The organism is Arthrobacter sp. 05T45 (genome assembly GCF_056395875.1).
In genome coordinates, this window is the sequence record NZ_JBFTKI010000013.1 from 1 (window position 1) to 57,671 (window position 57,671).

The 57,671-nt window shown below is 67.0% G+C and carries 51 protein-coding genes (1 of these 51 running past the window's edge); 41 read left to right on the forward strand and 10 right to left on the reverse strand.

All coding sequences use genetic code 11. The features are described 5' to 3' along the window. Nucleotides 1-163: 163 nt before the first annotated feature. Nucleotides 164-814: a hypothetical protein gene (locus AC1DGD_RS13330; RefSeq protein ID WP_476857095.1), complete on the reverse strand. Its 651-nt coding sequence runs from the start codon at nt 812-814 to the stop codon at nt 164-166. Nucleotides 815-915: 101 nt separating this feature from the next. On the opposite strand from AC1DGD_RS13330, the gene AC1DGD_RS13335 reads away from it, so the two are divergent. The 4 genes from AC1DGD_RS13335 to sucD all read left to right on the forward strand — a co-directional run bounded on the left by AC1DGD_RS13335 (nt 916) and on the right by sucD (nt 7,267). Further along, complete coding sequence (locus AC1DGD_RS13335; RefSeq protein WP_476857096.1) at nt 916-1,773, forward strand: inositol monophosphatase family protein; 858 nt, start codon at nt 916-918, stop codon at nt 1,771-1,773. A gap of 441 nt (nt 1,774-2,214) precedes the next feature. Beyond that, entirely contained in the window at nt 2,215-4,788 is a 2,574-nt protein-coding gene (pcrA, locus tag AC1DGD_RS13340) for a DNA helicase PcrA (protein WP_476857097.1), read from the forward strand. A gap of 394 nt (nt 4,789-5,182) precedes the next feature. Then, nucleotides 5,183-6,352, forward strand: a complete 1,170-nt coding sequence (sucC, locus tag AC1DGD_RS13345) for an ADP-forming succinate--CoA ligase subunit beta (RefSeq protein WP_018776032.1) — start codon at nt 5,183-5,185, stop codon at nt 6,350-6,352. Nucleotides 6,353-6,364: 12 nt separating this feature from the next. After that, a complete protein-coding gene (gene sucD / locus AC1DGD_RS13350) occupies nt 6,365-7,267 on the forward strand; it encodes a succinate--CoA ligase subunit alpha (RefSeq protein WP_028275595.1) in 903 nt (300 codons plus the stop codon). A gap of 183 nt (nt 7,268-7,450) precedes the next feature. Here sucD and AC1DGD_RS13355 read toward each other — a convergent pair whose 3' ends face one another. Together AC1DGD_RS13355 and AC1DGD_RS13360 are read right to left on the reverse strand one after the other, a co-directional pair. Continuing rightward, nucleotides 7,451-7,933, reverse strand: a complete 483-nt coding sequence (locus AC1DGD_RS13355) for an SRPBCC family protein (protein WP_476857098.1) — start codon at nt 7,931-7,933, stop codon at nt 7,451-7,453. After that, entirely contained in the window at nt 7,930-8,292 is a 363-nt protein-coding gene (locus AC1DGD_RS13360; RefSeq protein ID WP_476857099.1) for an ArsR/SmtB family transcription factor, read from the reverse strand. Before AC1DGD_RS13360 ends, AC1DGD_RS13355 begins: the two co-directional genes overlap by 4 nt. Nucleotides 8,293-8,538: 246 nt before the next feature. Here AC1DGD_RS13360 and AC1DGD_RS13365 point away from each other — a divergent pair, with 246 nt between their 5' ends. The 9 genes from AC1DGD_RS13365 (at nt 8,539) to AC1DGD_RS13405 (ending at nt 19,064) form a co-directional block, all read left to right on the forward strand. Beyond that, complete coding sequence (locus AC1DGD_RS13365; RefSeq protein WP_476857100.1) at nt 8,539-8,943, forward strand: tautomerase family protein; 405 nt, start codon at nt 8,539-8,541, stop codon at nt 8,941-8,943. Nucleotides 8,944-9,187: 244 nt separating this feature from the next. Then, entirely contained in the window at nt 9,188-10,189 is a 1,002-nt protein-coding gene (gene iolC / locus AC1DGD_RS13370; RefSeq protein WP_223914263.1) for a 5-dehydro-2-deoxygluconokinase, read from the forward strand. Then, nucleotides 10,186-11,136: a Cgl0159 family (beta/alpha)8-fold protein gene (locus tag AC1DGD_RS13375; protein WP_223914262.1), complete on the forward strand. Its 951-nt coding sequence runs from the start codon at nt 10,186-10,188 to the stop codon at nt 11,134-11,136. The genes iolC and AC1DGD_RS13375 overlap by 4 nt, the downstream gene beginning before the upstream one ends. Nucleotides 11,137-11,175: 39 nt before the next feature. Further along, entirely contained in the window at nt 11,176-13,104 is a 1,929-nt protein-coding gene (iolD, locus tag AC1DGD_RS13380; protein WP_476857101.1) for a 3D-(3,5/4)-trihydroxycyclohexane-1,2-dione acylhydrolase (decyclizing), read from the forward strand. 48 nt (nt 13,105-13,152) lie between these two features. Beyond that, nucleotides 13,153-14,661, forward strand: a complete 1,509-nt coding sequence (locus tag AC1DGD_RS13385; protein ID WP_476857102.1) for a CoA-acylating methylmalonate-semialdehyde dehydrogenase — start codon at nt 13,153-13,155, stop codon at nt 14,659-14,661. A 91-nt stretch (nt 14,662-14,752) separates the two neighbouring features. Then, the gene (locus AC1DGD_RS13390) at nt 14,753-15,664 is read left to right on the forward strand and encodes a sugar phosphate isomerase/epimerase family protein (protein WP_230010006.1); all 912 of its coding nucleotides are present in this window, start codon (nt 14,753-14,755) and stop codon (nt 15,662-15,664) included. A 16-nt stretch (nt 15,665-15,680) separates the two neighbouring features. Next, nucleotides 15,681-16,694 (forward strand): Gfo/Idh/MocA family protein, encoded by a 1,014-nt coding sequence (locus AC1DGD_RS13395; protein WP_476857103.1) that lies wholly within the window; start codon nt 15,681-15,683, stop codon nt 16,692-16,694. Nucleotides 16,695-16,776: 82 nt separating this feature from the next. Beyond that, entirely contained in the window at nt 16,777-17,652 is an 876-nt protein-coding gene (locus tag AC1DGD_RS13400) for a sugar phosphate isomerase/epimerase family protein (protein ID WP_476851295.1), read from the forward strand. Continuing rightward, nucleotides 17,649-19,064, forward strand: coding sequence for a sugar porter family MFS transporter (locus tag AC1DGD_RS13405; RefSeq protein WP_476857104.1), 1,416 nt, complete (start codon nt 17,649-17,651; stop codon nt 19,062-19,064). Before AC1DGD_RS13400 ends, AC1DGD_RS13405 begins: the two co-directional genes overlap by 4 nt. Before the next feature lie 102 nt (nt 19,065-19,166). Here the strand turns inward: AC1DGD_RS13405 and AC1DGD_RS13410 are convergent, their stop codons facing one another. Further along, on the reverse strand, nt 19,167-19,616 hold the full coding sequence (locus AC1DGD_RS13410; RefSeq protein WP_223915289.1) for a MarR family winged helix-turn-helix transcriptional regulator: 450 nt from the start codon (nt 19,614-19,616) through the stop codon (nt 19,167-19,169). A gap of 164 nt (nt 19,617-19,780) precedes the next feature. Between AC1DGD_RS13410 and AC1DGD_RS13415 the strand changes: the two genes are divergently transcribed. Both AC1DGD_RS13415 and AC1DGD_RS13420 read left to right on the forward strand, forming a co-directional pair. After that, the gene (locus AC1DGD_RS13415) at nt 19,781-21,058 is read left to right on the forward strand and encodes an MFS transporter (protein ID WP_476857105.1); all 1,278 of its coding nucleotides are present in this window, start codon (nt 19,781-19,783) and stop codon (nt 21,056-21,058) included. A 46-nt stretch (nt 21,059-21,104) separates the two neighbouring features. After that, a complete protein-coding gene (locus AC1DGD_RS13420; RefSeq protein ID WP_476857106.1) occupies nt 21,105-21,932 on the forward strand; it encodes an aldo/keto reductase in 828 nt (275 codons plus the stop codon). A 27-nt stretch (nt 21,933-21,959) separates the two neighbouring features. On the opposite strand, the gene iolB is transcribed toward AC1DGD_RS13420, so the two are convergent. Further along, entirely contained in the window at nt 21,960-22,856 is an 897-nt protein-coding gene (iolB, locus tag AC1DGD_RS13425; protein WP_476857107.1) for a 5-deoxy-glucuronate isomerase, read from the reverse strand. Between the two features lie 94 nt (nt 22,857-22,950). Continuing rightward, nucleotides 22,951-23,691, reverse strand: coding sequence for a GntR family transcriptional regulator (locus AC1DGD_RS13430; protein WP_223914252.1), 741 nt, complete (start codon nt 23,689-23,691; stop codon nt 22,951-22,953). A gap of 348 nt (nt 23,692-24,039) precedes the next feature. On the opposite strand from AC1DGD_RS13430, the gene AC1DGD_RS13435 reads away from it, so the two are divergent. From AC1DGD_RS13435 to AC1DGD_RS13460, 6 genes are read left to right on the forward strand one after another with little or no spacing between them, the layout of a single operon-like run. Further along, nucleotides 24,040-25,035 carry a substrate-binding domain-containing protein gene (locus AC1DGD_RS13435; protein WP_028275612.1) on the forward strand — a complete coding sequence of 332 codons (996 nt, stop codon included), beginning with the start codon at nt 24,040-24,042 and terminating at the stop codon, nt 25,033-25,035. Between the two features lie 52 nt (nt 25,036-25,087). Then, nucleotides 25,088-26,137, forward strand: a complete 1,050-nt coding sequence (locus AC1DGD_RS13440) for an ABC transporter permease (protein ID WP_028275613.1) — start codon at nt 25,088-25,090, stop codon at nt 26,135-26,137. A gap of 15 nt (nt 26,138-26,152) precedes the next feature. Beyond that, nucleotides 26,153-27,070, forward strand: a complete 918-nt coding sequence (locus AC1DGD_RS13445) for an ATP-binding cassette domain-containing protein (RefSeq protein WP_476851300.1) — start codon at nt 26,153-26,155, stop codon at nt 27,068-27,070. Between the two features lie 31 nt (nt 27,071-27,101). After that, nucleotides 27,102-28,205, forward strand: a complete 1,104-nt coding sequence (locus AC1DGD_RS13450; RefSeq protein ID WP_476857108.1) for a Gfo/Idh/MocA family oxidoreductase — start codon at nt 27,102-27,104, stop codon at nt 28,203-28,205. Next, on the forward strand, nt 28,205-28,999 hold the full coding sequence (locus AC1DGD_RS13455; protein WP_230008253.1) for a TIM barrel protein: 795 nt from the start codon (nt 28,205-28,207) through the stop codon (nt 28,997-28,999). The genes AC1DGD_RS13450 and AC1DGD_RS13455 overlap by 1 nt, the downstream gene beginning before the upstream one ends. Further along, nucleotides 28,996-30,030, forward strand: coding sequence for a Gfo/Idh/MocA family oxidoreductase (locus AC1DGD_RS13460; protein ID WP_476851303.1), 1,035 nt, complete (start codon nt 28,996-28,998; stop codon nt 30,028-30,030). Before AC1DGD_RS13455 ends, AC1DGD_RS13460 begins: the two co-directional genes overlap by 4 nt. Before the next feature lie 21 nt (nt 30,031-30,051). Here AC1DGD_RS13460 and AC1DGD_RS13465 read toward each other — a convergent pair whose 3' ends face one another. Then, the gene (locus tag AC1DGD_RS13465) at nt 30,052-30,825 is read right to left on the reverse strand and encodes a gamma-glutamyl-gamma-aminobutyrate hydrolase family protein (protein ID WP_476857109.1); all 774 of its coding nucleotides are present in this window, start codon (nt 30,823-30,825) and stop codon (nt 30,052-30,054) included. A gap of 39 nt (nt 30,826-30,864) precedes the next feature. Here AC1DGD_RS13465 and AC1DGD_RS13470 point away from each other — a divergent pair, with 39 nt between their 5' ends. The 5 genes from AC1DGD_RS13470 (at nt 30,865) to AC1DGD_RS13490 (ending at nt 35,693) form a co-directional block, all read left to right on the forward strand. Next, nucleotides 30,865-31,359 carry an SRPBCC family protein gene (locus AC1DGD_RS13470; protein WP_223914246.1) on the forward strand — a complete coding sequence of 165 codons (495 nt, stop codon included), beginning with the start codon at nt 30,865-30,867 and terminating at the stop codon, nt 31,357-31,359. A gap of 14 nt (nt 31,360-31,373) precedes the next feature. Next, the gene (locus AC1DGD_RS13475; protein ID WP_079550394.1) at nt 31,374-32,081 is read left to right on the forward strand and encodes a FadR/GntR family transcriptional regulator; all 708 of its coding nucleotides are present in this window, start codon (nt 31,374-31,376) and stop codon (nt 32,079-32,081) included. 192 nt (nt 32,082-32,273) lie between these two features. Continuing rightward, nucleotides 32,274-33,647: an MFS transporter gene (locus tag AC1DGD_RS13480; RefSeq protein WP_476851305.1), complete on the forward strand. Its 1,374-nt coding sequence runs from the start codon at nt 32,274-32,276 to the stop codon at nt 33,645-33,647. Between the two features lie 27 nt (nt 33,648-33,674). Then, a complete protein-coding gene (locus AC1DGD_RS13485) occupies nt 33,675-34,451 on the forward strand; it encodes an SDR family NAD(P)-dependent oxidoreductase (RefSeq protein ID WP_018775918.1) in 777 nt (258 codons plus the stop codon). A 108-nt stretch (nt 34,452-34,559) separates the two neighbouring features. Further along, entirely contained in the window at nt 34,560-35,693 is a 1,134-nt protein-coding gene (locus AC1DGD_RS13490) for an LOG family protein (RefSeq protein WP_476857110.1), read from the forward strand. Nucleotides 35,694-35,697: 4 nt separating this feature from the next. On the opposite strand, the gene AC1DGD_RS13495 is transcribed toward AC1DGD_RS13490, so the two are convergent. Continuing rightward, nucleotides 35,698-36,657, reverse strand: a complete 960-nt coding sequence (locus AC1DGD_RS13495; RefSeq protein ID WP_476857111.1) for a matrixin family metalloprotease — start codon at nt 36,655-36,657, stop codon at nt 35,698-35,700. After that, complete coding sequence (locus tag AC1DGD_RS13500; RefSeq protein WP_476857112.1) at nt 36,657-37,949, reverse strand: VIT1/CCC1 transporter family protein; 1,293 nt, start codon at nt 37,947-37,949, stop codon at nt 36,657-36,659. The genes AC1DGD_RS13495 and AC1DGD_RS13500 overlap by 1 nt, the downstream gene beginning before the upstream one ends. Nucleotides 37,950-38,183: 234 nt before the next feature. Between AC1DGD_RS13500 and AC1DGD_RS13505 the strand changes: the two genes are divergently transcribed. After that, nucleotides 38,184-38,420, forward strand: a complete 237-nt coding sequence (locus AC1DGD_RS13505; RefSeq protein ID WP_079550403.1) for a hypothetical protein — start codon at nt 38,184-38,186, stop codon at nt 38,418-38,420. Between the two features lie 108 nt (nt 38,421-38,528). Here AC1DGD_RS13505 and AC1DGD_RS13510 read toward each other — a convergent pair whose 3' ends face one another. After that, a complete protein-coding gene (locus AC1DGD_RS13510; protein ID WP_476857113.1) occupies nt 38,529-40,052 on the reverse strand; it encodes a sodium:solute symporter family protein in 1,524 nt (507 codons plus the stop codon). Between the two features lie 282 nt (nt 40,053-40,334). Between AC1DGD_RS13510 and AC1DGD_RS13515 the strand changes: the two genes are divergently transcribed. From AC1DGD_RS13515 to AC1DGD_RS13580, 14 genes are all read left to right on the forward strand, one after another. Then, nucleotides 40,335-40,910 carry a helix-turn-helix domain-containing protein gene (locus tag AC1DGD_RS13515; RefSeq protein WP_116768469.1) on the forward strand — a complete coding sequence of 192 codons (576 nt, stop codon included), beginning with the start codon at nt 40,335-40,337 and terminating at the stop codon, nt 40,908-40,910. A 102-nt stretch (nt 40,911-41,012) separates the two neighbouring features. After that, nucleotides 41,013-41,789, forward strand: coding sequence for a hypothetical protein (locus AC1DGD_RS13520; RefSeq protein WP_476857114.1), 777 nt, complete (start codon nt 41,013-41,015; stop codon nt 41,787-41,789). Between the two features lie 240 nt (nt 41,790-42,029). Then, on the forward strand, nt 42,030-43,475 hold the full coding sequence (locus tag AC1DGD_RS13525) for an ammonium transporter (protein WP_476857115.1): 1,446 nt from the start codon (nt 42,030-42,032) through the stop codon (nt 43,473-43,475). Next, nucleotides 43,472-43,813, forward strand: coding sequence for a P-II family nitrogen regulator (locus AC1DGD_RS13530; RefSeq protein ID WP_230007931.1), 342 nt, complete (start codon nt 43,472-43,474; stop codon nt 43,811-43,813). Before AC1DGD_RS13525 ends, AC1DGD_RS13530 begins: the two co-directional genes overlap by 4 nt. Before the next feature lie 89 nt (nt 43,814-43,902). Further along, nucleotides 43,903-44,982, forward strand: a complete 1,080-nt coding sequence (gene speB, locus AC1DGD_RS13535) for an agmatinase (RefSeq protein WP_476851378.1) — start codon at nt 43,903-43,905, stop codon at nt 44,980-44,982. After that, nucleotides 44,979-46,655 carry a thiamine pyrophosphate-binding protein gene (locus tag AC1DGD_RS13540; protein WP_476851379.1) on the forward strand — a complete coding sequence of 559 codons (1,677 nt, stop codon included), beginning with the start codon at nt 44,979-44,981 and terminating at the stop codon, nt 46,653-46,655. Before speB ends, AC1DGD_RS13540 begins: the two co-directional genes overlap by 4 nt. A gap of 204 nt (nt 46,656-46,859) precedes the next feature. Then, nucleotides 46,860-47,345 (forward strand): MarR family winged helix-turn-helix transcriptional regulator, encoded by a 486-nt coding sequence (locus AC1DGD_RS13545; RefSeq protein ID WP_079550568.1) that lies wholly within the window; start codon nt 46,860-46,862, stop codon nt 47,343-47,345. A 103-nt stretch (nt 47,346-47,448) separates the two neighbouring features. Further along, nucleotides 47,449-49,446, forward strand: coding sequence for an MDR family MFS transporter (locus tag AC1DGD_RS13550; RefSeq protein ID WP_476857146.1), 1,998 nt, complete (start codon nt 47,449-47,451; stop codon nt 49,444-49,446). Between the two features lie 308 nt (nt 49,447-49,754). Beyond that, nucleotides 49,755-51,488: an ABC transporter ATP-binding protein gene (locus AC1DGD_RS13555; protein WP_476857116.1), complete on the forward strand. Its 1,734-nt coding sequence runs from the start codon at nt 49,755-49,757 to the stop codon at nt 51,486-51,488. Further along, nucleotides 51,485-53,560, forward strand: coding sequence for an ABC transporter ATP-binding protein (locus AC1DGD_RS13560; RefSeq protein WP_476857117.1), 2,076 nt, complete (start codon nt 51,485-51,487; stop codon nt 53,558-53,560). Before AC1DGD_RS13555 ends, AC1DGD_RS13560 begins: the two co-directional genes overlap by 4 nt. Before the next feature lie 149 nt (nt 53,561-53,709). Continuing rightward, nucleotides 53,710-54,141 (forward strand): acyl-CoA thioesterase, encoded by a 432-nt coding sequence (locus tag AC1DGD_RS13565; RefSeq protein ID WP_476857118.1) that lies wholly within the window; start codon nt 53,710-53,712, stop codon nt 54,139-54,141. Between the two features lie 59 nt (nt 54,142-54,200). Then, nucleotides 54,201-54,545, forward strand: coding sequence for a hypothetical protein (locus AC1DGD_RS13570; protein ID WP_476857119.1), 345 nt, complete (start codon nt 54,201-54,203; stop codon nt 54,543-54,545). A gap of 68 nt (nt 54,546-54,613) precedes the next feature. Next, a complete protein-coding gene (locus tag AC1DGD_RS13575; protein ID WP_476857120.1) occupies nt 54,614-56,845 on the forward strand; it encodes an McrB family protein in 2,232 nt (743 codons plus the stop codon). After that, nucleotides 56,838-57,671: the 5' portion of a 5-methylcytosine restriction system specificity protein McrC gene (locus AC1DGD_RS13580; RefSeq protein ID WP_476857121.1), read on the forward strand. The gene runs 561 nt beyond the window's last position; 834 of the gene's 1,395 nt are visible here — the first part of the coding sequence; its start codon is at nt 56,838-56,840; the stop codon falls past the right edge of the window. Before AC1DGD_RS13575 ends, AC1DGD_RS13580 begins: the two co-directional genes overlap by 8 nt.

Here is a 57,671-nt window from a genome sequence, read left to right on the forward strand (position 1 = left end):
GCATTAGCGTGAGACATTGAGGACCTCCTGGTCGCTGCAGCGGTTGTCTAAGCAACTCCACTGTGCAACCGGAGGTCCTCACCTTTAGGTCAACGACTCCAGCGAGTCATTACATTCACCGAACCAACGTCCCTGGGCAGTACAACTAGCCCTGCCGCGCGAATCAGGACTGGACATGTCCCGGGGTGGCCGAAGCCGCGGCAGCCTTGCGTCCGAGTAACACGGCGGCGACGCCGGCCACGACGCTCAGCGCCAGAAGGACCCAGCCGGCCACGGTGAGCCCGGAGGCCAGGGCGACCTGAGCGCCGTCGAGAGTGTCGGCGGACATCATTTCATCGATCACCGTGTTGCCCCACAGCCGGACCGCAGCAAAGAGCAGCGGCAGCGACCACAGCGCCCAGCGCAGGGATTTCCGGGCCACGTTGGTTCCGATCAGCAGCAGCCAGGTGAAGCCAAAGATCAGCGGGAAGAGCATCCCGGCCGTCTTGTGGACATAGTTCAGCTGGCCCCGGGCATCGGCGTCCATGGCCGCGCGCAAATGCTCCACGAACCCCAGGTCAAAGCCGCCCACCAACGAGTCGGGCATTGCCTGGCCGCCCGACAACTGGGTGAGTTGGTTGAGGGTGAGCAGGTGCAGATACCAGAACAGGAACAGGCTGGCCACGACCCCGGCGATGACAATCAAGTTGCTGTTGCTCTGTGCCTTCTGCGGTGTCCGGCTGGTGGTCGGATTGATCACGGGAGGGAGATGGTGCTGGGGGACCGCCGCGTTGGCGCCGTGCTTTTTGATCCGCTGCGCGGGTGTCTTGGCCATGGCTCCATTATCGCCCGTCCTGCACACCCCTCCGCGCCGCCGTCTGCCCGGGTGCCCGCGCCGGCTGTTCACTGCCAGCGGGCGCCGATAGTCTGGGACGCGTGACCGAACTAGGAAAACACCGGCTCGGCCGGCACAGCACCGCAGATCTCGACCCCTCACTGGATGACTACCAACTGGCCGAGGCCCTGGTCCGCGAGGCCGGTACCCTGGCGCTGTTGATGCGGCAGGCCGGGCTTGAAGGCAGGCAGAAGACGTCGGTCTCGGACGTGGTCACGGCCGCCGACCACGCCGCCGAGTCCTACGTGCTGGAACAGCTTCGGCGCTGCCGCCCCGATGACGCCGTCCTGGGCGAGGAGGGCGCCTCTGTGGCGGGCAGCAGCGGCCGGACCTGGGTCATTGACCCCGTCGACGGGACCTTCAACTTCCTGCATGGATCCACGTACTGGTGCTCGGCCATTGCCCTGAAGGATTCCTCCGGTGCAGGGCTCGGCGCCATCTTCCAGCCGGAGGAGGACAAACTCTGGCTGGGCGGGACGTCCCGTGCGGCGACGCTCAATGGCGAAAAACTGGTCACCTTCCTGCCCGGCGCGTCCGGTGGCACCGGACGCTCCGACACGCCGCTGGCTGATCTCGGCGCGGCAACCTACATCCACCCGACGTGGCTTGCCGATCCGATGTGTGCCATGCCCTGGCACGCGGCAGCGACGTCGGCGGCCGCGCTGCGCATGTTCGGGTCCGGCTCCTGCGACCTCGGCCGGGTCGCGGACGGAGAGCTCGGCTGCTGGTTCCAGCACAGCTGCCCCGAGTGGGACTGGCTGCCCGGGAAGGCGATCGTGGAGGCGGCCGGCGGCGCGACCGACGTCGTGCGCGTCAACGGACTCGACTGGTTCATCGCGGGAGGCACGACGGCGGTCCAGCAGTTGCGCGCCGCGCTCAGCTCCGGGGGCGTCGGCTAGCTTCCCGCCTGCCGGACCTCCCCGCGGGACATGCTCATTGTTCGCTGTTAGGAGTGGGCACACGGGGAGTATGTCCAGTGGTCACGGGTGGCGGAGGACATGTCCGTTCGTCCGTGCCATGTCCGTGGGACATGCCCAGTCTTCCCGACAACCTCCGCGGGGCATGCTCATTTTTCGCTGTCAGGAGCGGGCACAAAGGGAGTATGTCCAGTGGTCACGGGTGGCGGAGGACATGTCCGTTGGGCAGAGCTGTGTCCGTAGCGCATGATCATTCTTCAGAACAACCCGGGTCTTCCCCGGGACAGCCTCCGCGGGGCATGCTCATTCTTCGAGGTCAGGACTGGGCGCAGGGGGATTATGTCCACTGGGCGCGGGCAGGGGAGGGCATGTCCCGACGGGCGGACACGGCTGTCAGCGCCACCGCCTAGACTTAGATACACCATGGATATGTTGTTTGACCCTTACGCCGACGGACCCTTCCAAGCTGCCTCCAAGGCGGCGGCAGGCACTAAATCGCGCTCCGGGTCCGGCCTGGCGGGCCTGGATTCCGGACCGGATTCCGCCCCGCACGGCGGAAGCCCGCACGGCGGTAGCCCGCACGGCGCCGCCCCGCACGGCGGCAGCGCACACGGCGACGGCCCTGACGGCGGCTGGGACCGCCCGCAGCTTCCGAACGCCGGCGAACTCCTCGAGGGGCTGAACCCCCAGCAGGAAGAAGCGGTCAAGCACGCCGGCAGTGCCCTGCTGATTGTCGCCGGCGCCGGGTCGGGCAAGACCCGCGTGCTCAGCAACCGGATCGCCTACCTGATCGCCACGAGGCGGGCGCACCACGGCGAGATCCTGGCCATCACCTTCACCAACAAGGCCGCGGCCGAAATGCGGGAACGGATCGAGGCGCTGGTCGGCGGCCGGGCCAAGACCATGTGGATCTCCACCTTCCACTCCTCCTGCGTCCGGATCCTGCGCCGCGAGGCCAAGAACGTCGGGCTCAACTCCAACTTCTCGATCTACGACTCCGCCGACTCGCTGCGCCTGATCACCCTGGTCGCCAAGAACCTGGACCTTGACCCCAAGCGCTTCGCGCCCAAGGCCATCCAGCACAAGATCTCCGCGCTCAAGAACGAGCTGATCGACGCAGACAGCTATTCCTCCAGCGCCAACTACAACGATCCCTTCGAGCAGGCCGTCGCCGAGGTCTTCAAGGGCTACACCCAGCGCCTGCGCCAGGCCAACGCCATGGACTTCGATGACCTGATCGCCGAGACCGTCTACATGTTCCGGGCCTTCCCGGCGCTCGCCGACTCCTACCGGCGCCGCTTCCGGCACGTCCTCGTGGACGAATACCAGGACACCAACCACGCCCAGTACGCCCTGGTGCGCGAGATCGTCGGCGAGGGCCCCGACGCGGCCGAGCTCACCGTCGTCGGCGATTCAGACCAGTCCATCTACGCCTTCCGCGGCGCGGACATCCGCAACATCGTGGAGTTCGAGAAGGACTACCCGGACGCCCGCACCATCAAGCTCGAGCAGAACTACCGCTCCACCCAGACCATCCTCAGCGCCGCCAACTCGGTGATCTCCCGCAACCCCAACCGGCCGGAGAAACGGCTCTGGACGGCCGAGGGCGACGGCGAGAAGATCGTGGGCTACGTCGGCGAGAACGAACACGACGAGGCCCAGTTCATCGCCAAGGAAATTGACCGGCTCCAGGATGAGGGCAACCTGCGCCCCGGCGACGTGGCCATTTTCTACCGCACCAACGCCCAGTCCCGCTCGATCGAGGACGTCCTGGTCCGCGTGGGCCTGCCCTACAAGGTGGTCGGCGGCACCCGCTTCTACGAGCGCAAGGAGATCAAGGACGCCCTCGCCTACCTGCGCGTCCTGGTCAACCCGGACGACGACGTCAACCTCCGCCGCATCCTCAACGAACCCAAGCGCGGGATCGGTGACCGAGCCGAGGGTGCCGTCGCCGCCCTGGCGGAGCGTGAGCGCACCTCCTTCATGGCCGCCGCGCGGCGCGCCGATGAAGCCCCGGGCATGGCGACGCGTTCGGTCAACGCCGTGCTGGGCTTCGTGAAACTCCTCGACGACCTCGCCGAGGTCGCTTCCGGCTCCGGCGCGGCCGCGGCCCTCGAAGCCGTGCTCGAACAAACCGGCTACCTTGCCGGGCTGCGCTCCAGCACCGACCCGCAGGACGAGTCCAGGGTGGAGAACCTCGCCGAACTGGTCGCCGTCGTCCGGGAATACGAACGCGACAATCCCGAAGGCTCGCTCGGAGCCTTCCTGGAGCAGGTCTCCCTCGTGGCCGACGCCGACCAGATCCCGGACGCCCCCGGCGGTGACGCCGAAAACCTGGCGGCCGCCGTCGCCGAAGCCAAGCGGCTCGGCGTCGTGACCCTGATGACGCTGCACACCGCGAAGGGCCTGGAATTCCCGGTCGTGTTCCTGACCGGCATGGAACACGGGCTGTTCCCGCACCAGCGCTCCGCCACCGATCCCAAGGAACTGGCCGAGGAACGCCGGCTGGCCTACGTGGGGCTGACCCGTGCCCGTAAGCGTCTCTACCTGACCAGGTCCGAGGTCCGCAGCATGTGGGGCCAGAGCCAGTACAACCCCGCGAGCCAGTTCATCGAGGAGATCCCGGCCGAGCTCGTCGAGTGGAAGCGCGAAGGCGCCAGCCGCCAGAGCGGAGGCTGGGGGAGCGGTGCCGGGATCGGGTCCAGCCGCTACGGCGGATCGTTCTGGGGTGCCGGGACAGCCCGCGGCGCCGCGGCCAGCCCGTCCGCCGGCTTCAACGCCGACGTTCCCGCCGCGGTGGCCAAGAACAGGGTCCAGCCGCAGAAGGAAGTTGTCGCCGTCAGCGTGGGGGACAAGGTCAACCACACCAGCTTCGGCAACGGCACCGTCCTGGCGGTGGAGGGCGCCGGGGACAAGACGGTCGCCAAGGTCAAGTTCGACATCGGCGAGAAGCGGCTGCTGCTGCGCTACGCGCCGCTGACCAAGCTGGACGCCTAACTGACCGCGTAGCTGGACGTTTGGCTGAAGACCCGGCGGGAGTCCGGAGACCGGTCCGCCAGCACCCCGTGCAGCCGGATGCACGGGCGTTCGCCGTACTTTACGAACGCGGGTCTGGCACGGCCGCGCCGGCCTTCGGAGCGCCGTCGGACACCCCAAAAACCCCGTAATCTAGCGGTTTTTCTACGCTCCATAGAATAGTGTCCTTACTCACATAACCGGTACTCTGGAACGGGCTGGTCCGATCGAAGGACTAGAGTTCCCAAAGGAGCATTGCGCCGTGTGGCTCGTTTCCAAGCTTGTCGCAGGGTGCGTTTATTCCGCAGCCCGGTAACCGCGAGTACGTGGGGTCCGGCTGTACAGAAACTACTTCGACGTAGAAGGACACTAAACCGTGGACCTGTTTGAATATCAGGCGCGCGATATGTTCGAGGCGCACGGTGTACCCGTGCTTGCTGGCATCGTGGCGCACACCCCTGAAGAAGCAAAGGCAGCTGCCGAGAAAATCGGCGGCGTAACTGTCGTAAAGGCGCAGGTCAAGGCCGGAGGCCGCGGCAAGGCCGGCGGCGTCAAGGTCGCGAAGACCGCTGACGAAGCGTTTGAACACTCCACCAACATCCTCGGGATGGACATCAAGGGCCACACCGTGCACCGGGTGATGATCGCCCAGGGTGCAGACATCGCCGAGGAATACTACTTCTCCGTCCTTCTGGACCGGGCCAACCGCAACTACCTGGCCATGTGCTCGGTTGAAGGCGGCATGGAAATCGAGCAGCTCGCCGTTGAGCGCCCCGAGGCCCTGGCCAAGATCTCGATCGACCCGGCCGTGGGCATCGACCAGGCCAAGGCCGACGAAATCGTCGCCGCGGCAGGCTTCGCCGAGGAACTGCGTGGCAAGGTCGCCAGCGTAATCCTGAAGCTCTGGGACGTTTTCAAGAAGGAAGACGCCACTCTTGTGGAGGTCAACCCGCTGGTCCTGACCGGCGCCGGCGACATCGTTGCCCTTGACGGCAAGGTCTCCCTCGACGAGAACGCCGACTTCCGCCACCCCAAGCACGCCCACCTTGAAGACAAGGACGCTGCTGACCCGCTCGAGGCCAAGGCCAAGGCGCAGGACCTCAACTACGTCAAGCTGGACGGCGAAGTCGGCATCATCGGTAACGGTGCCGGCCTGGTCATGTCCACCCTCGACGTCGTTGCTTACGCCGGCGAGAACCACGGCAACGTCAAGCCCGCGAACTTCCTGGACATCGGCGGTGGAGCTTCCGCCGAGGTCATGGCAGCAGGCCTCGACGTCATCCTGGGCGACCCGCAGGTCAAGTCCGTCTTCGTCAACGTCTTCGGCGGCATCACCGCCTGTGACGCCGTCGCCAAGGGCATCGTCGGTGCACTGGCCGAGCTGGGCCACTCCGCGAACAAGCCGCTGGTAGTCCGCCTCGACGGCAACAACGTTGAGGAAGGCCGCCGCATCCTGGCCGAGGCCAACCACCCGCTGGTTACCCTGGCCGCCACCATGGACGAGGGCGCCGACAAGGCTGCCGAGCTCGCCAACGCAGCGAAGTAGAGGGACTCGACTATGTCTATTTATTTGAACAAGGACTCCAAGGTCATCGTCCAGGGCATCACCGGCGGCGAAGGCACCAAGCACACCGCCCTGATGCTCAAAGCCGGCACCAACGTTGTGGGCGGCGTCAACGCCCGCAAGGCCGGCACCACGGTCCTGCACGGCGACGCCGAGATCACCGTCTTCGGCACCGTCAAGGAAGCCATGGCCGAGACCGGCGCTGACGTTTCCATCGTCTTCGTGCCGCCGGCCTTCACCAAGGACGCCGTCGTTGAAGCCATCGAGGCCGGCATCGGCCTCGTCGTTGTCATCACCGAAGGCGTGCCGGTCCAGGACTCCGCCGAATTCTGGGCACTGGCCCAGTCCAAGGTGGACGCCAACGGCAAGCAGGTCACCCGCATCATCGGACCGAACTGCCCCGGCATCATCACCCCGGGTGAGGCCCTCGTTGGCATCACCCCGGCCAACATCACGGGCAAGGGCCCCATCGGCCTTGTCTCCAAGTCGGGCACCCTGACTTACCAGATGATGTACGAGCTGCGCGACCTCGGCTTCTCCACCGCCATCGGCATCGGCGGCGACCCGGTCATCGGCACCACCCACATCGATGCCCTCGAAGCCTTCGAGGCTGACCCGGAGACCAAGGCGATCGTCATGATCGGCGAAATCGGTGGCGACGCCGAAGAGCGTGCCGCCGACTACATCAAGGCCCACGTCACGAAGCCGGTTGTTGGCTACGTGGCCGGCTTCACCGCTCCGGAAGGCAAAACCATGGGCCACGCCGGCGCCATCGTCTCGGGCTCCGCGGGCACCGCCCAGGCCAAGAAGGAAGCCCTCGAGGCTGCCGGTGTCAAGGTCGGCAAGACGCCGTCCGAGACCGCCAAGCTCCTGCGCGAGGTCTTCGCGACCCTCTAGGTCCGAAGCGCCACGGCAAATAAGCACCACTGCAATACAGCAACGCGGGGTCACTCACGGCCCATTCCACTCGGTGGGATGGGCGCGGAGTGACCCCGCGTTGTTTCTTTAGGTACGACGGCGGCAGGCCATCTTCCCCGGGAGGTGACCTGCCGCCGTCGTACTCTTTAAGACCCCGAGGTCCTAGACCTTGGCCCCGCTGAGGACTTCCTCGAGCTGTTCGTAGGCTTCGGTCATGCCGCCCTCCATTCCGGACTGCGCCATGCCGTCGCGGGCCTCCATGCTGGGGTAGACCGCGTGGCCGCTGAGCCGCGAACGGCCGCCGCCCAGGTCCTCGAAGGTCAGGGACTCAATGCTCACCACGTCCGGGTAGCCATCGAATTCGAAGGTCTGGATGGCGAAATGATTCTCGCGGACAGTGTGGAAGACACCGGTGAAACCATAGGCGCTGCCGTCCGGCGCGGTGTGGGTGTAGCGGTAGCTGCCGCCGGTCCTGAAGTCGTAGTGGTCAACAGCCATGGTCAGCCGCCGCGGGCCAAGCCACTGTGCGACGAGCTCGGGATCCTTGTGCGCCCGGAACACCTCGGACACCGGAAAATCGAATTCACGCTCGAAATCGATGAACGGCAGACCCTCGGGGACGGTCAATTTCAGTGCGTTGCTCATGATGCATCCTTTGCCTGTGTGCCGCTCTGGGCGGCGCGGATTTCAAGCACGGCGTCAAGGCTGCGGAACTGCCCCTCGCGGACCAGCCGGTACTGGTCGATCCAGGCGGTGAGCGCTTCCAGCCGTGCAGGGTTCAGGTGCACGGGCCGGCGCTGGGCGTCACGGGTGCGCGTGACAAGTTGCGCCTGCTCGAGGACCTGGATGTGTTTCGAGATCGCCTGCTTGGTGATCGCGAAGGGCTCCGCCAGTTCATTGACGGTGGCCGGGCCCCGGCTGAGCCGGGCAATGATGCGGCGGCGGACCGGATCGGCGAGGGCCAGGAAGGCCGCGTCGAGCTCGCTGTCGTCGCTGGAATCCACTTGGTGTCCCCACCTCCCGTCCCGACCATGGATAATCAACCGCCTTGTTGATCAATCTCTAGGTTGTTAACGCTATCCCTGGGCTCCGGCCTGCGCAATACCCCAACGCGGGGTCACTTAGCGCCCATTCCGCACCCGAGGATGGGCGCTAAGTGACCCCGCGTTGCTGTGTGCTGTCACGGAATCCTTGCGCAGCTCCAAATTACTTCGTTAGTATGTCAGGACAAACTAACGAAGGAGATGCGAGTGCCTCTCGTACGAATTGACGTCAACCAGGGCCGCTGCGCGGAGCAGCTCCGCGGGCTCAGCCAGGGCATCCACAACGCGATCGTGGCCGAATTTGGCATTCCAGAGCGGGACTACTTCCACGTGCTGACCGAGCATCCCGAGGGGCAAATTGTCGCCCAGGATGCCGGGCTCGGCTTCGAGCGGACGCCGGACGTGGTGATGATCCAGATCTTCACCCAGGCCGGGCGAAGCCAGTCCGCCAAGCAGTCCCTGTTTGCCGCCATTGCGGACAGGCTGGCCGCCGCGGGGGTCGCCGGCGAGGACGTTTTTATCGGATATGTCGAGAACACCGCGGGGGACTGGTCGTTCGGTTTCGGGCAGGCCCAGTACGTCACCGGCGAACTCGGCGTTCCCGCCAGGTAAACACCCGGGTATTTCCGGCGCCTGCCCCGCCGCCGCGGCGCCGCGCGGGGCATCATTTGAAGTCCCCGTGTCATGTTGTAAATATGTCAGTACAAACCTTTGACAGTACATGGATTCTAAGGCAAAGTAGTGGTTGTGGCCCGGCTCACGCCAGGCCCCAAAGCACTGAATAAGCACCGCAGAAACGCCGAAGCTCAAGCTGCGCAAAGGTATCGAGTCCACACCAGAAAGGTCCACGATCACCGTGACCCACGAACTGCTCACGATCGGGCGCATCAGTGTTGATATCTACCCGAACGACATCGGGGTGGATCTGGAGGATGTCACGTCCTTCGGAAAGTACCTTGGCGGATCCCCATCCAACGTAGCGGTCGCCGCTGCCCGCCATGGCCGCCGCACCGCCGTCATCACCCGCACCGGCGACGACGCCTTCGGCAAGTACCTGCACCGCGAACTGCGCAAATTCAACGTGGACGACTCCTTCGTCACGGCGGTCAAGGAATGGCCCACCGCCGTCACGTTCTGCGCCATCAAGCCGCCGGAGGACTTCCCGCTCTACTTCTATGGACGCTTCCCCACGGCACCAGACCTGCAGATCAAGGCCGAGGAACTGGACCTGGACGCCATCAGGGACGCCGGGATCTTCTGGTCCACCGTCACCGGACTCTGCCAGGAGCCCAGCCGCACCGCCCAGCTCACGGCCCACGAGGCACGGCCCCGCACCGGGCTCAAGGAAGGCCAGTTCACCATCCTGGACCTCGACTACCGGCCGATGTTCTGGGCCTCCGAGGAGGAAGCCCGGGAACAGGTCGCCAGGATCCTGCCGCACGTCACCGTCGCGATCGGCAACGACAAGGAATGCGCCGTCGCCGTCGGGGAGGGCACCCCGGACGAACAGGCGGACCGGCTGCTCGCGGCCGGCGTCGAAATCGCCGTAGTGAAGCTGGGCCCTGAAGGGGTCATGGCCAAGACCCGCACCGAGCGTGTGGTCTCTGCCCCGGTGCCCGTGGAAACTGTCAACGGCCTCGGTGCCGGCGACTCCTTCGGCGGGGCCTTCTGCCACGGCCTGCTCTCCGGCTGGCCCCTGGCCCAGGTCCTCGATTTCGCCAACGCCGCCGGCGCCCTCGTCGCCTCCCGCCTGTCCTGCGCCGACGCGATGCCGACGCCGGACGAAGTCACTGGCCTGCTCGCCGAACGCGGCCGGCTGCTGCCGGGTACCTACGCCACCGAAGGAGCAGCACTGTGAGTGCAAACCCAGCCGTCGCCACCCGTGGGGTGAACGATGATCCCCGCCGCTACGAGCACCTGAGCATTATCCGGCTCGAAGACCCGGAAGCGATTGCCCGCGCCGCCAAGGCCCGGCGCCGCCACCCCGGCGTCAGGGCCCACCGGCAGAACTTCATCGTCGCCGCCGACCACCCGGCCCGCGGCGCGCTCGCCGTCGGAAACGATCCGGTGGCCATGGCCGACCGCCGCCAGCTCCTGGACCGCCTGCAGATCGCCCTGGCCAACCCGGACGTGGACGGTGTCCTCGCCTCGCCGGACATCATGGACGATCTGCTCCTGCTCGGCGCGCTCGAGGGCAAGCTGCTCTTCGGCTCGATGAACCGTGGCGGACTCTCCGGCCTGGTGAACGAATTCGATGACCGCTTTACCGGCCACACCGCGGCCGCGCTCGAGGCCCTGGGCGCCGACGGCGGCAAGATGCTGACCCGCATCTGCCTCGGCGACCCGGACACCGTCGCCACCCTCGAAGCGACCGCGAGGGCCATCGACTCCCTCGCCGAACGCAGGCTGATCGCCATGGTGGAACCGTTCCTCTCCGTCCGCGAAAACGGGAAGGTCCGCAACGACCTCTCGACCAATGCCGTCATCAAGTCAGTCGCCATCGCCGAAGGCCTTGGCGCGAGCAGCGCCTACACCTGGATGAAGCTCCCCGTGGTGGCCGAGATGGAACGCGTCATGGCCTCCACCACGATGCCCACCGTGCTCCTTGGCGGAGACCCGGACGCTGGCCAGGACGAGGTGTTCGCCAGCTGGCAGACTGCCCTCGCATTGCCCGGCGTTCAGGGCCTCACCGTCGGCCGGACCCTGCTCTACCCGCAGGACGGCGACGTCGCCGGCGCCGTGGCAACCGCGGCCTCGCTGCTGCACCACACCGAATCCACCCGCACCAAAGAAGTATCGGAGTAGCTTCCCATGGGAATGAGCACGGCATCAGGAACACGCAGAATGACGGTCGCGCAGGCCGTCGTTGAATACCTGTCCAAGCAGTACACCGTCGATTCGGTCGGCGGCCAGGACTTCCGGGAACGCCTGATTCCGGGCACGTTCGGCATCTTCGGCCACGGCAACGTCGCCGGCGTCGGCCAGGCCCTCAAGCAGTACCAGCAGCTCGATCCGGCGATCATGCCGTACTACCAGGGCCGCAACGAACAGGCCCAGTCCCACCAGGCGGTCGGCTTCGCCCGCCACACCCGCCGCCGCCAGACCTTCGCGATCAGCACCTCGATCGGTCCGGGCTCCTCGAACCTGCTCACCGGCGCGGCGCTGGCCACCACCAACCGGCTGCCGGTCCTGCTGCTGCCGAGTGACACGTTCGCGACCCGCGCCGCCGACCCCGTGCTGCAACAGCTCGAACAGCCCTACGCCTACGACATCACCGTCAATGACGCATTCCGGCCGCTGTCGAAGTTCTTTGACCGCGTCTCCCGGCCCGAGCAGCTGTTTTCCGCGTTCCACCACGGACTCCGTGTCCTCACCGACCCGGCCGAGACCGGCGCAGTCACCATCTCGCTGCCCCAGGACGTCCAGGCCGAGGCCTTCGACGTGCCCGAGGAATTCCTCGCCGAACGCGAATGGCGGATCCGCCGCCCGGACGCCGACGACGAGGACATCCGCCGCGCCGCGGAGGCGATCCGCGCCGCCAAGCGCCCGCTGATCATCGCCGGCGGCGGCGTGCTCTACGCCTACGCCAACGAGGAACTCGCGAAGTTCGCCGAGCTGACCGGCATCCCGGTCGGCAACACCCAGGCCGGCGTCGGCGTGCTGCCCTGGGACCACAAGTTCTCCCTCGGGGCCATCGGCTCCACCGGCACGACGGCGGCCAACGCCATCGCCGCCGAGGCCGACCTCATCATTGGGATCGGTACCCGCTACGAGGACTTCACCACCGCCTCCCGGACCGCGTTCCAGAACCCGGACGTGAAATTCCTCAACATCAACGTCGCCGCCCTCGACGCCTACAAGCACGGCACCTCACTGCCGATCGTGGCCGATGCCCGCAAGGCCCTGGTCAAGCTGAACCAGGCCCTCGGCGGCTACCGCATCGGCGCGGACCTCGAGCAGCGGATCGCGGCCGAGAAGAAACGCTGGGACGCCACCGTGGACGAGGCATTCGACACGCGGTTCACGCCGCTGCCGGCGCAGAACGAGATCATCGGCGCCACGAACCGCGCCATGGACGCCCAGGACGTCGTCATCTGCGCCGCCGGCTCACTCCCCGGTGACCTGCACAAGATGTGGCGCGTCCGGGACCCGTTCGGCTACCACGTCGAATACGCCTACTCCTGCATGGGCTACGAGATCCCGGGCGGCCTCGGGGTCAAGCGCGCCGCCCTGGCCGAAGCCGCCAAGGGCGGCACGCAGCGCGACGTCGTCGTCATGGTGGGGGACGGCTCCTATCTGATGATGCACACCGAACTCGTCACCGCCGTCGCCGAGCGGATCAAGCTGATCGTGGTCCTGATCCAGAACCACGGCTACGCCTCGATCGGTTCGCTTTCCGAGTCCCTCGGTTCCCAGCGCTTCGGCACCCAGTACCGGGCGCTGGATGAGGAACACCACAGCTTCGACGACGGCGACCGGCTCCCGGTCGACCTGGCCCTGAACGCCGAAAGCCTCGGCGTGAAGGTGATCCGGATCGAACCGGGGGAGAAGTTCATCGCCGAGCTCGAGCAGGCCATCCGGGACGCCAAAGCAGCCCCCGAACGCGGCGGCCCGATCGTCATCCACGTTGAATCCGACCCGCTGCTCGATGCCCCCAGCTCCGAGTCATGGTGGGACGTTCCGGTCTCCCAGGTCTCCGAGCTCGACTCCACGAAGCAGGCCTTCCAGACCTACACCGACCACAAGGCCCGCCAGCGCAAGCTGCTCGGCTGACCCCCCCTCATCACCACGAACAGCCACAGACCAAGGAAGTCCACCACTATGTCAACGACGACCGTCACCACCATCAGCCACTTCATCAACGGCGCCGAAACCGCCGGTGAGGGCACCCGCACCCAGCCCGTCTACAACCCGGCCACCGGCGCCGTCTCCGCGGAGCTGCGGCTGGCCAACCGGGAAGACCTGGACACCACCGTCGCCGCCGCCCGCGCTGCCGCCGATTCCTGGGGCGACATCTCCCTGGCCAAGCGCACCGCGGTGCTGTTCAAGTTCCGCGAACTCGTCGCCTCCCACGTGGACGAGCTCGCCGAACTGATCACCGCCGAACACGGCAAGGTCCTCTCCGACGCCAAGGGCGAGATCGGCCGCGGACTCGAGGTCATCGAGTTCGCCTGCGGCATCCCGCAGCTGCTCAAGGGCGACTACTCGGACCAGGTCTCCACCGGCATCGACGTCTTCTCCTTCCGCGAACCGCTCGGCGTCGTCGCCGGCATCACCCCGTTCAACTTCCCGGTCATGGTCCCGCTGTGGATGGCCCCGATGGCGATCGCCACCGGCAACGCCTTCATCCTCAAGCCCTCCGAGCGCGACCCCTCCGCCTCGATGCTGCTCGCCAAGCTGTGGAAGCAGGCCGGGCTGCCCGACGGCGTCTTCCAGGTCCTGCACGGCGACAAGGCAACGGTCGACGGCCTCCTGACCCACCCGGACGTGGACGGCATCTCCTTCGTCGGTTCCACCCCGATCGCGAAGTACGTCCACGAGACCGCCACCGCCCACGGCAAGCGCGTCCAGGCCCTGGGCGGGGCGAAGAACCACGCGATCATCCTGCCCGACGCCGACCTCGACAACGCTGCCGACCACCTGGCCGCCGCCGCCTTCGGCTCCGCCGGGGAACGCTGCATGGCCATCTCGGTCGCCGTCGCCGTCGGCGAAGCCGCCGACCTGCTGGTCAAGAAGGTCGAGGAGCGCGCCCTGGCCGTCAAGGTCAACAACGGCACCGTGCCCGACGCCGAAATGGGCCCGGTCATCACGCCGGCGTCCAAGGAACGCATCGTGAAGATCGTCACCGAAGCCGAAACCGCCGGCGCCGCGATGGTGGTGGACGGCCGCGACCTCGTGGTCCCAGGCCACGAAGACGGGTTCTGGGTCGGCCCGACCGTCCTGGACCACGTCACGGCCGGGATGACCGCCTACACCGAGGAAATCTTCGGCCCCGTCCTGGTCGTGGTCCGGGTGGAGGACCTCGACGCCGGCATCGCCCTGATCAACTCCAACCCCTACGGCAACGGCACCGCGATCTTCACCTCTTCCGGCGCCGCGGCCCGGAAGTTCCAGCGCTCCGTCACCGTGGGCATGATCGGCATCAACGTGCCGCTGCCCGTGCCGGTGGCGTACCACTCCTTCGGCGGCTGGAAGGCCTCGCTGTTCGGCGACAAGCACATCTACGGCCCCGAAGGCGTCTCCTTCTACACCCGTGGCAAGGTGGTCACCTCGCGCTGGCCCGAACCCACGCACGCCTCCGGAGCCTCCTACAACTTCCCGTCCAACTGACGCCTCGACTAACCACGATCGACTGCTCCGTAACCGCCGTTTTGAGCGTCCAAAACGGCACCTGCGGAGCACTCGACGAGAAGGAATGGAAATGACAGAGAACAAGCTGATCATCGGCACCGCGCCGGACTCCTGGGGCGTCTGGTTCCCGGATGACCCCCAGCAGACCCCGTGGGAACGCTTCCTCGACGAGGTCGCCGAATCCGGCTACAAGTGGATCGAACTTGGCCCCTATGGCTACCTCCCCACCGATCCGGCCCGTCTCGCCGAAGAGCTCAAGCAGCGCGACCTCAAGATCTCAGCCGGCACCGTGTTCACCGCATTCCACCGCGGGGCCCACCAGTACGACGAAGCCTGGGAGCCGGCCCGCAAGGTCGCCGAACTCACGGCAGCCATGGGAGGCGAACACATCGTGGTCATTCCCGCCATGTGGCGCGACGACGTCACCGGCGAGGCCGTCGAGAGCGGCACGCTCACCGAGAAGGCGTGGAGCGACCTGTTCTCCGGCCACAACCGCATGGGCAAGACCCTCTTGGAGGATTTCGGCCTGAAGCAGCAGTTCCACTCGCACGCCGACTCCCACGTCGGCGCGCAGGAGGACATCGAAACCCTGCTCGCGGCCACGGACCCAAAGTACCTCAACCTCTGCCTGGATACCGGCCACGCCGAATACTGCGGGGCCTCCAGCCTCGACCTGATCAAGAACTATCCGGACCGGATCGGCTACCTGCACCTCAAGCAGATCAACCCCGACATCCTCAAAAAGGTCAACGAGGAAAACATGACGTGGGCCGCCGCCAACCTGGCCGGCGTGATGACCGAGCCGCCGAACGGGCTGCCGGACCTGCGCGCCGTCATCGAAGCCGTGGAGGCGCTCAACCGGCCGATCTTTGGCATTGTGGAACAGGACATGTATCCCGTGGCCTTCGACGTCCCGATGCCGATCGCCAAGCGCACCCGGAACTACCTGCTCTCCTGCGGCTCCCGCACCGCCGTCAACTAGAACTGAGGACAAGATCATGACCAAGACCCTCCGCGTAGCTGTCATCGGCGCCGGCCGTATGGGCGCAGACCACATCCAGCGGCTCAACACCCGCATCCACGGCGCCGAAGTTGCCGCCGTCGTCGACGTCGACCTCGCCCGTGCCCAGGCCGCCATCGAAGGCATCCCCGGCGCCGTCGCCCTCGCCGACGCCGAGGAGGCCCTCAACAACGGCGACGTCAACGCCGTCCTGATCGCCACCCCCGGCTTCCTGCACGAGGACATCCTGCTCAAGGCGATCGCCAAGGACATCCCGATCCTCTGCGAGAAGCCGCTCACCCCGGATGCCGAATCCTCCTGGAAGATTGTCGAAGCCGAGCGGGAGCTGGGCCACAAGCGCATCCAGGTCGGCTTCATGCGCCGCTTCGACGCCGAATACGCCGCCCTCGGCAAAATCATCCGCGACTCCGAACTCGGTGAGCTGCTCATGCTGCACCACCAGCACCGGAACCCCACCACCCCGGCGGGCTTCACCAACGAGATGCTGATCAACGACTCCGTGGTCCACGAATTCGACGCCATCCGCTACTTCACCGGCGAGGAAATCACCTCGGTCCAGGTCCGCCTCGGCAAGGCCACACGGAACGCCCCGGCCGGTCAGCACGACCCGCAGCACGTCCTGATCGAGACCGAGTCCGGTGTCCTGGCCGACGTCGAGATCTACGTCAACGCGAAGTTCGGCTACGAGGTGGCCACCCAGGCCTCCTTCGAAGACGGCATCGTCAGCATCGGCGGCGACAAAGGCCCGTACACCCGCAGCAACGGCCGCTGGGGCGGCCACGTCACCCCCGGCTTCGAGGAACGCTTCGGGGCGGCGTACGACGTCGAAATCCAGTCCTGGGTGGACGCCGCCCTGCGCGATGAGATCGGCGGCCCCACCGCCTGGGACGGCTACGCCACGGCCGCCTGCTGCGAGGCCGGCGTCGAGGCGCAGAAGAACGGCGAAAAGGTCGCCGTGAAGCTCAACGCCAAGCCCGCCCTGTACCGCTAAAACCCCGCCGGCCGGCGCCTTCTACTGCAAAGAACGCGCCGGCCGGCCGCACGCCCGCCAGATCCACAATGGAGTGTTCACCGTGAAAATCGCCCTAGATCCCACGCCGTTCCACCACAGCCACGGACTCCTCGAGTTCCCGCGCGTGGTGGCCGACCTCGGCTACAAGTACATGCAGATGACCCCGCACGCCGATTTCATCCCCTTCTTCAACCACCCGAAGGCCGACGACGAGCTCGTGGGCAAGCTGAAGGCGGCCTGCAAGGACGCGGGAATCGAAATCGCGTCGGTGCTGCCCGTGCTGCGCTGGTCCGGCCCGGACGAGGACGCACGCGAGGCGGCCGTCCGCTACTGGAAACGCGCCATCCAGATCACCGTGGACCTGGGCGTTGGCACCATGAACACCGAATTCAGCGGCCGGCCGGAGAAGGCCGAAGAATCCGAGCGGGCCTTCTACCGCTCCATGGAGGAGCTGCTCCCCATCATCGAGCGGGAGGGGATCGACCTGCTGATCGATCCGCACCCGGACGACTTCGTCGAGGAGGGCCTGGCCGCGATCCGCGTGATCCGCGGGCTGAACTCGAAGAATGTTGGCCTGGTCTACGTGGCCTCGCACAGCTTCCACATGAAGAACGCACCGCTGGAGATCATGCGGGCCGCGGGCGACAAGCTGCGCCTGGTCCACGTGGCCGACACGATGGACCACCACGCCTCACACGGGCTGCGCTACATCACCAACCCGCCCGGCAACCCCGTCCGCGTGCACCAGCACCTGAAAATCGGCGACGGCGACGTCAACTGGGACGAGTTCTTCGGCGGCCTGCAGGAGATCGGCTTCCTGGACCGTGAAGATACGGTGATGGTCTCCAGCGTCTTCGCCGAGGACGACAACGCCGCGGACGTCTCCCGGTACCAGCTGGAGACCATGAAACAGCGCGTCGCGAAGGCGAGCCTATGACGGCGCCCGTCGCCGAGGTGACACGGCCCGTCAACCACAAACGGGCCCTCCGGACCGCGACGATCGTCTCCACTTTCGGCGGACTGCTCTTCGGCTACGACACCGGCGTGATCAACGGCGCTTTGCCGTACATGCAGGTGGACCTGGGCCTCACGCCACTGACCGAAGGGCTCGTGACCTCCTCGCTGCTGTTCGGGGCGGCCTTTGGCGCCCTCTTCGGCGGGCGCCTGGCGGACCGCCACGGCCGGCGCAAAATGATCATGGTGCTGGCCGTGGTGTTCCTCGCCGGCACCCTTGCGTGTACCTTCGCGCCGAACACGGAGGTGATGATCCTGGCACGCCTGATCCTCGGCCTGGCCGTGGGCGGGGCCTCGGTGACGGTGCCGGTGTACCTGGCCGAGGTCTCACCGAGTGCCCGGCGCGGACGAATTGTCACCCAAAACGAGCTGATGATCGTCACGGGCCAGCTGCTGGCCTTCATGTTCAACGCCTACCTCGGCAACAGCTTCGGCGAGGCCGGCGGGATCTGGCGCTGGATGCTGGTCATCGCAACCCTGCCGGCGATCGCGCTCTGGGTCGGTATGAACTTCATGCCCGAAAGCCCGCGCTGGCTGGCATCGATGGGCAGCTTCGGCGAAACCCTCAGTGTGCTGCAGCGGATCCGCTCCCAGTCCGAGGCCAGGGCTGAATTTGAAGAAGTCAAGGCCATGGCCGTGGAGGACTACAAGGCCAAGATGGGCTCCTGGAAGGACCTCAGTGTTCCGTGGCTCCGGCACATCTTCGTGGTGGGGATCGGGCTCGCGGTCATCCAGCAGATCACGGGCGTCAACTCGATCATGTACTACGGCACGCAGATCCTCGCCGAGTCCGGATTCGGCCGCGAAGCGGCCCTCACGGCCAACATCGCCAACGGGGTCATCTCCGTTCTCGCCACGTTTCTGGGCATCTGGCTGCTGGGCAAAGTGGGACGGCGGAGGATGCTCATCACTGGCCAGCTCGGCACCACGACGGCGCTGTTCCTGATCGGCGTCTTCTCTCTCATCCTCCCCGAGGGCCCCGCCCGGGGCTTCGTCATCCTGGCCCTGACCGTGACATTCCTGGCCTTCCAGCAAGGTGCAATCTCACCGGTCACCTGGCTGATGCTCTCAGAGATCTTCCCGCTGAAGATCCGCGGCCTGGGCATGGGCGCCTCGGCCTTCGTGCTGTGGATCGTGAACTTCCTGGTTGGCTTCGGCTTCCCGCAGCTCCTCGCCGCGATCGGACTGTCCAGCACCTTCTTCGTCTTCGCTGTGCTCGGCGTCGGGGCCATCGCCTTTGCCGCGAAGTACATTCCGGAGACCAAGGACAAGAGCCTGGAGGACCTGGAACACTTCTTCAAACAGGCGGCCGCCAGGGAACTGGTCACCGTCTAGCCGCAGTCAAGAAAGCCCTGCACGCACAAGCCCCGCCCGGGATTCGTCCCCGGCGGGGCTTTCTGCGTACTTTCTGCGTACTCGCGCGAGGCGGTTGCCGCGCTAGGCCGCGGCGTGCAGCCGGGGGAGGGCGTCGACCAGCGGCGCCAGTTCGGGGACTTCCTGGGCCTCGGCCAGCGCCCGCTCCAGCGTGGCGTCGTGGACCGGCCTGCTCTGCTCGAGCAGGGCGATGCCGCTGGGGGTGAGCTCGGTGTAAATTCCGCGGCGGTCATCCGCGCACAGGATCCGGGTCAGCAGCCCGCGGTCCTCGAGCCGGTTGACCAGGCGCGTGGTGGCACTCGCGCTCAACGCCGTGGCACGGGCGAGCTGCTGCATCCGCATGTGCCAGCCGTCCTGCCGGCTCAGCGCGTCCAGCACGGTGTACTCCACGACCGAGAGCTGCGCCTCGGCCTGCAAGGACCGCTCCAGCTCGGCCTCGATCAGCCCGTGCAGGGCCGCCAGGGTCCGCCAGCCTTGCGCCCGGACCTCGACGGCGTCGTCCTTGATGCCCATCACGTGTTTCCCTTCAACTCGCGTGCCCGGCGGGGTGGTGACGGGCACATCAAATAATAGTTGCTTGCGCGCTGTATCTGCTTGTGCAAGAATAAATAACGCGTCTGCAACTACTAGCTTACGCGCCATACCCCATCCCGTACAGCTTTGTAAGGAGCACCTCCATGCCTGTTGGCCTGATAGCCCTCGCCCTCGGCGGGTTCGGCATCGGACTCACCGAGTTCGTCATCATGGGCCTGCTGCCGCAAGTGGCCGCAGACTTCCACGTCACCGAGGCGACCGCGGGCTGGCTCATCTCCGGCTACGCGCTCGCCGTCGTGGTCGGGGCGCTTGGCCTCACCGCGGCCGTGACGCGCTTCGAACGCAAGCCCGTGCTGGCGGTACTGATGGTGCTCTTCATCGCCGGCAACCTCGTCTCGGCGCTCGCGCCGGATTACTCGGTAATGATGATCGGCCGCATCATTGCCGCCCTCGCACATGGCGCGTTCTTCGGCATCGGCGCCGTCGTGGCCGCGAGCATGGTGGCGCCCACTAAGAAGGCGGGTGCGATCGCGATCATGTTCACCGGCCTGACGGCTGCGAATGTGCTCGGTGTCCCGTTCGGCACCATGCTGGGCCAGGCCGCGGGCTGGCGCTCCACGTTCTGGGCGATCACCGTGATCGGTGTCCTCGCCCTGGCCGGCATCCTCGCCCTGGTGCCCAGGACAGGTTCGGGAGATTCAGCCCCTGGTTCTGCCTCTGATTCTGCCGCTGGCAGCCTGCGCGGCGAGCTCCGTGCCTTCCGGTCCGGACAGGTCTGGCTCTCCATCCTCGTCACCATCCTTGGGTACGGCGGCATGTTCGGCGCCTTCACCTACATCGCCTTCACCCTCACCGAGGTCACCGGCTTCTCCGCCACCACGGTCCCGTGGCTGCTGATCCTCTTTGGCGTCGGGCTCTTCATCGGCAACACCGTGGGCGGCAAGGCGGCCGACAAGAATGTGGACCGCACCCTGCTGGTAGTGCTCGCCATTCTGGTGGTGGTGCTCGTGGTCTTCGCCCTGAGCGCCGGCAACCAGCCGTTGACCATCGCCTCCATGGTGCTGCTGGGCGGCTTCGGCTTCGCCACGGTTCCGGGACTGCAGATGCGCGTCATGAAATACGCCAGCAGCGCTCCCACCCTGGCCTCCGGCGCCAACATCGGCGCATTCAACGTCGGCAATGCCCTGGGCGCCTGGCTGGGCGGCGTCACCATCACCGCCGGCCTCGGCTACACCTCGCCCATCTGGGCCGGCGCCGGGATCACCCTGTTGGGCCTGGCAGTGATGGCGTTCGCCGCGGCTCACGCAAAGAAGCACGACGCCGACCTGCCGGGAACCGGCGGATCAACCGTGCCCGCCGTTGCAGCGGCGGAAACCAGCACAGACCTTCCGGTCACCGAGGCTGCAGCCGTTGCCCGCTGACCGCTCGAACACAACAGACCGCCCGACCACAACAACAGGAGACACCATGAACTCAAGGCCCCATATCGTCCTCAACAACGGGGTGCGGATGCCGCAGCTGGGCTTCGGCGTCTTCCAGATTCCCGACGCCGAGACCACCGAGGCGGTAGCAGCGGCGCTCGCGGCCGGTTACCGGAGCATCGACACGGCCGCCATCTACGGAAACGAGACCGGAACCGGCCGCGCGCTCGCGGAATCCGGGATCGCGCGGGAGGAGCTATTCATCACCTCCAAGCTGTGGATCGACGACCTCGGCTACGAACCGGCCCTTGCTGCCTTCGACGCGAGCCTGGACAAGCTGGGTCTCGACTACCTGGATCTTTACCTGATCCACTGGCCGGCGCCGGCATCGGACCGGTACGCCGACTCCTGGTTGGCCCTTGAGAAACTCCTTGCCGACGGCCGGGTCAGGGCCATCGGCGTCTCCAATTTCGAGCCGGGACACCTGCAGCGGCTCATCGACCTGGGCGGAACGGTGCCGGCCGTCAACCAGGTGGAGCTGCACCCGGCCCTTCAGCAGCACGCCGTGACGGTGTTCAACGCGGCGCAGGGCATTGCGACGGAGGCCTGGAGTCCGTTGGCCCAGGGGGCACTGCTGGCGGATCCGGCCATCACGGAGATCGCCGCGCGGCACGGCAGAACCCCGGCGCAGGTCATTCTGCGCTGGCACCTGCAGCAGGGGAGGATCGTCATCCCGAAGTCAGTGACGCCGGCCCGGATCCGGGAAAACCTGGAGGTGTTCGGCTTTGAGCTTTCCGCGGGCGAACTGGCGGCCGTGAATGCCCTTGAGCGGAACGGGCGCACCGGACCGCACCCGGCCACGTTCAATGGCTAGCTGTCAGCGCCTGAGCAGCCGAACGGCCTAGCAGCCGAATGGCAGCCGCGGGTCCAGGTCCTGGCCTTCCCAGGTCTGGCGGATCCAGCCGTGGTGCGGGTCATCGCTGATGAGCCAGTCGCGGACCGGGCCAGGGCCGGCCATGACGTTGAGGTAATACATGTCGTAGCCGGGGGCGGCCATGGCGGGTCCGTGCCAGCCGTAGGGCACCAGGACGACGTCGCCGGTCCGGACCTCGGCCGCAACGTCGATGGGCCGCTCGTCGGAGGCGTAGACGCGCTGGTAGCCGATGGCGTCGTCGGCGCCGGGCCGCTGCGGCGCCCCTGGCGTGACGCGGGTTTCGAAGTAGTAGATCTCCTCGAGGCTGGTCTCGCCGTCTTTTTCCTCGTCGTGCTTGTGCGGGGGATAGGAGGACCAGTTGCCGGCGGGGGTGAGGACCTCGCAGACAATGAAGCGGTCCGCCTCCAGCGCGGCGGGGGTGCCGAAGTTGTGGACCTGGCGGGAGCAGTTGCCCGCCCCGCGCAGTTCCACCGGCGTCTCGGCGGCCGTGATGAGGCGGGTCGGGTAGGAGGCTTTGGCCGGCGCGGTGGCGACTGCCACGCGTCCGCCGTCGGCCGAGGTGATGGTTACTGCCTTGCCGGCTCCGGTGTAGAGCACATCGCTGGGGCCGCTGAAGACGCTGTCCCGGCCGGCCAGGGGATAGTCCTGCCCGTCGACGGTCGCTACGAAAGAGCCGTTGAGCGGGATCACGATGCGTTCCTCCTCCGCCGCGTCCAGGCTGACGGCGCCGCCGGCAGCGAGCGTGGCAACCTTCAGCCCGGTATGCGCCCAGCCGTCCACCTCCAGTCCGGAATCGGACGTCCCGATGGAAATGTCCCACTTGCCTTCGGCTGCGGTGCCGAGCGGATAGACCCAGTTGGCCATGGAAGCTGCCCTTTCGTTGTCGCGCCGGAGGCAGGCGCGTGTGTGTGCGGGTTGGAGCCGGTTGCGCCCGTCGCTGGCGCCTAACTCTGGACGCTTACCTCTGGACCAGTGTCATTTCGAAGCTGTAGGAATCCGCCCGGTAGACGTGGTGGCCGGTTTCCACCATGCGTCCGGTGTCGTCCACCGCGGTCCGCTCCATGGTCACCAGGGCGGAGCCGGGGGTGGTCTCGAGCAGCGGCGCCTGGTAGTCGTTGGCGATCATGGCGCCGATCCGCTGTGAGGCAAGCCGGAAGTTCACGCCGCCGTTGCGGAGGATGGCGTAGAGGCCCTGCGAGCCCAGGCTTGCCTCGTCGATAGCGGTGATGTCGTCCCGCACCCAGTTCTCCATCAGGGCCAGCGGCTTGCCGCCCACTTTCCGGAGCCTGGTGAAGTGGTAGACCTTGGCGCCGGCCGGAAGCTGCAGTGCCGTCCGGATCGCGCCGTCCGCCTCCTCATGCGAGAAGCTGAGCACGTCGGTGGTGGGCTTGCTGCCGTTGTTGCTCAGGTCGTCGTAGAGGCTGGAGAGTTCCAGTGGGCGGCGGACCTGGCTGGACACCACCTGGGTGCCGACGCCGCGCTTGCGGACCAGGAGGCCCGAGCGGACCAGCTCGTCCATGGCTTTTCTCATCGTGGGCCGGGACAGGTTCAGCTGGGCGGCCAGGTCGATCTCGTTTTCCAGCCTGCTGCCGGGTTCCAGCAGCCCGGTGTGGATCGCTGCCTCGATGCCCTGGACCACTTGGTGGTACAGCGGCACCGGGGAAGAGCGGTCGATCCGCAGATTCAGTTGATTCGCCACTGGGCATGCTCCCTTGTGCTCCGCGGCGGTCGTCGTGCCGGCCTGCCCGCGTATGTCAGTGTATGTTCGCTTGATAGGACATACTGCCTTTTTCTGATAGTAGCAGGGCTGCCAAGAGGTGCCAAGGGCGACTGTGACGGGCCTTGTTTGCGGGGGTCGGGCTGTCGGCGCTGGCCCGTCAAGCCCCGCGAATGGGACATTCCGATCACACTTCGTTACGTCCAAACATCCTAATGTCAGGACAAACTATTGACAACTGTGATTGGAGTCACCATGATCGGTTGTAGATGGCTCATGGACCGACGCGATGAAGCGGCCGGCGTGGCCCGGAATCAAAGGAGATTGATCGTGACCAAGTTCTCGTGGCGGAAGGCGACCCTCGTGGCGGCCGTTGTACCCATGCTGGCCCTGAGCGCGTGTTCGAGCACCGGCGGCAAGCCCGCAGACTCAGGCAATGCGGCTGGCGGAGGCCAGGCAGCCAGCACCTCCCGCATCAAGGTCGCCCTTATCACGCACGCCGCAGCCGGTGACACGTTCTGGGATATTGTTCGCAAGGGCGCCGAGGAGGCATCGGCGAAGGACAATGTTGAGCTCCTCTATACGTCCGATCCCGAAGCCGGGCGCCAGGCCCAGCTCATTCAGCAGGCCATTGACCAGAAGGTCGACGGCATCGCGGTCACGCTCGCCAAGCCCGAAGCCCTCAAAGACGTCCTGAAGAAGGCCTCCGACGCCGGCATCCCGATTGTGAGCCTCAACGCCGGTGAATCGGTCTCCTCCCAGCTCGGAGCATTCACCCACTTCGGTTCCAACGAGCAGCTCGCCGGTCAAGCCGTGGGCACCAAGCTGGCCGCGGACGGCTACAAGCACCCGGTCTGCGTGATTCAGGAACAGGGCCACGTGGGACTTGAAGCACGGTGCGCGGGCGTCAAGGCGAAGGTTCCCGGAACGGAGATCCTTTACGTCGACGGCAAGGATATGACCTCCGTTCAGTCCACCGCGACTGCCAAGCTTCAGGCTTCCAAGGACGCCGACGTCATCATCGGCCTCGGCGCCCCCATCACCCTGACCCTCCTCAAGTCGGTCACTGACGCCGGCAGCTCTGCCAAGGTTGCCAGTTTCGACCTCAACGCGGAGCTCGCCCAGAAGATCGTGGATGGTGCAGTTCTGTTCACCGTGGACCAGCAGCCGTGGCTGCAGGGCTACGGAGCCGTTGACGCCATCTGGCAGAACAAGCGGGGCGGCTTCAAGATCGGCGGCGGCCAGCCTGTGCTGACAGGCCCGGCGGTCATCGACAAATCCAATGCGGCCGATGTCCTGACCTTCGCCCAGCAGGGCGTCCGCTAACAGCCCGCTGGCCGGGCCGGTTCGCGCCGGCCCGGCGGCAAGGAGACTTATCATGACCATCACCCAGACCAAGACAAAGTCGCCGGCGCCCGATGAGCGCGTCGCCAAGCGCAGTCCGTTCCAGAAACTGCTCGGACGTCCCGAGGTCGGTGCCCTGGTGGGCGCGATCGTCCTCTTCATCTTCTTCGCGTTGGTGTCCCCGACCTTTACCCAGCCCGGTGCCCTGGCAACCATCCTGTACGGGTCCTCCACGATCGGGATCATGGCGGTGGGGGTGTCCTTGCTGATGATCGGCGGCGAGTTCGACCTCTCCACCGGTGTCGCCGTGATCACCTCGGCGCTGACGGCGTCGCTGTTCAGCTGGTACTTCACCACGAACGTCTGGGTCGGCGTCGGCCTGGCCCTGGTGGTCTCCCTGTCCGTCGGGTTCATCAACGGCTGGATCCTGATCAAGACCAAGCTGCCGTCCTTCATCGTCACCCTCGCGACGTTCCTGATGCTGACCGGCCTGAACCTGGGCCTGACCCGGCTGATCGGCGGCTCGGTGTCCTCGCCCTCGATCTCGACCATGGACGGTTTCGCCTCGGCCCGGGCGGTGTTCGCCTCCTCGGTGAGCGTCGGCGGCGTCGACATCAAGATCACCGTGTTCTACTGGTTCGCGCTCGTCGCGGTCGCGACCTGGGTGCTGATGCGGACCCGGGTGGGGAACTGGATCTTCGCCGTGGGCGGGGACGCGAACGCGGCCCGCGCCGTGGGCGTGCCGGTCAAGGCCACCAAGATCGGTTTGTTCATGGCCGTGGGGTTCTGCGCCTGGATCCTGGGCATGCACAACCTCTTCGCCTTCGACACCGTGCAGTCCGGTGAGGGCGTGGGCAACGAGTTCCTCTACATCATCGCCGCGGTGATCGGCGGCTGCCTGCTCACCGGCGGGTACGGCTCGGCGATCGGCGGCGCGATCGGCGCGTTCATCTTCGGCATGGCCAACAAGGGCATCGTCTACGCGCAGTGGAACCCGGACTGGTTCAAGTTCTTCCTGGGCCTGATGCTGCTGCTGGCCACCATCGTCAACCTCATCGTCAAGCGCCGCGCGGAACTGAAGTAGAAGGGCCCCGGAACCATGAATGCCAAAGAGATCGACCAGCAGACCCTGCTGCAGAACGAAAACGATCCCCTCACCCACACCCCGGTGCACCTGCTCTCCCTCGACGGGGTCGGAAAGCACTACGGGAACATCATCGCCCTCTCCGAGGTGACCATGGCGGTGGACAACGGCCGCGTCACCTGCGTGCTGGGCGACAACGGCGCGGGCAAGTCCACGCTGATCAAGATCATCGCCGGCCTGCACCAGCACGACGCCGGGGTCCTGAAGATCATGGGGGAGGAGCGGAAGTTCAGCTCCCCCCGGGACGCCCTGGACGTCGGGATCGCCACGGTCTACCAGGACCTCGCCGTGGTGCCTTTGATGCCGATCTGGCGGAACTTCTTCCTCGGCTCGGAACTGACGAGCGGCTTCGGCCCGTTCAAGAGCATGGACGTCGAAAAGATGAAGGACATCACGCTCAAGGAACTCGCCGCCATGGGCATCGACCTGCGCGACGTCGAGCAGCCCATCGGCCAGCTCTCCGGCGGTGAACGCCAGTGCGTCGCGATCGCCCGGGCCGTGTACTTCGGCGCGAAGGTCCTGATCCTGGACGAGCCCACCGCAGCACTGGGCGTGAAGCAGTCCGGCGTGGTGCTCCGCTACATCCTGCAGGCCCGCGACCGCGGCCTCGGGGTCATCTTCATCACCCACAACCCGCACCACGCCTTCCCTGTCGGGGACCGGTTCCTGCTGCTCAAACGGGGAAAATCGATCGGCTATTACGACAAGAAGGACATCACCCTGGACGAGCTCACCGCCCAGATGGCCGGCGGCGCAGAACTCGCCGAACTCGCCCACGAACTCGAACAACTCGGCGGCCACAGCGACGTCGTCAAGGAAGTCCAGGGCGAAGTCGCCGACGTGTCCCAGACCACCGGCAAGACCTACGGGTAACGGCCGCCCCAACTCCTGAAAGGACAAGCCTTTGGCTTATCTCAACCGCAACGCCTCCGACGCCGTACTGCCGGTGCGGATCGGACTTATCGGCTCGGGCTGGATGGGCGCCTTCCACGCCGAGAGCATTGCCCGCCGGGTCCCCGGCGCCGTCCTTGCCGCCATCGCGGATCCGAACCTGGAATCTGCCGGGGCGCTGGCTGGCGCCCTGGGCACCGCGAAGGTGACCGCCGACGCTGCCGATCTCCTGGCCGACCCGGCGATTGACGCCGTCGTCATCGCCAGCCCCGCGCGTTTCCATTCCGCCCTGATCGGCCAGGCCGCAGCGGCCGGAAAACACGTCTTCTGCGAGAAGCCCGCCGGTCAGGGGCTCGAGGAGCTCGACGCGGCCCTTGACGCCGTCGACGCCGCCGGGGTGCACTTCCAGATCGGCTTCAACCGCAGGTACGCCGCAGACTTCCAAGCGGCCAAGAAGGACCTCGCCGCCGGAATCGTGGGGCAGCCGCAACTGCTTCGTTCGCTGACCCGGGACCCGGCCAGGGGGAGCATCGGCCACGCCGCAAGGATCCCCGCGTGGACCATCTTCCTCGAAACCCTGATCCACGACTTCGACACCCTGAACTGGTTCAACGAAGGCGCCGAACCTGTGGAGGTCTATGCGGTTGCCGACGCGCTTGTGGAGCCGGGACTGCGGGACCAGGGGTTCCTGGACACCGCCGTCGTGACCATCCGCTACAGCAACGGCGCGATCGCCGTCGCCGAGGCAAACTTCAGCGCGCTGTACGGCTACGACATCCGCGGCGAGGTTTTCGGCTCCAAGGGCATGGTCCAGGCCGGCCGCGCCACCGAAACCGCCGCCCGCCGGTTCACCGCCGAGGGGATGTCCGCCGACACCCCACGGCTGAACGTCGAGCTCTTCCGGCAGGCCTATACAGACGAGCTGGCGGACTTCGCCGACGCCGTGCGCGCCCGGCGTGACGGTACCGCTCCGGAGTCGAAGCCCTTCACTCTCACTCCGGGAGCCAGCGACGCCCGGCGCGCACTGGCCGTGGCGTTGGCCTGCATAGAGTCCGTCAAGCGGGGGACCCCGGCAACGGTCAACACAGTGGCCGTCAACGAGAACGTGGTCCTCTGATGCGGCTCGCCGTGTGCGCTGAGATGGTCTTTACGGACTTGCCGTTCACGGAGCGGGTGCGCCGGCTCCACGAGGCCGGCTTCGACGTCGAACTCTGGGACTCGCGGCCCAAGGACATCGGCGCGCTCAAGGCCACCGGGGCGGTGTTCTCCTCCATGACCGGATACAGCTCCGGCAGCCTCGTGGATCCGGACACGGCGGACGAGGTGGTGCGGACCGCCGAGTCCCTGATCCCCACCGCCCTGGAACTTGGCGTCAGCCGTCTGGTGGTCCACCCGGCGGAACTCGTCGACGGCCACGCGGCGCGGCCTGTCTACCGCTCCAGCGGACACATGTGGGCCACCGGCGCCCGGACCCTGGAACGGCTCGGGAAGCTCGGTGAGAAGCACGGGGTGACGTTCTGCCTCGAGAACCTCAACACCATCCGGGACCACCCCGGCATCCCGCTGGCACGGGCCAAGGACACCCTGGCGCTCGTGCAGGCGGCCGGGCACCCGAACGCCAGGCTCATGCTGGATCTCTATCACGCCCAAATGGGGGAGGGGAACCTGGTCGAGCTCGTCCGGACCGCCCTGCCATACCTCGGCGAAATCCAGGTGGCAGACGTTCCCGGCCGTTGCGAACCCGGAACCGGGGAAATCAACTACGCGGCCGTGGCCAGGGCGCTCGCGGACGCAGGCTACGAAGGAACCGTGGGCATGGAAGCGTGGGCCAGTGGCGACAGTTATGCGGCCCTGGAGGCCTTCCGTGCGGCGTTCACCGTGCCCGCACCAAACATGAGAGTAGAAGTATGAAAGACGTAATCCTTGGACTCGCCGGCGTTGGGCGGATCGGGGTCATGCACGCCAACAACATCGCCGCCCTCAACGAGGTCCTGAACCCACAAGGGATCCGTGTCCGCCTACGCCTCACCGACGTCGCCGAAGAGCACGCCCGGACGGTGGCACGCGTTCTCGGTGCCGAATTCCTGCCCTCGGTCCAGGCGCTGCTGGCCTCGGGGCTGGACGGCCTGGTCATCGCCACCGGAACCGGAACCCACCCCGAGCTCATCAAGGCCGGCGTGGACGCCGGGATCCCGGTGTTTTGCGAAAAGCCCGTGGCCCTGAACGTGGCCGACGCCCTGCCGGTGCTCGACTACATCCGGGACCGGAACGGCGTGGTGCAGATCGGGCATCAGCGCCGGTTCGACGCCGGCTACCTGGAAGCCCGCCGCGCTTACCAGGCCGGCGAGCTGGGCTGGATCCATTCCCTGCGTGCCGTCACCTGCGACATGACGCCGCCCCCGGTCGAGTTCCTGGCCAGCTCCGGCGGGCTCTTCCGTGACTGCTCGGTCCACGATTTCGACATCCTGCGCTGGCTCACAGGCCGCGAAATCGTCGAGGTCTACGCCAAGGGCTCCAACAACGGGGATCCGGCCATCGGTGAGGCCGGCGATGTGGACACGGCCCTCGCGCTGGTGACGTTCGACGACGGCACCGTGGGAACGGTTTCGGCGACCCGCTACAACGGGGCGGGCCATGATGTCCGGCTGGAAATCCAGGGCTCCCGCGGCTCGCTGATGGTGGGCCTGGACGACAAGACGGCATTGGCCTCCGCCGAAGCGGGGATCGCTTTCCCCGCGGGGAAGCCGCATCTGACGTTTGCCGAGCGGTTCGAGACGGCGTACCGTTCCGAAATGGAGGCGTTCGTCGAACTGATCCTTGGCCGCCGGGAGAATCCATGCACTCCGGAAGACGCCGTCGCGGCCTCCCGGGTTGCCGATGCCGCCCAGGAATCGCTGGCCACCGGTGCCCCGGTCAAGGTGACGGTGAGCGTCGGCAGCTGATTACGGACCGGGGCGTCCGGCTCAGGGCCGGGTGCGGCACGCCTCGACGAAGGCCCGGAACGGCGCGAGCCGCTCCCCGGCCGGGAGCTCCAGGGCCTCGGGGTGCCACTGGACCGAGGCCACCCAGCGCTCCGGATCCTCCAGCGCCTCGACGGTCCCGTCCTCGGCCACGGCCGTCACCTGCAACCCTCCGGCCACCCGGGCCACGGCCTGATGGTGGCCGGAGGCGATCTTCACGTTCACGGCAGCGGAACCGCCGCCGTAGAGCGCGGCCACCCTGGAGCCGGCCCGCACCGCCACCTCATGCCAGGCCCACGGGCCGGCCCCGTGCACCGGCGCGGGCTCGCGGTGCGCCACCGTCCCCGGCGCCATGTCCTGGATGAGCGTCCCGCCGTAAAGCACATTGAGCAGCTGATGCCCGCGGCAGATGCCGAACACAGGCAGCCCGGCGTCGATCGCAAGACGCGCCACGGCGAGATCCAGCGCGTCCTGGGCAGGGCTGACGTCGTAGCAGACGTCACCGCGCAGCTCGCCGTAGAGGGCGGGGTCGAGGTCGCCGCCGCCGGGAAGGACGACGCCGTCAAGGCAGGCCATCGCCGCGGCGAGGCCGCCGTCGTCGGGCCCCGAAGCGTCGAGCAGCACCGGTTCGCCGCCGCCCTCGCGCAGCAGCCCCACGATGTACTCGAACAATGCGTTGGCTTCCGCCACGCGCGGGTCGGGATCGAAGGAACTGCTGAGGCGGACGGGAACGCCGATGCGCGGCCGGCCGCGAAGGGGGTTGCGGGAAGTCTGCATGCCTCATTCTGCAACACGATCGCGGACTAGGATTACTAGATGAATCCCCGCTATCTCGTGTCCCGCAGCCGGTACATCGCCGCCGCCCCCGAAGCCATCTTCGAGGTGCTCGCTACGCCTGCCCTGCACAGCGTGATCGATGGCTCGGACACGGTCAAGGGCGCCCAGCCGCGCGGGCCCGGACGGCTGTACCTCGGCGCCAGGTTCGGCATGCAAATGCGCATGCGGGTGAACTACAAGATCCTGAACAGGGTCTGCGAGTTCGAGGAAGGCCACCGGATCGCGTGGCGGCACTTCTACGGCCACGTGTGGCGCTACCTGCTGGATCCGGCCACAGGCCCGGACGGTACCCCCGGCACGCTGGTGACCGAGCAATGGGACGCGCGGCGGGTCCGTGGAAAGAGCTTTCTCCGGCTGGCCGGCTACCTGCGCCGCCATCCGGTCAATTTGGAACAGACGCTTGCCAAGCTCGACGCCTACATGGCTGCGCACCCGGACATGGGTAATGTGGATGGCAGCACGAAACGAGACTGAAGGTGGGAACTGGGATGGGCCGCAGGACACTGGTCGACGATCTCGTCGACGGCCTGCTGACCGAAATCCTTGACGGAAAGCTCCTGCCCCACAACCCGATTCCGCCCGAGGCCGACATCGCCAAGGCCTACGGCGTCAGCCGGCTCACCGTGCGTGAGGCCCTCAAAGCCCTCCGGGCGCAAAACATCCTCTATGTGAAGGCCGGCCGGGGAACGTTCGTCAATCCCACGGACAACTGGACCGGCCTGGACGCGATCTTCAAGGCAGCCTCCCATGGCAATGCCGCCGACCAGGTCTCGGTGGGACTGATTGAGATGCGCCGCATGGTGGAGACCGGGGCCGCGGCGCTCGCCGCCAAACGCTATACCCCGGAGCAGGCCGAGCGCATGCGCGAGTGCATCGCGGACATGAAGCGCTTCCACGACTCCGGCGACCTGGACCGCTTCGTGGAGGCGGACATTGGTTTCCACGACGCCGTCCTGAAGGCGTCCGGCAACCCCTTTGTCCGGGCCCTGTTCGCCCAGCTGGGCCAGCTGCTGTACGTGACCCGGCGCGAAACGTCGGCCGTCGAGGTGATCCAGCAGCACGCCATCGATTACCACCAGCGGGTCCTGGACAGCATTCTCAGCGGCGACGCCGAGCGCTCGCGGCAGGCGATGGATGAGCACATGGACCAGACCAATGCGGACTACGAACGCTACGTCCGGGGCGCCAAGTCCTGACGTCCGCCTCCGGACTCTTGACGTAATCCGAATCACATTCTAAGATTTTGGCTAGTTCCTGAATCAGATGTCTGACATCTGACTCAACAAGTATCCTGCAGCACGCGCTTCCAGGCGGGCAGGATGACCACCCCAATCCACCGCTTTCCTCACCCGGCACAGCCGCAGGGCAGGAAACACTTAAGAAGGTCGATGATGACTTCATTAACCCCCAAGTCCTTCGGACTCGGCGAACTGGGCGACCGCACGCTCCGCAAGGTCCGCCGCCGCGTCATGCCCCTGATTGTCCTGCTCTACTTCGTTGCCTACCTGGACCGCAACAACGTCGGATTCGCCAAACTCACCATGAGCGAGGACATCGGCCTGAACTCCGCTGCCTACGGTCTGGGCGCCGGCATCTTCTTCCTTGGCTACGCCCTCCTGGAGGTTCCCAGCAACGCCGGCATGTACCGGTTCGGAGCCCGGAAATGGCTGGCCCGCATCCTGATCACGTGGGGCATCTTCGCCACCGCCATGTGCCTGGTGAACGGTGAAACCACGTATTACATCGTCCGGTTCCTGCTCGGTGCCGCCGAGGCCGGGTTCTTCCCGGCGATCCTGTTCTACCTGACGCTGTGGTTCCCTGCCGCGCAGCGCGTCACCGTGCTGGGCATCTTCATCCTTGCCCAGCCCGTATCCAACGCGCTCGGCGCCCCGGTGTCCGGGCTCCTGCTGCAGATGGACGGCGTCATGGGCCTCCAGGGCTGGCAGTGGCTCTACATCATCGAAGGCATCCCGGCGATCGCCCTCGGCCTGCTGACACCCATCCTCATGACGGACCGTCCGCGGGACGCCAAATGGCTCGAAGCCGACGAGCGCAACTGGCTCACCGCCACCATGGACGCCGAACTGGCCGCCAAGTCCCAGTCGGGCAAGCACAACTTCATGGCCGGGCTCAAGGACAAGCGCACCCTGGTCTACTCCGCCCTGTACTTCGGCCTGGTGTGCGGGATTTACGGCCTGGGCCTGTGGATGCCCACCATCGTCGCGGCCCTGGGCAAGTTCTCCACGGCAGAGGTCGGCTTCATCGTCTTCATCCCCTATGCCGTGGCCGCAGTATTCGTCTACTTCTGGAGCAAGCGCGCGGACCGGACCGGCAAGCGTGCCTGGCACGCCTCGGTCAGCATGGTGCTTGCGGGCGTCGGACTAGTGGCCGCCGGCTACCTGCTGCCGGTCAACCCGTTCCTCGCGATGGTCGGTCTGACGCTGTCCGCCATGGGGATCTACGGGGCGATCGCCCCCTTCCTCTCGATGCCCTCCGCGGCGCTGACCGGTGCGGCTGCCGCTTCCGGGCTGGCCCTGGTGAACTCCCTCGGAAACCTCGGCGGCTTCATCTCCCCGTACGCGGTCGGCCTCCTCAAGGACGCCACCGGAAGCAACCAGAGCGGGCTCCTGTTCCTGTCCCTGTGCCTGTGCATCACGGCCGTGGCCACCTACCTGTACGCCCGCCGGCGCCCCGAAGGCGACGCCAGCCTTGACCCCGCGGTCGCAGCGGCTGCCGCCGTCGACCCGGCCAAAGTATCCTGATCCGAAACCCCCGAAGGAATCTTCGTCATGACATCAATTACCCCGTTCCCCACTGAACGCACCGTGGTCCTGACCGGAGCCGCGTCAGCCCGCGGCATCGGCCGTGCCGCCGCCGACCGCCTGGCCAGCGAGGGCTGGTCCATCGCAATCCTGGACATCAATGCCGAGGACGCCAGCGCCGCTGCGGCCGAAATCGGTTCCAACCGTGCGGTCAAGGCCATCGGCGTCGGTGCGGACGTCTCCGACGCCGCGTCGGTTGACCGGGCCATCACCGAGATCGAGGGCTCGCTGCCCCCGATCGTCGCGCTGGCCAACCTGGCCGGCATCAGTTCCCCGACGCCGTTCATGGACACCACTGTCGAGGAATGGGACAAGGTCTTCGCCATCAACATGCGCGGATCCTTCATCGTTTCCCAGCGCGTGCTCAAGGGCATGATCGAGCGCAAGCTCGGCCGGATCGTGAGCATCTCCTCGATTTCGGCACAGCGGGGCGGCGGCACCTACTCAAAGGTCGCCTACAGCGCCTCCAAGGCCGGGATCATCGGATTCACCCGCGCCCTGGCCCGCGAGGTGGGCGAGTTCGGGGTCACGGTCAACGCCATCGCCCCAGGCCCCATCGACACCGACATTATGGGCGGCACCCTGAGCGAGGAACGCAAGGCGCAGATGTCGGAGGGCATCATGATGGGTCGGGTCGGCAGCCGCGAGGAAGTGGCGGCCCTGATCGCCTTCCTGCTCGGCCCGGACGCCGGTTACATCACCGCGGCCACCTATGACATCAACGGCGGCCTCCAGGTCTCCTAACCCGCACGCACCCCCGTTGCGCTATCACTTTTAGGCCTTAAGATCCCGGAATGGCCACCAAGAGTGATAGCGCAACGGGGGAGCTTGGCCACGGTCTAGGCTGGCTCCATGAACGCCGCCCGCAGCCTTCACCCCAGCCCCCGCACGTTGGAGGTCGAGAGCCTTGCCGGTTTCGACCGGCTGGTTGCGGCGGGGGCGCGCAGCATGCACGGCTGGCATGTCCAGTCGCTGGACCTGCGGGGCCGCCGGGCCCAGCTGGAGGCGCTTGAGGCCCAGGGCGCGGTCTTCCTGGGCTGCAGGTTCGACGACGGTGTGGAGGACTTGCTGCGCGGCCGGGGCGCCCTCATCTTTCCCCGGCTCACGGCCGTGCCGTTCAACCCCTACCGCGGGCAGCTGTACACGCCGCAGGAACTCTATTCCGGGATCGCCACCTCACCCTACGAGGACACGCTCGACGCGCGGGTGTACCAGTGGAGCATCCGGCCGGGCCAGCGACGTCGGCTGGATGCGACACTGGCCGCCGCCCTGCATGACCACTCGATCGGCGTGGCCCTCGACGAACTGGCCGGCACCTATCTCCGCGCCGGCCGCACGATGGTGGGGGTCATGGGCGGACACATTGCCCGCCGCGGCACCGCCGTCTTTGAAGGAGCCGCGCTGCTGGGCCGGCTGCTGGCCCGCAGCGGCCGGGTGGTAGCCACGGGCGGCGGCCCCGGGGCCATGGAGGCCGCGAATCTTGGCGCCTTCCTCAGCGAGGCCCCCGAACCGGACTTCCGGCGGGCCCTGGCCGACCTCTCGGCGGTGCCGTCCTTCCGCCCCTCGGTGGCCGCCTGGGCGCGGACGGCCGCGGCGGTCGCCCAACGCCACCCGGAGGGTGTGCCGTCGCTGGGGATTCCCACATGGTTTTACGGCCATGAACCACCGAACTTCTTCGCCACGCATGTGGCCAAATACTTCGCGAATGCCATCCGGGAAGCCATCCTGCTTGAACTGTGCAACGGCGGCATCGTTTTTTTGCCGGGTTCGGGCGGCACGGTCCAGGAGATCTTCCAGGACGCCTGCGAGAACTACTACGCCGCTCCGGAAACCGTCACTCCCATGGTCCTGGTGGGGCACGAACACTGGCTGCGGCGATTCCCGGCCTGGCCCCTCTTACAGAGTCTGGCGTCAGGGCGCCGGATGGAGGGAAGGATCTTCCTGGTCGATACGGTCGAAGAGGCCCTTGAGGCGCTGGAGCGCTAGGGGGTCAGAGATCCTTGCGGCACTGGGCGTGGCCGAGCTCGTAGAGTCCGTTCAGGTCGCCGGCGGCAAGCCCGTCCGGGGCTCCGATCTCGGGGTACATCAGCTGGGCCGGGTCATCGACATGCTCCAGGCCCATCACATGGCCGAGCTCGTGCAGGATCACGGCCGTGGCATAGGCGGCTCCCTCGGAGCGGTCCAGGTCTTCCGCGATTTGCGGGGCATCCAGCTCCAGGCTGCCGGTGACAAAGCTTTTGGGGCCGTCGCCGAAACTGAAGTGTGTGCTTCCGCCCGTGCCGATCACCGGGCCTTTGAGCTGCGGTGCCTGCTCCGGGGTGGTCCAGGCGATCAGCAGCGGCGCCCACCGGTCCCCGTAGAGATCCTTTTGGTAGGGCGCACGTGTGGACGAGGGGGCCTCGGACGTGGGGCCGTCATTGATGAAGGTGATTCCGGTGGCCTGCGAGATCGTCCTGATCGAGTCGTCCACGAGCCGCTCGGCACCCGGCGGGGCCAGGGCGGCATTGATGACGTAGTGCAGCGGGCGGCACGGCGAGTAACCCACCGGAGTGCCGTCGTCATTCGTTGCGAGGAACTTGTACGAGGTGCTGGCGGCCTCCGGTTTCCGGGCCGCGCCGAGGGGGTGGTCCTGCTCCTCGAGCCCGGGCGGGGGAGTGTCCGTCCGGTCTTCGCCGGCCGGCACGGCAGGCTGGCCGGATTTCTGGCCAGCCTGGGGCTGTGCCTGCAGGTCACTGCCTGCTTTGTTTTCTGCACTGTGCCCTGCGTTGTTCCCCGTTCCTCGGGAGACCTCGAAGAGGCCCGTGAACCTCGGATCGCCGTAGACGAGTCCGGCGGTGAGGAAGGCGCCGGCGGCGATCACCGCAGCGGCGGCGAGGTTCCTGATGATCCGCAGAGCGGTGGCTGGCCGGCTGTGCCGAGGTCCGCGGTCCCGAAATTCAGGGCCGTCCACTAGCCAACCACGGCGCCGAAGGCCATGCCCAGCAGGTACGTCACGCCCGCGGCACCCATGCCGATGGCCAGCTGGCGCAGGCCGCGGGTGGCGGGCGAGGTACCGGAGAGCAGGCCCACGACGCCGCCGGTAAGCAGCAGCGCCAAGCCGACGAGGGACGCGGAAACCACCAGTGCGGCGAGTCCTGTCATGCCCAGCAGGAAGGGAATGATGGGCACGATCGCGCCCGAGGCGAAGAAGCAGAAGCTCGACGCCGCCGCGCCCCAGGCGGTGCCGACCGCCTCGTGCTGGTCCTCGCTTTCGGGCAGTTCCGGACGCAGGGACAGGCTGGGATCGCAGTCGCAGTCCAACAGGCCCATCCGCTCCGCGACGCGGTGCTCGGCGGCCTCCCGGGACATGCCGCGGGCCAGGTAGACGAGGAGGAGTTCGTTGTGCTCGATATCGAGCAGCGGCGCCGCCGCCAACGTGATCTGGGTGGGTCGGGTCGCGGCGAGGAGCTCCCGCTGCGACCGCACGGAAATGAACTCGCCGGCCCCCATGGACAGTGCGCCGGCCAGCAGCCCGGCGACGCCGCTGAGGAGTACCACCTGGCTGCCCACGCCCGAGGCCGCCATGCCCATGACGAGGGACAGGTTGCTGACCAGCCCGTCGTTGGCGCCGAAGACGGCGGCGCGGAACGTTCCGGCCAGCCGGTTGCGGCCCCGGGTGGCCAGCCCGCGGACCACTTCTTCGTGGATCTGCTCGTCGGCGACCATGGCCGGGGTGGCGAACGATTCGGTGGCGTACGGGGAGCGGCTCTCCGCCCGCTGGGCCAGGGCCAGGACGAAGACCGAGCCGAAGTGCCGGGCCAGGAAGCCCAGGAACCGGCTCCGGAAGGAGGCATGCCGGTCCTTGCCGGCGTGATCGCCCAGCAACTGGAGCCAGTGCGCTTCATGGCGTCCCTCGGCCTCGGCCAGCGCCAGCAGGATGGCGCGTTCCTCCCCGGCGCGGTTCTGCGCCAGGTCCCGGTAGACGGCCGCCTCGGCACGTTCATCGGCGAGATACTGTCGCCAGCGCTTGATGTCCGCTGCGCTGGGCGCTGCGCTCGCGTCTGTTGCGGGCGACGGGCTCGGTGCGCTGACGGGAGCGGCAGTGGAGGGAGCCGCCCCGGGGCCAGCAGAGGCGTGCGGCGGGGCGGGGCGCGGGTCCGTATCGCGGACCGAAGAGGGCTGTGTCGGGTGGTGCTGCGAAGAATCGTTGCGGTCCGATTCGGTGTGCTGAGACACGAAAAACTCCTGGGTTTGGTCGGGCATGGTCCGGCCCCATTGCGACTCCAGACTACCCCGTATTTCCGCGCTTTTCCGGCTGGCAATCCTCAGTGGAAAGTTTAGGGAGGCCGTAACTGCCCTGCTCCGGCGGGCCCGCCCGCAGCCGCTTTCCGGCAGCAATTGTGGGCCCTTGACCGCCCGGGTCCGCGGTGTTCGAATGAAACCCAGGGCGGGCTCCCCGGGGCCCTGCCGCCACCGAAGCCGCATGGAGGTTGCATCATGGATAGCACCGCATCACATCCCATCCAGCCGGCCCGGGAGTCACTCGAGTCCGATCCCGCCTACGACTACGCCGAGGACGCGCCCGTCAGTGATGCCGCGGAGACCGAGGACGAGGAGCTTCTCGAAGAGGCTGACCGGCTCGTTCCCCTGGACGCGGAAGACTTCCTGGGGGACGAGAAGCCGGTGGTGCCCGTGGAAGGTGAGGAATTCCTTGCGCCGGAGGAAAATGAGTGATCCTCCCGTGGCCCGTTAAGTTGCCTAAAGGCCGACGGCGGCGCCCCCGAAAGGGGAGCGCCGCCGTCGACCTTTAACTCGCGGTCAAGACCCTGCCGGGCCTGGGCCCTAGTGCGTGAGGGCCGGGGCCTTTTCTTCCTCGGCCGCGTGGCCGGCGACACGCCGGCGCCAGTTCTGCATGACCGCGGGATCCGTCGGCTTGGTCAGCAGCGACACCGCGACGTAGACGACCGCGGAAGCCGCCAGGCCGTAGTAGATCGGCTCGTTGGCGTAGATGCCGTCCAGCGGAACCTCGGCGTTGATTTCCAGGATGATCATGGTGCCGAGCGTGATGACCGAGCCCACCGCCATGGACGCCGCGGCGGCGACGCCGGTGCCGCGCTTCCAGACCAGGCCGCCAAGGATGGCCACGAGCAGGCCGCCAACCAGGATGTCGTACGCAATGGTCAGGGCCGCGACAACGTCCTTGGTGACGATGGCGATCACGATTGCCACGATGCCCAGGCCCAGGACCCACATGCGGTTGGCCTTGACGTCGTGTTCCGGGTTGTCGGTGTCATCGGTGTTGACCGTCTTGCCGAACCAGCCGGCAACGAACGGCAGCACATCGGCGCGGGCCACGGTGGCGGCCGCGATCAGGGCGCCGGAGGCGGTGGACATCATGGCGGCGACGGCGGCGGCCAGCACGAGGCCGCCGATGCCGATGGGCAGCAGATGGGTGGCGACCTCGGCGTAGACGACGTCCTTGCCCAGGGCCTTGACGTCGATCTGCGGCAGGGCCACCCGGGCGCCGAGGCCGATCAGGGCGCCGGCTGCGCCGTAGAGGATGCAGTAGATGCCGGCCGTGGCGCCGCCCCAGCGGGCGACTTCAGGCGTCTTGGCGGTGAACACACGCTGCCAGATGTCCTGGCCGATCAGCAGGCCGAGGGTGTACACCACAAAGTAAGTGATGATCGTCTGGGCGCCGATGCCGTCGATCTGGAAGAAGGTGGCGTCCACCCGGCTGCGGATCCCGTCGAGGCCGCCGGCGGCGTTGAGCGTGAACGGCAGCATCAGGAAGAAGATGCCGACCGTCTTGATGACGAACTGGACCTGGTCGGCCAGCGTGATGGACCACATGCCGCCGATGGTCGAGTACACCAGCACGATTGCCCCGCCGACGGCGATCGCGAGGGCGCGGTCCCAGCCGAAGAGCACCACGAAGATGGTGGCGTAGGCGCCCGTGGAGGTGGCGCAGAGCATCAGCGTGTAGGCAAGCATGACGATGCCCGAGGTCTGCGTGGCGTTGCTGCCGTAGCGCAGGGTCAGCATCTGGGAGACGGTATAGATCTTCAGCTTCTGGATGGTGCTGGCGAAGAGCAGGCTCAGCAGCAGGACGCCGGCGCCGATTGCGACGACGAGCCACATGCCGGAGATGCCGAACTTGTAGCCCAGGCCCACGCCGCCGACGGTCGAGGCGCCGCCCAGGACGACGGCGGCCATGGTGCCGGTGTAGAGGAACGGACCGAGGCGGCGGCCGGCCACGAGGAAGTCGCTATTGTTCTTGGTGCGGGACTTGCCCCACCATCCGAACGCCAGCATGGCGGCCAGGTACACCACCACGATTGCGATGTTGACGAAAGTTGCGTCCATATAAAGGCTCCTTGGAGCTGGTTGACAGCGGATGCGGGCCTGCCGGGCCTCAACAGGGTGGTCGGCAAGGCTGCCGCTGCATGACGTGGGTAGAGGAGGATTTCCGTCGGAACCTCCGGTTTTGCCTTATAGGCAACACATGTTGCCCAGAAGAGTATGCTGTGACTCCGGTAACAGTCAAGACGCCGGGCGTGGTGCCGCCGCCTCCGCGTCACGAAGGCCCGCTCCCGCTAGGATTGCTCCAATGATGGGGCCAAGCGGCCGGCCGTGAAAGGTTCCTAAATGAAGGCACTACCAGTTGAACCGAGCAATGTTCCCGTTGCCATCGGTTCGCGGATCCGCGCCGCCAGGCAGTCCCAGCGGCTCACCATTGAACAGGTCGCAGACGCCACCGGGCTCACCAAGGGATTCCTGAGCCGGGTCGAGCGGGACCTGACCTCGCCCTCGGTTGCCTCCCTGGTAACGCTGTGCCAGGTTTTGTCCATCTCTATCGGCGACCTCTTCGCCGCCCCCGAAACGCACCTCACGAAGCGGAATGAGGGCCCTCGAATCTCCCTCGGCGGCGAGGGGATCGTCGAGCGGCTGCTGACCGCGCGCTCCGAGCGCCGCGTCCAGATCATCCAGGCCGTGATCGAGCCGCGCGGGCGCGGCGAGTCCGAACTCTATGCCGTGGACTGCGACGTCGACGTCCTGCATGTGGTCAAGGGCAGCATCCGCCTGATCCTCACGAATGAGGAATTCGAGCTCAGCACCGGAGACACCGTAACGTTCCCCGGCCGGGAACCCCACACCTGGGTCAATCCCACGGACGACGCCGTCGAGGTGCTGTGGGTGCTCGTACCCGCCGCCAGCCGCTGAGGGCATGAAAGCATCCGTAACCACCGCAAAAGTATCCGCACGGCGCACGCCGGAGATACACAGGACGAGCGGAAGCCGCTCGCGTCATCAACTGGGGGATCCATGAACCGCAACAACGTCTTTCTGTCCCTGGCCCTGGCCGCCGCGCTCGCGGCCGCCCTTGGCCTGAGCTCGTGCGCCGCCGCGGGCCAGCGGGCCGGCGAAACGGCAAGCGGCCCCGCCAGTGAAACCGCGGCCCCGGCGCAGCAGGAATCCGGCGCGCCCGCCACGACCGCCTCCTCCGCCGCTTCGGCCCTGCCCTCGCCCGCCCCGAGCGCCTCCGCTACCCCCGTCCCGGCCGCGCCCACAGCCACGGCCAGCGCGGTGGCCGGCGTGAAAACCTTCACCTTCCCGGACGGGCACCTCTCCTTCTCCTATCCGAGCGGCTGGTCCGTCCGGTTGGTGGGCTCGCCCGGGAACGCGGCCAAGCTGCGGGACGTGCAGGCGGTCATCGCCGACGCCACCGGCAACGAACTGGCTTCCGTCACCAGCAGCACCAGCGCCAGCAACGCTTCCGGCCCTGTGGCCCGCACCGTGCTGGACACCGCCCCGGTGCCGGGGCTGAAAGATGTGGACGGCGAGCAGCTGGCCTTCGGCTTCGCGTTCGATTCCCTCGCCGACCAGTCCGATTTCCACATGAGCGTCCGCAAGCAACGCGACTTCGCGCCCGCGGTCTCTGACTCCGGCTCCGCCTACGTCAGCTTCGCCAACGGCGGGGCGGAGGCCAAGGTGCTCTTCGGCAGCCCGGCGTTTGCCTCCGTCGACGCCGCCAAGGCCTGGATGACCACGGAGCAGTACAGCCAGCTCAAGCGCCTGCTGCTCACCCTCAAGTACAGCTGACGTCCCTTTCCTTGGTGAGATCGGCCCTGGTGAGATGTGCGTCACATCCTGGCAATCTGCCGGAAACGGCAATTTAATGCCCCGAGCCGGCACGTAACGTGCCCGCAAGAATGGGAAAGCCTTCCCGAAACACGCCGTGAGTAGCGTCAACGGCGGGGGGACGCTCGTCAGTCCCAAACGTCACATGGTCTCGCCGCATCGGCGCCCTCGGAGCGCCGGCACTCGAGGAAGGCTCCCGCTATGAAGTTCTCTGTGCTTGCAGTAGGAATGGCAACAGATCCGCAGGTCCTTGACCCCGGATCGACCGCGTGGATGCTCACGGCGTCCGCTCTGGTCCTCCTGATGACCCCCGGGCTTGCGTTCTTCTACGGCGGGCTCGTCAGAATGAAGTCCGTCCTCAACATCATGATGATGAGCTTCGGCGCCATGGGCGTGGTGGCCGTCGTCTGGGCCCTGTGGGGCTATGGCCTGGCCTTCGGTCCGGATGCGCTGGGCGGCTTCGTCGGGGATCCCTTCACCAACTTCGGCCTGAGCGGGCTGACCACCAGCATCGGCTCCAAGGCGGCAGGCCTGCCGGACATGATCTTCGTCGGCTTCCAGGCCACGTTCGCCATCATCACCGTCGCACTGATCAGCGGCGCGGTGGCCGAGCGCGTCAGGTTCGGCCCCTGGCTCCTCTTTGCCGCCCTTTGGGTCACGCTCGTTTACGCGCCGATCGCGCACTGGGTCTGGGGCGGCGGCATTTTCGGACCTACCGGCATCATCGGCAGCAAGATCTCGGCCCTCGACTTCGCCGGCGGCACGGTGGTCCACATGAACGCCGGCATTGCCGGACTGATGCTTGCCGTGGTTCTGGGCAAGCGGCTCGGCTTCATGAAAGACCCCAACATCCGCCCGCACAACCTGCCGTTCGTGATGCTCGGCGCAGGGCTGCTCTGGTTCGGCTGGTTCGGCTTCAACGCCGGCTCGGAACTCGCCGCCGACGCCACGGCCGCCCTGGCCTGGACCAACACGCTGCTCGCCACCAGCGCCGCCCTGCTGGGCTGGCTGCTCGTGGAGCGGCTGCGCGACGGGCATGCCACCTCGCTCGGCGCCGCCTCGGGAGCCGTCGCGGGACTCGTGGCAGTCACCCCGGCCTGCGGATTCATCGACCCCATCGGCGCCATCCTGATCGGCGCGATCGCCGGGGCCGTCTGCGCGCTCGCCGTCGGGCTGAAATTCAAGATCGGACTCGACGACTCCCTGGACGTCGTGGCCGTGCACTTCGTCGGCGGCCTGTGGGGGACCCTGGCCCTCGGATTTTTCGCGCTTCCGTCCACCAAGACGGCCGGCGGCCTGTTCTACGGCGGCGGCCTGGCGCAGTTCTGGCCACAGATTCTCACCGCCCTGATCGTCACGGCATGGAGCGCCGCCATGACCACACTGATTGGCTTCGCGATCCACAAGAGCATAGGCATGCGCGTTTCCGAAGCCGACGAGCTCTCCGGCATTGACGTGACGGAGCACGCCGAAACGGCGTATGAGCTCCTCATGGTCGGCGGCAGCTTCCACCCCGGTGACCCGCATGCCCGGACTGATGCGGCCGAGGCCCACGCGACGGCCCACGCCGGGACCCCGGCCGAAGCCCCAGCCGGGACCAAAGCCGAGGCCGAGGGTGAGGCCGTCCGCGGCAGGGTGTCGTCATGAAGCTCGTCACGGCGATTGTGCGGCCGGAGCGGGTCGCGGCCGTTAGCGCGGCCCTGGAGCGGGCCGGGGTCAACGGCCTGACCGTGAGCCAGGCCAGCGGCTACGGCCGGCAGCGGGGCCATACCGAGGTTTACCGGGGCGCCGAATACAGCTCGGACCTGCTGCCCAAGGTGCGGCTCGAAGTCCTGGTCGACGAGGGCGCCCTCGGCGCCGTCATGGCTGCCATTGAAGAGGGAGGGCGCACGGGCCGCTTCGGCGATGGCAAGATCTGGATTATCGAGGTGCGCGACGCCGTCCGCGTCCGCACGGGGGAGCGGGGCGCGTCGGCCATCGCCTGAGGTTGGTAAACAACTGATGCGCAATACGAAACTTCGAGTGTATGATGGCTGTCACAACCGTCGGTCAATCCTCGAAGGAGAGGCTTCTTTTGGAAGAGCTGCGCATCGAGGCCAATGGCAACCTTGGCCCCATCGATTCATCCCGCGTCCCACGCTACGCCGGGGCTGCCACGTATGCCCGCCTGCCGCGCCTGGACCAGGTGGCCAAGGCAGACGTCACGGTGGTCGGCGTGCCGTTCGACACCGGCGTCTCCTACCGCCCCGGCGCCCGCTTCGGGGCCAACCACATCCGCGAGGCCAGCCGCCTGCTCCGGCCGTACAACCCGGCCTGGGACGTCAGCCCCTTCGAGAACATCCAGGTTGCCGACGCCGGCGACATGGCGGTCAACCCCTTCAACATCAACGACGCCATCGAAACCATCCAGCAGAACGCCCTGGACCTGACGGCGTCCGGCAGCAAGCTCGTCACCCTCGGCGGCGACCACACCATCGCCTTGCCGCTGTTGCGCGCCGCCGCCGAGCGCGCCGGCGGCCCCATTGCCATGCTGCACTTCGACGCGCACCTGGACACCTGGGACACCTACTTCGGCGCCGAGTACACCCACGGCACACCCTTCCGCCGCGCCGTCGAGGAAGGCATCCTGGACACCGAGGCCATCAGCCACATCGGCACCCGCGGTCCGCTCTACGGCAAGAAGGACCTCGACGACGACCACCGCTTCGGCTTCGGCATCGTCACCTCCGCCGACGTCTACTACCAAGGCGTCCTGGAGACGGTCGCCAAGGTCCGGGACCGGATCGGCAACCGCCCGCTCTATATCTCCGTGGACATCGACGTACTTGACCCCGCGCACGCCCCGGGCACCGGCACGCCGGAAGCCGGCGGCATCACGAGCCGCGAGCTGCTGGAAATCATCCGCGGGTTCCGCGGCATGAACCTCGTCGGTGCCGACGTCGTCGAGGTCGCCCCGGCCTACGACCACGCCGAGATCACAGGCGTGGCGGCAAGCCACGTCGCCTACGAACTCGTAACACTGATGGCGGACCGCGCCGTCGAAGGGGACCGCTTCGGCGCCCCGAACGGCTACGCTGCCCAGGCCCTCGGCCAGGAATCCCGCCGACCCGCCGGCTTCAGCTCCTCTGTGGCTTCGCCGGTGGCTTCGCGATGACCGGCGTGCGCAACGGCGGGGACCTCGTCGTCGAAACCCTTGAGGCGCTCGGCGCCAAGACGGTCTTCGGCATCCCGGGCCAGCACGCCCTGGGCCTGTTCGACGCGATGGGCCGCGGGAACCTGCACTTCGTCTCCTCCCGGGTCGAGAACAACTCGGCCTTCGCCGCCGACGGCTACTCCCGCGCCACTGGCGAAGTCGGCGTGCTGTTCCTGTCCACCGGCCCGGGCGCGCTGACGTCCTTGGCCGGGCTGCAGGAGGCTTACGCCACCGGCGTTCCCATGGTGGTCGTGGCCAGCCAGATCCCGCTCGAGGGCCTTGGCGCCCGGCGCAAGGGCATGCTGCACCAGCTCGATGACCAGAAGGCCTCGGCCGCGAACGTCACCAAGTCCCAGCGGCTGATCCAGCACGCCTCCGGCATCCCCTCGGCCATCCAGGATGCCTGGACCGAGGCGATCTCCTCGCCGCAGGGCCCCGTGTGGCTCGAAATCCCGCAGAACGTCCTGCTGGACCCCATCATGGTGCCTCCCGTGGAGGACGCCCTCGCCGAAGCGGCCGACAACCCGCCCCGCGTGGAGCTGGTCCGCGAAGCCGTGAAATGGCTCTCGACGGCGGAACGTCCCGCCATCATCGCCGGCGGCGGCACCCGCCGCGGCCATGCCGAAAAGTCGCTGCTCTCGATTGCGGAGAAGCTGCGGGCGCCGGTCATCTGCACCCCGGGCGGCAACGGCGCGTTCCCGTGGAACCATGAGCTCTCCCTGCAGTCCTGGATCGAGGACCAGTACATGACGGAGGTGCTCGAGGACGCCGACGTGCTGATCGTCATCGGCTCCTCCCTGGGCGAGGTCACCTCCAACTACTTCACCTTTGAACCGCGCGGCCGGATCATCCAGATCGACGCCGAGCCCCGCGTCCTGGAGTCCAACCGCCCGGGACTGGGCATCCGGGCGGACGCCGGCCAGGCCCTGGCCGCCCTCGACGCCGCCCTGACTGAACCGCACGGCGAACGTGCCGACTGGCACGGCACGGCTCCCGAGGTACTCGTCAAGGACACCCTGGCCAAGGTCAAGGCCCGGCTCGAGTCCCAGGACCTCGGCAAGGAACTGAAGTTCATGGCCGACATCCGCGAGGCCGTTCCCGCGGCCATGCAGACGTTCTGGGACATGACCATCTCGGCCTACTGGGGCTGGAGCTGCTGGGATGCCCGCGACGGCCAGTTCCACTCCGCGCAGGGCGCCGGCGGGCTGGGCTTCGGCTTCCCCGCGGCGATCGGCGGCGCCGTCGGGCTCGAAACCACCGGCGCATCCGCCGGCGCACCTGCCGGACACGCCAGAGTGCTGGCCGTCTCCGGCGACGGCTCGGCGATGTACTCCATCTCCGAGCTCGCCACCGCCAAGCAGCACAACGTCCCGGTCACCTGGCTCATTGTGGACGACGGCGGCTACGGCATCCTGCGCGAATACATGGTCGGCGCCTTCGGCAAGGCCACGGCCACTGAGCTCGCCCGCCCCGACTTCGTCAAGCTGGCAGAGTCCTTCGGCGTCCCGGCCGTCCGGGTTGCCCCGGAGGACGTCGGGGACGCCCTGAAGGCGGGCTTCGCCGCGGACGGCCCCAACGTCGTCGTCGTCGAAACCCTGCTCCAGATGTTCGGCCCCACCCACCTGGCCACGTAGGCGCACCAACACCACAGCAGCACCGCTGCGCAGCGCGGACCGGCCGGGTCTGCCCCTCACCGCGAGGGGCAGGCCCGGCCGGTCCGCGTTTGCTATTTAAGGGTCTTCCGAGGCCGCGCGGCACCTCCCACGAGAGAGTTAGTTTCCCGAAGTAACCATTTTCGTATATAGTTGCCTAGGGCAAACAAAAGAGGGGTGTCCATCATGTCAGTTGAATCCAACGCTGCAGCCAGACTCGTCTACCAGATCTTCGATCTGCAGCGCGCGGTCCGTTGCGTTGCCGCCGCCAGCCTGCGGGGGCAGGACACCGGAGTGGCGCTTCAAGGCGTTCTGCGCTTTGTGGGGGAGGGCGAATCCCGGGCCACGCATCTTGCGGAGCGGCTCGGCGTCAGCGCCCCGGTCCTCAGCCGGCACATCGCCGACCTCGAAGAGCACGGCTATGTGGTCCGCCGGCCTGACCCGGAAGACGGCCGCGCGCAGCTGATCGCCCTGTCTGCCGCCGGCACGGAGAAACTGCGTGTCATCGAGGACCAGCGGACGGCCACCATCCAGGACCTGCTGCAGGACTGGAGCCAGGATGACGTCGAACTGACGGCGCGCACCCTCGAAAAACTTGCTGAGTCCCTCAGGACCTCAGCCCGGGCAACGACGGCCGGACCCACGAATACGACCGAAATTGTTGAGGAGTAGATATATGGCTAGCCACGCCGCCGCCACAGGGCCGTCCCCGGCCCCGTCGGACGTTCCGCAGGGGGCATCCCGCGCATCCCAGACCGCCGCAGAACCTGTGGCGATGACTCACCGCCAGATCATGGAGGCCCTCACCGGGCTGCTGGCGGCGTTCTTCACCGCCATCCTGAGCAGCACGATCGTCGCCAACGCGCTGCCCACCATCATGTCCGAACTCAAGGGCACCCAGACGGACTTCGCCTGGGTGATCACCGCCGCGCTCCTGGCCAACGCGGCAACCACCCCGATCTGGGGCAAGCTCGCGGACCTCTTCAACAAGAAGGTCCTCGTCCAGCTGAGCATCGTGATCTTCGTGGCGGGCTCCGTTATGGCCGGTTTGTCCGAGACCATCCCGCTGCTGCTGACCGCCCGTGTCATCCAGGGCATCGCCATGGGCGGCCTCACCGCCCTGGCCCAGGCCATCATCGGCTCCATGATTCCGCCGCGCGACCGCGGAAAGTACTCCGGCTACATGGGCGGCGTCATGGCCGTGGGCACGGCAGGCGGCCCGCTGCTCGGCGGCTTCATTGTCGACAGCCCGCTGGGGTGGCGCTGGACCTTCTTCGTCTGCGTCCCGCTCGCCGTGGTCGCGCTCATCCTGCTGCAGGTCACCCTCAAGATCCAGCACGTCAAGCGCCCCGCCAAGATCGACTGGCTCGGCTCCATCCTGTTGACCTCCGGCGTCAGCCTGCTGCTCATCTGGGTCTCCTTCGCCGGCAATCCCGACTACTACGACTGGTGGTCGTGGCAGACGGTCGCCATGGTGGGCGGCGGCATCGTGCTCCTTGGCCTGCTCGTGCTGGTGGAATCCAAGGTCGCCCAGCCCATCATCCCGCTCAAGATCATCTCTGAGCGGACCACCGCCCTCGCGATCCTCGCCTCGGTGGCCGTCGGAGTGGGCATGTTTGGCTCCTCGACCTTCCTTGGCCAGTACTTCCAGGTGGCACGCGGCGCCACCCCCACCGAGGCCGGCCTGCTCACGCTGCCCATGATCGCCGGCAACCTCATCGGGTCGGTCGCCTCCGGCATGCTGATCAGCCGCACCGGCAAGTGGAAGCGGTACCTCGTGGCCGGCGCCATCTTGCTGATCGGCGGCCTGGGCCTGGCCGGCAGCATGGACCACACCACTGACCTGTGGATGACCGGTATCTACACCGCCATCCTCGGCGTCGGCCTGGGCCTGCTGATGCAGAACCTCGTCCTCGCCGTCCAGAACACGGTCCAGGCCAAGGACATCGGCACGGCCAGCGCCTCTGTGGCCTTCTTCCGGTCCGTCGGCGGTGCGATCGGCGTCTCGGTCCTCGGCGCCGTGCTGGGCAACCGCGTCAAGGAGCTCGTCGTGGAGGGGCTGGCATCGGCCGGCATCCAGGTTCCCGCCGGATCCGCGGGGGCCAGCATGGACCTCAAGGACATGCCGGCACCGATCCGCGACATCATGCGTGCCGCCTACGGCGACGCGATCGCCGAGGTCTTCCTGATCTCCGCAGTCGTCGGACTCGTGGCGCTGGTGGCCATCCTGTTCATCAAGGAACGCCCGCTGCGCCGCACGGTCGACGTGCGGCCGGAACCCGCCGAAATCGCAGGGGACGCCCCGGATGCCGGGATGGCCGCGATGGCCGGTGCCACGGCCCCGGCTTTGGGGAACACGGGTTACACAGGGAACGACGCCGGCGAGGCAGCTTCGCCCGCCGGCGGAACCGGCATCGTTGACCTGGACCGGGAATTCATCGAGGTGCTCAGCCGGGAGCGCGCCGAATCCCGCTTCCCCGATGCCGCCCGCCAGCGGACCCGGACCTTGGTGGCCGAGGACCGGCCCGAAGCCGCCGACGTCGTACCTGTGATGCTCCAGACCCAGCGGCTCCTCGCGGAGCAGCAGCTGCTGCTGGCGGACGCCCTGCGCGCCGTGCACGAGCAGGCCGCCGAGCAGCGTGCGATCGCCGCGGAACAGGCCCGGGTTGCCGAGGAGCTCACGGCCCTGCGCCGGCAGCTCGCCAAGCAGCGCAAGATGCAGCGCGCGGCTGCCGACTACATCGCCACCCACGGGCGGCACCGGACCGAGTAGCGCCGGCTCACAGTACCGGACCGCAGAGGCTCCGCGGCCGCCCGAGCGGCGGCTGCGGGGCCTTCGTGCGGCGAGACGGTTGCGGGGGAGACCACAGCAGCCGCTTAAGTACGCCGTTTGGATGATATTGAGCTCCCGATGTTCCTCCCGGGCGAGGGTTTTCGTAGAGTTGGGTGGCTAAGGCTGTCGGTCCCATGGGCTAGTCTCCAATCAGCCTTCCAATAAACTTCACTATTTAGCTCTCCCATACTTTGCTCTCCCCATAATTTGGTCTCCCTATAATTCAGTCTTCGTAAGGACTCGTGGGCATGCTCGTTACCCTCATGCGGCGCTATTCCAAGCCGTATCTGCCATACATCGCGGCTGTGGTCATCTTCCAGCTGGCCTCGACCATCGCGGCTCTGTACCTCCCCAGCCTCAATGCCCAGATCATCGACGAGGGCGTCTCCCGCGGCGACACGGACTACATCTGGCGCACCGGCGGCGTCATGCTCGGCGTCGCGCTGATCCAGGTGGCCACCGCGATCGCCGGCGTCTACTTCGGCTCGAAGGCGGCGATGGCGTTCGGCCGGGACCTGCGCCGCGGCGTGTTCCGCAAGGTGAGCAGCTTCTCGGCACGGGACGTGAACCTCTTCGGCGCCCCCACCCTGATCACCCGGGGCACCAACGATGTGCAGCAGGTCCAGATGCTCATGCTCATGGCGCTGAACTTCATGGTGGCCACACCCATCATGTGCATCGGCGGGATCTTCATGGCCCTGCGCGAGGACCTCAACCTGTCCTGGCTCGTCTGGGTGTCCGTGCCCCTGCTCGTAGTCGTGGTGGGCTACCTCGTGGTCCGCCTCATGCCGCTCTTCCGTTCCATGCAGGAGAAGATCGACCGGCTCAACGGTGTCCTCCGCGAGCAGATCATCGGCATCCGCGTGGTCCGGGCCTTCGTGCGCGAACCCCACGAGGCCGAGCGCTTCGGCGCGGCCAACCAGGACCTCACCGACGTCTCGCTGAAGATCGGTTCCCTGTTTGTGCTGATGTTCCCCGCCATCGGCATGATCCTGCACATCTCCACGGCCGCCGTGCTCTGGTTCGGTGGCCAGCGCGTCGATGCCGGCGAGATGCAGATCGGCTCGCTGACGGCCTTCCTCCAGTACCTCCTGCAGATCCTGATGGCCGTCATGATGGGCACCTTCATGGCCATGATGATTCCCCGCGCCTCGGTCTGCGCCGACCGGATTGGTGAAGTGCTCGACGTCGAACCCTCCATCCACGAATCGCTCACCCCGGTGACGCCTGCGGCAAAGGCCGGCCGCGTCGAATTCCGCAACGTGACCTTCGCCTACCCCGGCGCCGAGGCTCCCGTGCTCAGCAACATCAGCTTTACGGCCGAGCCCGGACAGACCGTGGCGATCATCGGCTCCACCGGCGCCGGCAAGTCCAGCCTGCTGGCCCTGCTCCCGCGGCTCTACGACGCCGAGTCGGGCGAGGTCCTGCTCGACGGCGTCCCCGTCACCCAGCTGGCCCGCGCCGAGATCACGCAGCGCGTGGCCATGGTGCCGCAACGGCCCTACCTGTTCTCCGGCACCATTGAGCACAACCTGCGCTTCGGCAAGCCCGAGGCCACGGACTCGGACCTGTGGGAAGCACTGACGGTCGCCCAGGCCGCGGAGTTCGTGCGCGAAAAGAAGGGTGGCCTCGCAGCGCGGATCGCCCAGGGCGGCACCAACGTCTCCGGCGGCCAGCGGCAGCGGCTGTGCATCGCCCGCGCGCTCGTCACCGAACCCAAGGTCTTCCTGTTCGACGACTCGTTCTCGGCCCTTGACGTCGCCACCGACGCCAGGCTCCGCCGGGCGCTCAAGGCCAAGACGGCCGATGCCACGGTGATCATCGTCGGCCAGCGGGTGTCCACCATCGCCGATGCGGACCAGATCCTCGTGCTGGACAACGGCAGGATCGTGGATCGCGGAACACATGAGGAACTGTTGGAAAGCTCCAGCACCTACCAGGAAATCGTCGAATCCCAGCTGAGCGCGGAGGCAGTGGCATGAGCACCAACGAGAAAGTCTCCACCACGCCGGCCACCGCAGCCGGCCAGGCCGCTGCCGATACGGACGCCACCGACCTGATCGAAGATGACTTCATCGAGGAGGAGTACACGCCCGGCGAGGCCGACGGCGGCATGTTCGGCGCCGTGCCGGCCAAGAAGGCCCAGCACTTCTGGCCCTCGGCCAAACGGCTCATGGGACTGCTGAAACCCGAGCGCGCCGGCATCACCGCCGTGCTCGCCATGGTGACGGTCGCCGTCGTCCTCAACGTCATTGCCCCGAGGATCCTGGGCCAGGCGATGGACGTGATCTTCGCCGGAGTGGTCGGCAAGCAGCTCCCGGCCGGGGCCACCAAAGAACAGTTCATCGAAGGACTGCGCTCCCAGGGCCAGGACAACTTCGCCGACATGCTCGCCAAGATGGACGTCGTGCCGGGCGCTGGCATCGATTTTCAGAAGCTCGCGTTCCTCATCAGCGTGGTGCTGGTGATGTATTTCGTCGCCAACATCTTTCTGTGGCTCCAGGGCTATGTCCTCAACGTGCTGGTCATGCGCGTGGTGCGCACGCTGCGCGATGACACCGAGAAGAAACTCAACAAGCTGCCGCTGAACTACTTCGATACCCGCCAGCGCGGCGACATCCTTTCCCGTGTCACGAACGACGTCGACAACATCCAGCAGGCGCTCCAGCAGGCCTTCGCCCAGCTCGTGAACTCGGCCCTGACGGTCATCGGGATCGTGATCATGATGTTCATCGTGTCCTGGCAGCTGGCCCTGATCGCCCTCGTCGCCCTGCCGCTCTCCGGCGTGGCCGCCGGCATCATCGGCGCCCGCAGCCAGAAACTCTTCGCCGCCCAGTGGAAGAACACCGGTGAGCTCAACGGCCAGATCGAGGAATCGTTCTCCGGCCACGACCTCGTCCGCGTGTTCGGCCGCGACGCCGACATGCTGGCCCGCTTCGACGAACGCAATGAGGAACTCTACAAGGCCAGCTTCGGAGCCCAGTTCGTCTCCGGCATGATTATGCCGGTCATGCAGTTTGTCTCCTACCTCAGCTATGTCGGGATCGCCGTCGTCGGCGGGCTGCGCGTGGCTTCGGGCAGCATGAGCCTGGGCGACGCCACGGCGTTCATCCAGTACTCGCGCGAATTCACCCAGCCGCTGGGCCAGATGGCCGGCATGGCCAACATGCTGCAGTCCGGTGTCGCCTCCGCCGAGCGGGTTTTTGAATTCCTCGACGCCGACGAACAGGACGCCGAGACCGCCACCGAGCACCTCCCGGCGAAGACAGACGGGCACGTCGAGTTCAAGCACGTCACCTTCAGCTACACGCCGGACAAGCCGCTGATCGAGGACCTGTCCTTCACGGCCGAGCCCGGACACACGGTGGCGATCGTGGGACCGACCGGGGCGGGCAAGACCACCCTGGTCAACCTCGTGATGCGCTTCTACGAGCTCAACTCCGGCAGCATCACCCTGGACGGGGTGGACATCACCCGGCTGAGCCGTTCGGAGCTGCGCGCCAAGGTCGGTATGGTGCTGCAGGACGCCTGGCTGTTCGGCGGAACCATCTACGAGAACATCCGCTACGGCAAGCTGGACGCCACCGAAGAACAGATCCTGGCGGCGGCCAAGGCCACGTTCGTGGACCGCTTCGTCCGGGCGCTGCCGGACGGCTACAACACGGTGATCGACGAAGAGGGCAACAACGTCAGTGCCGGCGAAAAGCAGCTGATCACCATCGCCCGGGCCTTTGTGGCGAACCCGTCGCTGCTGATCCTGGACGAGGCCACGAGTTCCGTGGATACCCGCACCGAAGCCCTGGTCCAGAAGGCCATGGCGGCGCTGCGGACGGAGCGCACCAGTTTCGTCATCGCCCACCGCCTTTCCACCATCCGGGACGCCGACACCATCCTTGTCATGGAGGACGGGCAGATCGTCGAGCAGGGCCGGCACGCCGAACTGCTGGCCCTGCAGGGCGCGTACTACCGGCTGTACATGTCCCAGTTCGCCGGTGAGGACGCAGACTCTGCCGTGGCGGATTCCGCGGAGGACGCGACGGCGGTGCACAGCTGAGCGCCGCAGGCCCCGCCGGGAAGGGCGCAGCCGGCGGGAACGGGCCCGGCAGGGAGAGCGCAGGCACAGCCGCGGGCCCGGCCGGGAAGGGTGGACCCGCTGAGGAGAACACATCCACGGAGCCCTGGCGCCTCGAGGTGGAGGTGCCGATGCGCTGGAGCGATATGGATGCCTACGGGCACATCAACAACGTCCAGATTGTCCGGATCCTCGAAGAAGCACGGATCGCGGCTTTCGGCCCGCCCCGGGGTCCCGGGCTGCCGGGAACCGAACCGCTGGTGCCGCTCTTCAATGAAATTCCGGAAGGGACGCTGGCGCTCGTCGTCGAGCACAAGATCAGGTACGTCAGGACCCTTGAGTACCGGAACGTGCCCGCCGTCGTCCAGTTGTGGATCGGGGCGGTTAAGGGCGCCAGCTTCGACATCCACTACCTGGTGCAGGATCCCGTCACGCGGGAGGACTGTGTCCGGGCCACGAGCCATCTTGCCTTTGTGGACGAGGCAACCGGCCGGGTGTTGCGGCTGACGCCGGAGCAGAAGGACCGGATGGCTCCCCACACCCGCGCCCACCCGGTCCCATAGCCTCTGTTCCGGTTCCCGGCACGGCTCCTAGAATGAACAATCCCGACGCATAAGGAGGCGTGGTCGCCGTGAACATGGGCAAAGACATGCACAAGAACATGCATCACAACCTAGGCAACACCTTGCACCAGAACATCCACAAGCAGCACACCCGCAAGAAGAAGTGGAACGAACTCTCGCCGATGGCACGGTTCGGAACCATCTCCGCTGGCATCGTCCAACTCTCGCTGCTGGTCGCAGCCCAGACGGACATCAGCCGACGCCCGGCTGCGCAGATCCGCGGCAGCAAGGCCATGTGGCGGCTTGCCACGCTGGTGAATTTCATCGGTCCGGCCACGTATTTCACCTTCGGCGTGAAGCGCCGGCCCGGCGCGAAACCGGGTCTGCTGCCCGCCCGTCCATAATCTACTGGCCGGTAGTTTAGGGGCGGCGTTAAATGGGCGCGTTCAGTTTAAGCCTGTAAATTGAACGTATGACCCCAACCAAGAAGCCTGCCCTGCACCGCGCCCTCGGTATCTCCAAGGAGATTGAAGACGCGGCGTGGTTTGTGCTGGGCCCGGGGTTGCTCGGCAAGGCGTCCCCCCTGGACGGCCGCACCAAAACGTGGTCCGTCCAGGCTGCCGCGGAGTTGCTGGAACGCCTCGAACGGGGCGTTCCGGATCCCAAGGCGCCGATGATGACTAACCTGCGCCAGAACCTGGAAGACGCCACCCGCGGGGCGAAGCAACTGGCCGTGGAGCTACTCTTCCTCCAGTCCCTGCCGCTGGCCCACGAGGTCAAGTCGCTGAAGGTCAAACGGGCCCGCGTCGCCGAGGCGGCATCCTGGCTGGAGCCTGCCCTGGAGCTCCCCGACGAGCTCTACGCGGGCATGACGGACCACGGCGTGATCCGGGACCGCACCGCGGAATTCAACTGGACCATCTGGGACCACCTGAAATGGCTCTGCCGCTTCGTGCAGCATGTCGCACAGCGGCCGGCCCACGTCGTCCAGGCCGCGGTCAAGGATCCGCTGGCCTTCCACCGGCTGGTCGCCGGCACCCCGGATGACCAGCCGGCCATCCGCCGCAGCATTGAGTTCCTGGTCTGGCCCAGCTATTTCGAACCCGTGGTGGCCGATGTCGAACGGCAGGAGATCCGTGACGCTTTCGCTTCCCTCGTGGGTGGGGCCAAGGGGGACAGCGACGAGGACATTTCGGCGGACATCCACCGGATCCGCCTGCACCTGGACCAGCAGGCCGGGCAGCGGATCGACTGGTACTCACGCCAGCTGGTGAGCCAGTGGCGGAAGGTCGGCGACCCCGGCCGCCGCGCCTGGCTCCTGCGCACCCACCACGACAACGCCGAGCTGCTGGGCGAGTGGCGGGACGAGGAAGCGGTGACGCTCGACGTCGAACACCTCCGCCTGCTGGACCCCGGCGTCTCCGCGGGGCTGGTCCAGAATGCCGTTGACGAGGACTACAAGCACCTCGGCTACGTGGAGCGTGAGGACACCAAGACCGCAGTCTTCGCCTTCCTGACCGTCATGAAGCCGGGTGACCTTGCGCTCTACCAGAGCTCGGGCAAGGTCCGGATCGGCGTGGTCCTCGGCGAACCGGAGCATGCCAAAGACAACCGCCAGCTCCGCCGCAAGGTCCGCTGGTTCGATGAGGAACACGACGCCACCGGCCTGCCCCGCCACGTGCAGCGCCAGCTGACCACCTCCGGCAACATCGTGGACATCACCCGCGTGATCCAGGCGCTCGAGGCGCTGCTGCCGGCTGAAGCGGAAGCCGAGGACGGCGACGGCGCCGCGCCGGATGCCGCCGTCGAACCGGCCTGTGACGGGTTCCGGCCGCTGACGCCGGAGTTCGCCGCGTCCCTGCACATGGACCTGGAGCCGCTGCAGGAAATCGCCGAACTCCTCGAGGAGAACCGGCAGCTGGTGCTCTACGGTCCGCCGGGAACCGGCAAGACGTACCTCGCCAAACACCTCGCCGCCGAGCTCGCCGGCGACACCACGGACGAGCGGGTCAAGCTGGTCCAGTTCCACCCGTCGTACGCCTATGAGGATTTCTTCGAGGGCTTCCGCCCGGACAAGACGGACGAGGGACAGGTGTCCTTCAAGCTCGTGGCAGGACCGCTGCGCCGGCTCGCCGAGGAAGCGGCCAAGCCCGGCAACGAGAGCAAACCGTACTTCCTGATCATCGACGAGATGAACCGGGCCAACCTGGCAAAGGTGTTCGGCGAGCTGTACTTCCTGCTCGAATACCGCGACGACCGGATCTACCTTCAGTACAGCCCCAACGAGCCGTTCACCCTGCCGGACAATCTTTACATCATCGGCACCATGAACACCGCGGACCGCTCCATCGCGATGATGGACGCGGCCATCCGGCGGCGCTTCTCCTTCATCGAGCTGCACCCGAAGACGGAACCGGTGAAGGGCTCGCTGCTGCGCTTCCTCCAAGCCCGTGACCTGGACACGACCCCGGCCCTGCTGCTTGACGCTTTAAACGACGCGATCGACGAGTGGGACCGCGACCTCATGATCGGTCCCTCGTACTTCATGAAGAAGTCCGCGCAGACGCCTAAGGGCCTGCGCAGAATTTGGAAATACGAGCTCATGCCGCTGCTGGAGGAGCACTATCACGGGCAACTCAACCGCGCCCAGCTCGAGGAACGGTTCGGACTGGAACAACTCCTGGGCCGCCTGACGCATGCCTAGGCTGGCCGGAGACGCCATAGCACTGGACCGCAGTTCGTCGGAACGGGGAGCTGACCGCGGTTCGTCGGACCGGGAGGCCTCGGACCACCGGGGTTCATCCGGAGCCGGTCCGGCCGGGCGCGGTTCATCAGGCCGCGGTTCATCCGGACGCGGCGCGGCGGAGGCCTGCCGGCACATTGTCCTCGACGAACTCTCCGTCGGCGTCGTGGAGCGGCTTGATCCGGACACTGCCGCCTACGTCAACGCCAGCGGCCTGGCGAAGGCCTCGCCGATGGGCATGGGCCTGTACCGGGTCGAACCGGTGGGGACCGTCGGATCCGTGCGCACTCCCGCCGTTCAGCTGGAGGTGCGACCGAAAGGTCGGCTCGGGCTGAGCCGTTTGCTGTTCCTGCTCGGCTACGCGGGGGAACAAGGGTTCCGGGACGACTCTGTCGCCGCGGTGGAGCATGCCGACCTTTGGAGCGCCCTGGCCGAATCCCTGGCGCAGCTCGCTGACCGGGCGCTGAGCCGCGGCGTGCTGCAGGGGTATCTCATGGTGGAAGAATCCCTCCGGACCGTCAAGGGCCGGATCCGGATGTCGGACCAGATTTCCCGCCGGCCCGGCATGCTGGTTCCGCTGGAAGTCTCCTACGACGAGTTCACCGAGGACATCGCGGAGAACCGGATTCTGCGCGCTGCACTGGAACGGATGTCCCAGGTGCCGCGGGTTCGGCCGGAAGTCCTGAGCCGCCTGCGCCAGCTCAAGGGAAAGCTCGACGCCGTGACGCGCCTTCAGTCCGGCGCGCCGCTGCCGCAGTGGCGGCCCAGCCGGATGAACACCCGCTAC

Coding starts and splice junctions, on each gene's coding strand:
- AC1DGD_RS13330 (WP_476857095.1), bottom strand. CDS start 814: ATGGCCAAGACACCCGCGCAGCGGATCAAAAAGCACGGCGCCAACGCG.
- pcrA (WP_476857097.1), top strand. CDS start 2,215: ATGGATATGTTGTTTGACCCTTACGCCGACGGACCCTTCCAAGCTGCC.
- sucD (WP_028275595.1), top strand. CDS start 6,365: ATGTCTATTTATTTGAACAAGGACTCCAAGGTCATCGTCCAGGGCATC.
- AC1DGD_RS13355 (WP_476857098.1), bottom strand. CDS start 7,933: ATGAGCAACGCACTGAAATTGACCGTCCCCGAGGGTCTGCCGTTCATC.
- iolD (WP_476857101.1), top strand. CDS start 11,176: ATGACGGTCGCGCAGGCCGTCGTTGAATACCTGTCCAAGCAGTACACC.
- AC1DGD_RS13385 (WP_476857102.1), top strand. CDS start 13,153: ATGTCAACGACGACCGTCACCACCATCAGCCACTTCATCAACGGCGCC.
- AC1DGD_RS13390 (WP_230010006.1), top strand. CDS start 14,753: ATGACAGAGAACAAGCTGATCATCGGCACCGCGCCGGACTCCTGGGGC.
- AC1DGD_RS13395 (WP_476857103.1), top strand. CDS start 15,681: ATGACCAAGACCCTCCGCGTAGCTGTCATCGGCGCCGGCCGTATGGGC.
- AC1DGD_RS13405 (WP_476857104.1), top strand. CDS start 17,649: ATGACGGCGCCCGTCGCCGAGGTGACACGGCCCGTCAACCACAAACGG.
- AC1DGD_RS13410 (WP_223915289.1), bottom strand. CDS start 19,616: ATGGGCATCAAGGACGACGCCGTCGAGGTCCGGGCGCAAGGCTGGCGG.
- AC1DGD_RS13415 (WP_476857105.1), top strand. CDS start 19,781: ATGCCTGTTGGCCTGATAGCCCTCGCCCTCGGCGGGTTCGGCATCGGA.
- AC1DGD_RS13420 (WP_476857106.1), top strand. CDS start 21,105: ATGAACTCAAGGCCCCATATCGTCCTCAACAACGGGGTGCGGATGCCG.
- iolB (WP_476857107.1), bottom strand. CDS start 22,856: ATGGCCAACTGGGTCTATCCGCTCGGCACCGCAGCCGAAGGCAAGTGG.
- AC1DGD_RS13440 (WP_028275613.1), top strand. CDS start 25,088: ATGACCATCACCCAGACCAAGACAAAGTCGCCGGCGCCCGATGAGCGC.
- AC1DGD_RS13445 (WP_476851300.1), top strand. CDS start 26,153: ATGAATGCCAAAGAGATCGACCAGCAGACCCTGCTGCAGAACGAAAAC.
- AC1DGD_RS13455 (WP_230008253.1), top strand. CDS start 28,205: ATGCGGCTCGCCGTGTGCGCTGAGATGGTCTTTACGGACTTGCCGTTC.
- AC1DGD_RS13460 (WP_476851303.1), top strand. CDS start 28,996: ATGAAAGACGTAATCCTTGGACTCGCCGGCGTTGGGCGGATCGGGGTC.
- AC1DGD_RS13465 (WP_476857109.1), bottom strand. CDS start 30,825: ATGCAGACTTCCCGCAACCCCCTTCGCGGCCGGCCGCGCATCGGCGTT.
- AC1DGD_RS13470 (WP_223914246.1), top strand. CDS start 30,865: ATGAATCCCCGCTATCTCGTGTCCCGCAGCCGGTACATCGCCGCCGCC.
- AC1DGD_RS13475 (WP_079550394.1), top strand. CDS start 31,374: ATGGGCCGCAGGACACTGGTCGACGATCTCGTCGACGGCCTGCTGACC.
- AC1DGD_RS13480 (WP_476851305.1), top strand. CDS start 32,274: ATGATGACTTCATTAACCCCCAAGTCCTTCGGACTCGGCGAACTGGGC.
- AC1DGD_RS13485 (WP_018775918.1), top strand. CDS start 33,675: ATGACATCAATTACCCCGTTCCCCACTGAACGCACCGTGGTCCTGACC.
- AC1DGD_RS13490 (WP_476857110.1), top strand. CDS start 34,560: ATGAACGCCGCCCGCAGCCTTCACCCCAGCCCCCGCACGTTGGAGGTC.
- AC1DGD_RS13500 (WP_476857112.1), bottom strand. CDS start 37,949: ATGCCCGACCAAACCCAGGAGTTTTTCGTGTCTCAGCACACCGAATCG.
- AC1DGD_RS13505 (WP_079550403.1), top strand. CDS start 38,184: ATGGATAGCACCGCATCACATCCCATCCAGCCGGCCCGGGAGTCACTC.
- AC1DGD_RS13510 (WP_476857113.1), bottom strand. CDS start 40,052: ATGGACGCAACTTTCGTCAACATCGCAATCGTGGTGGTGTACCTGGCC.
- AC1DGD_RS13515 (WP_116768469.1), top strand. CDS start 40,335: ATGAAGGCACTACCAGTTGAACCGAGCAATGTTCCCGTTGCCATCGGT.
- AC1DGD_RS13520 (WP_476857114.1), top strand. CDS start 41,013: ATGAACCGCAACAACGTCTTTCTGTCCCTGGCCCTGGCCGCCGCGCTC.
- AC1DGD_RS13525 (WP_476857115.1), top strand. CDS start 42,030: ATGAAGTTCTCTGTGCTTGCAGTAGGAATGGCAACAGATCCGCAGGTC.
- AC1DGD_RS13530 (WP_230007931.1), top strand. CDS start 43,472: ATGAAGCTCGTCACGGCGATTGTGCGGCCGGAGCGGGTCGCGGCCGTT.
- AC1DGD_RS13540 (WP_476851379.1), top strand. CDS start 44,979: ATGACCGGCGTGCGCAACGGCGGGGACCTCGTCGTCGAAACCCTTGAG.
- AC1DGD_RS13545 (WP_079550568.1), top strand. CDS start 46,860: ATGTCAGTTGAATCCAACGCTGCAGCCAGACTCGTCTACCAGATCTTC.
- AC1DGD_RS13550 (WP_476857146.1), top strand. CDS start 47,449: ATGACTCACCGCCAGATCATGGAGGCCCTCACCGGGCTGCTGGCGGCG.
- AC1DGD_RS13555 (WP_476857116.1), top strand. CDS start 49,755: ATGCTCGTTACCCTCATGCGGCGCTATTCCAAGCCGTATCTGCCATAC.
- AC1DGD_RS13560 (WP_476857117.1), top strand. CDS start 51,485: ATGAGCACCAACGAGAAAGTCTCCACCACGCCGGCCACCGCAGCCGGC.
- AC1DGD_RS13565 (WP_476857118.1), top strand. CDS start 53,710: ATGCGCTGGAGCGATATGGATGCCTACGGGCACATCAACAACGTCCAG.
- AC1DGD_RS13575 (WP_476857120.1), top strand. CDS start 54,614: ATGACCCCAACCAAGAAGCCTGCCCTGCACCGCGCCCTCGGTATCTCC.